The sequence below is a fragment of the Streptomyces sp. NPDC002446 genome (assembly GCF_053595675.1).
The window spans coordinates 57672-115342 of the sequence record NZ_JBSFYC010000004.1 but is presented as its reverse complement, the minus strand read 5'-3'; the positions used below and the strand labels follow the sequence as shown (position 1 = coordinate 115342).

Sequence of the window (57671 nt, the reverse complement as noted above, 5' to 3'; positions counted from 1 at the left end):
AGCTCGCACGCGCCGTGGCGCAGGTGCTCGCACGCCTCGTGGATCGCGGTCAGCGACGACGAGCACATGGTGTCGATCGGCATGCTCGGTCCGTGCAGGTCCAGCAGGTACGACACCCGGTTGGCCAGCGATCCGAAGGACGTGCGCGGCGCGGGCGGCGGTCCGTCGCCGGCCGGCGGGCGGTGGCGGTCGAAGCCGGTCTTGGTGATCCCGGCGAACACGCCGACCGAGGAGGCGTGCTGCTCGGCGAGGCGCTGCCGGGTGTAGCCCGCGTCCTCCAGCACCGACCATGCGCTCTCGACGAACAGCCGTTCCTGCGGGTCCATGTCGGCGGCGTCGCGCGGTGCGATCCCGAAGAACGCGGCGTCGAAGCGCGCGAAGTCGTCGAGGAACGCGCCCCACTTGCTGTAGCTGGCGCCCTGCTGCACGGCCCGCTGCGGGTCCGGTTCGTAGAAGCCGTCCAGCGGCCAGCGTTCGGCGGGGATCTCGCGGACGCTCTCGCGGCCCGCGCGCAGGTTCTGCCAGAACGCCTCCAGGGTCGGGGCGTCCGGGTAGCGCCCGCTCAGGCCGATGATGGCGATCGGCTCGCCCGCGCCGGCCGGGCGCGGGCGCCGCGCCACGCGGGCCCGGGGGCGCACCGGTGCGGCGGACCCGGCGGACGGCGCCGCGCCCGGCACGTCGGTCGTGTCCGGCACATCGGTCGTGGCCGCTGCCGTCGGCGTGACGGCCGCCCCCGCCGCGTCGTCCAGCCAGCGGCGGCAACCGTCCGCGTGCTGCTCCGCCAGGTGGCCGGCCAGGTCGTTCAGCGTCGGGTACTGGTAGAGCACCGTCTTGGGCAGGGCGCCGAACCACTGCGCGAAGCGGCGGTTGAGCCGGGTGACGGCCAGCGAGTCGATGCCGAAGCCGTCGAGCGGAGCGGCGGCGTCCAGCCGGGCGGGGTCCAGCCGCACCGTCTCGGCGATCAGCTCCTTCAGCAGGGGCAGCACGCGCGCCCGCAGTTCCGCGGGCCCGGTCGGCTGCGTCCCCGTCCGCGGTGTCGCCGTCTCCTGCGGACGTTCCCCGTCCACGCCGCGCTGCTCCGTCACGCCGCTCTCCTCGTCCCTGACCAGTAGGTGTGGTGTGCCGAGCGCCAGCGCGCCGTGCAGGGCCCGCAGTGCCGTGCCGGTTTCCAGGGGCCGCCCGAAGCGCGCGGTGAGTGCGGGCACCTCCTCGGCCGGGACGCTCATCCCGCCGTCCCGCCACAGCGGCCAGCCGATCGAGACGCTCGCGCCGTGGCGCTCGCCGTCGGCGGCGAGGCCGGCGCGGTGGGTCAGGTAGGCGTCGAGGAATCCGTTCGCGGCGGCGTAGGCGGCCTGCCCGGGGTTGCCCAGCGTCCCGGCGCCGGAGGAGAACGCCGCGAAGAAGTCCAGCGGCAGGCGGCGGGTGGCCTCGTCGAGGTTCACCAGCCCGGCCGCCTTCGGCGAAAGGACCCGCTGGGCGTCCTGGTGGGACATGCGGATCAGATAGTCGTCGCTGATCAGGCCCGCCGCGTGGACGACCCCGTCGAGCCTGCCGTACGTGCGCACAAGGGAGTTGACGAGCTCCGCGACCGCGGCGGCGTCGGTGACGTCCACCTGCCGGTACTCGGTCCCCGGGCCCGGCTGCCCCGGTAGCGGGCCCGCCGGCGAGCGGCCGCACAGGACGACCCGGGCGCCGCGGGCGTGCCCCGCGATGTCGGCGGCGACCAGCCGGCCGACACCGCCCGCTCCCCCGCTGATCAGGTAGACGCCGTCGGCCCGCCACACCGGCTCGGGTGCCGCCGCGTGCGGGGCCGCTTCCCAGACGCGGACCTGGCGGCGGCCGCCGGTGTGGCGCACGTGGTCGTCCGTCTGGCCGGCCTCCGCCCGCAGCACACCGGCGAGCTCCTCGCCCGGCGGCCACTGTGTGAACTCGATCAGCTGACCGTGCAGCGCCGGGTCCTCCTGTGCCGCGGTGCGCAGCATGCCGATCAGGCCGGCGTAGCCGTACGCGGTCCCCTCCCGGCACACGACCTGCACCCAACGGGGGCCGCCGGCCGTCTGGTTCAGCAGCCGCTGGAGCTCGCCGAGCAGCCGGGTCGCGGCGTGCTCGTAGGCGGCGGCGGGCCCGTCGTCACGGCTCTCCACGCGGGCGACGGACACGCCGGGCAGGCTCCGGCGCACGGCGGTGACGTCCGCGTCGGGGGTGTCGCACAGCACGACCAGCCGCCGGGTTCCGGGGGGCGCGGTGCGCTCGCGCACCGGTTCGTCGCGCCAGGCCGGCACACGAAGGATGTTTCTGCTCACGTTCATTCCGTTCCGGGTCACGGGGCGGCGGGCCGCCCGGTCCAGGGAGGAGACAGGGGGGAGGCGTCAGATCCTGTTCAGGGCGTCCGGGCCGGCGCGGCCGTCGAGGACCGCGTCGAGCAGCGCCGCACGGGCGTCCGTCTCGAACGCGGGCCCGTCCGCGGGGGGTTGGACGGGCGCCGCGGGCAGCGGGTCGGGGGCGGGGCCGCCCGCGGGCACCCAGTAGCGGTCGCGGGCGAAGGGGTATCCGGGCAGCTGCACGGTGCGGCGCTCGCCCGCGGGGTGCAGCGCCCGCCAGTCGACCGGGGCGCCGTCGCACCACAGGGCCGTCACCCGGTCGAGCCGTCCGTCGTGGAGGGCCCGGGTGACCTCGGGGGCCTGCTCCGGCTCGCGCCGCACCCCGGCGCCGCGCGACCGCCGGATGCCGCCGGTGTGCCAGCCGGCGGGCTCGTCGCCCGCCAGGAACCTCTCCAGCGTGCCGAGCACCTCGTCGAGGCTTCCGGCGACGAAGGCCAGACGCTGTTCCATGGCCTCCCGGCCGACCTGGAGGGTGAACGCCAGGTCCGCCACGTCCGGTGCGTGTCCGGCGCGGCGCGCCCGGTCCAGGAAGTCCCGCAGCCGGCCGGCCGTGGCCCGCAGCCGGTCGCCGTCGCGGGCGGACAGCACGATGGCCTGGGGGGCGGTCGTGCGGGCCGGCCCCGCCGGGGCAGGTGGTGCAGTCGGTACGGGCGGCGCTTCGAGGACGACATGGGCGTTGGCGCCGCCGAAGCCGAAGCTGCTCACGCCGGCCCGCAGGGGCCAGGGCCGCCCGGCGGCGTCGGTGCCCGGCTCCCAGCGGCGCGCTGCGCGTACGACCTCGAACCCGCCGTCGGCGAGCGGTAGTTGCGGGTTGAGCCGGTCGCAGTGCAGGGTCGCCGGCAGTTCGCGGTGGCGCATGGCGAGCAGCACCTTCAGCACTCCGGCCAGACCCGCGGCCGACTCCCCGTGGCCGATGTTGGTCTTCACCGAGCCGAGCGCGCACGGCCGGGCCGCGTGCGGCGGCCTGCCCTCGGCGGTGCGCAGCGCGCGGTAGGCGCCGGCCAGGGCGTTGACCTCGACCGGGTCGCCCAGGCCGGTGCCCGTGCCGTGCGCCTCGACATAGCCGATGCTGTCCGGGTCGATGCCGCGCATGGCGTCCTGGATCAGCGCGGCCTGCGCCTTGCCGTTGGGGGCGGTCAGGGAACCGGCGCGGCCGCCGTGGTTCTCGGCGCTGCCGCGGACCACGCCCCAGATCGCGTCGCCGTCCCGCTGTGCCTGCGCGAGCGGCTTGAGCAGCACCGCGGCGACGCCCTCGGCGCGGACATAGCCGTCGGCGCCGGCGGAGAAGGTCTTGCAGCGGCCGTCGGGGCTGAGCATGCCCGCCATCTGCGTCGCGGCGAAGGTGTCCACGCTCAGCAGCAGGTTGACACCGCCCGCGACGGCCATGTCGCAGCGGCCCGAGCGGATGCTCTCGACGGCGCGGTGCAGTGCGACGAGCGAGCTGGAGCAGGCCGTGTCGACGGGTTCGCTCGGCCCGTTCACGTCCAGGACGTAGGAGATCCGGTTGGCCAGCATCGAGTGGGCGTTGCCGGTCGCGGTGAAGCCGTCGGGTGCCACGCCGCTGGCGTTGAGCAGGTGGTGGTAGTCGCTGCCGGAGACGCCGAAGTAGACACCGGTGTTCGCGGGGAGCCGCGCCGGGGCGTAGCCGCCGTTCTCCAGCGCGGCCCACACCGTCTCCAGTGCCAGGCGGTGCTGCGGGTCCATCAGCTCCGCTTCGAGCCGCGACAGGTGGAAGAAGTCCGCGTCGAAGCGGTCCACGTCCTCGATCAGGCCGGCGAACTTCGGGAAGTCCGCCCGCGCCACGACGTCCGCGTAGGGGCCGTCGAAGCGGTCACCGGGGTAGTCGGTGATCAAATCGTCGCCCGCGCGGAGCCGCTGCCAGAAGGTGTCCAGGTCGTCCGCGCCGGGGAACCGTCCGGCGGCGCCGACGATGGCCACCGCGGCGTCGTCCGGCGCGGATACCGGCGCCGGGGACGGTACCGGGGGCGGCTCGGTGGCGGCGGCCGGCGCGGGTGCGTCGGCGGCCTCGGGGAGGGTCAGCTCGGGTCCGTAGCGGTCGAGCAGGTGCTCGGCGAGGCTGCGGATGTCGGGGCACTCGAAGAAGACGGCGGGGGTGAGGTCCGTGCCGAGGAGGCCGTTGAGTTCCGCGGCGAGCTTGGCCAGCGCGATGGACTCGAAGCCGTACGCGTGGAAGTGCGTGTCGAGGTCGATCTCGGCCAGGTCGAACTTGAGCAGGTCGGCGACGGTCTCGCGCAGCGACGCGATGAGCGCCGCCGGCCCGTCCGCGGCCGCCGCGACGGTCACGGCCGGCTCGGCCTCCGGCGGCCGCCGCTCCCCCGTACCGGCCGGCGTCGGCGGCACCGGACGCGACGCCTGCGGCAGTGCCACCGGTGCCACCGGTGCCACCGCGGTCTCGCCGGGAAGCTCCGGCCGCAGGTCGCCGGCGGTGAACTCGGCGTCCTCGACCCGGCCCAGCACCCGGCCGTCCGCGTCGAGGAAGGCCGCGTGGAAGACGGCGTCGGACGTCCGCGCCAGCACGATCGCCCGGGTGCGCTCCCACTGCTCGCCCTGCACGGATCCGACCCGCACCACGGCGGCGTCGGCCCGGCCCCCCGCGTGCTGGACGCCCTGGAGCAGCCCGGCGAGCACCCAGGCCGGCAGGTGCACCTGCTGCTTGTGCGGGTCCTGGCACATGGCCGGTTCGGCGACCCGTACGAGCAGCCGGTGGGCGTCGAGCTCGGTGACCCCTTCGACGCTGCGCGCGTACGGCCGGGCGTCGAGGCCCGCGGTGCCGAGCGCGGCGTAGAAACCGTCCCGGTCCAAGGTCGCGGGCGCGGTCAGCACCTGCGGCATCGACGCGTCCTCGGCGGGCCCGGACGGTACGACGTCGGCGGCGAACCGGAGCGTGGCCTCGTCGGCGTGCCACAGCTCGACGCGGTGCCCGCCGTCGCCGGACGCGCCGAGCCGCCAGGTGAACGTCTCGGGGGCGTCCGCGGGCGACGGGAGGGCGGCCCACCGCGCGTTGCGCAGCCGCAGCGGCCCCGCCAGCCCGGCGAGCCGCGCGAACGCCAGTGCCGCGTCCAGCAGCGCCACCGTGGCGTAACGGCGCGTGCGTCCGGCCGTGTAGGCGTAGTCGAGGAGTTCGTCGCCGCGCAGCCGGAGGGTGTAGCGCACGCCGTTGAGGTCCGAGGCGTTGACGCCGACCCAGGGGTGCGCGCGCCGGGCGAAGGCGAGCGGCCGCAGCACGCTGGGCGCGTCGTCGTGCTCGGGGTACCAGCAGCGCACCTTGTCGAAGGGGTAGGCGGGCAGCGACGGCTTGGCCGGGCGGCTGCCCGCCGGCCACAGGAGGTCCCAGTCGACGCTCGCGCCGTCCGCCCAGTGCTGCGCCAGCTCCGCCTGCTTCCCGTCGCGCAGGGCCCGTTCGACGGTCGCCGCGTCGGCGGTGCGCCGGCGCCGCAGCGTGCTCGCCGTGAAGTGCACGCCTGCGGGTACGTCGGGCGACTGTGCCGTCCAGTCCACGGCGGACAGGTGGGCCAGGTGGGCCCGTGCGTCGGCGAGGTCGTCCGCGACGAAGGCCAGCCGGCACGGCAGTTCGTTCCTGCCGGTCTGCAGGGTGTAGGCGAGGGCGTCCAGGCCCACCGCGGTCGTGCGGAGGTGCTCGTGCAGAGCGCGCAGCACCGTCTGCAGGGCCTGCGGCGTCATGGCGGAGAACACCAGCAGCCGCGGGCGGCCGCTGTCCGGTGCGGCGACGACCTGCCCGTCGAACTCCTCGACGACGATGTGCACGTTGATGCCGCCCGCGCCGATGGACGTGACGCCCGCCCGGCGCGGCACCTCCGCTCCGCCGACCACGGGGCGCCGCCAGGTGTCGCGGTGGCGCTGCACCACGAACGGCGTCTTGTCGAAGTCGATCGCCGGGCTGAGCGTCCCGGCGTGCAGCGAGGGCGCCAGCGTGCGGTGCTTGAGCTGGAGCAGCACCTTGGTCAGGCCGGCCATGCCGGATCCGGACAGCAGGTGCGCCACATTGGACTTGACCGAGCCCAGTGCGCAGAACCCCAGGTCCTGGGTGTCGCGGCGGAACGCGAGGGCAGCGCCCTTGATCTCGATGGGGTCGCCGAGGGAGGTCGCCGAGCCGTGGCCCTCCAGGTAGCTGATCGTGCGCGCGGGCACGGCGGCGTCGTCCAGCGCCTTCTCGATGGCGCGCGCCTGCTGCTGCGGGCTCGGCACCGTGAAGCCGTTGCGGACCCCGGCGTTGGTCATGCCGCTGCCCTTGATCACGCCGTAGACGTGGTCGCCGTCGGCGACGGCGTCGGCCAGCGGTTTGAGCACCAGCGTGCCCACGCCTTCGCCCAGGATCGTGCCGTCCGCGCCGAGGCCGTAACTGCGCACGACGTCGGCCGACTTGGTGGTGAAGTGCGCCTGCGAGGTCGCGATGAGGTCGTACGGGTGCAGCATCAGGTTGATGCCGCCGACGACGGCCATCCGGCACTCGCCGCCGCGCAGCATCCGCACCGCCTGGTGGACGCAGGCCGACGCCGAGGAGCACATGGTGTCGAGGAACACGGACGGGCCGGTGAAGCCGTAGTGGTACGACAGCATGTTCGCCATCACGCCGAGTTCGCTGCCGCTGGTCTCGGTACCGCGCATCAGCATGTTCTGGAAGCCGTAGAGCGAGTAGCTGTTGTTCATCGAGCCGACGAGCACGCCGACGTCACCGTCGTAGCGGCGCCGCAGCGTCTCGCGTGAGTAGCCCGCGTCCTCCAGGGCCGTCACACCCGCCTGCAGGAAGAGCCGGACCTCCGGGGAGAGCAGCTCGGCGTCGCGCTGGGAGATGTTGAAGTAGCGCGGATCGAACGCGTCGACGTCCCGCAGGAACGTGCCGGTCCTGACGACGGTCTTGCCGTCGACGTCACGCTCGTCGAAGTAGATGTCGCTGTGCCGCCACCGCGATGCCGGGACGGGTTCGAAGCTGTGCCGGCCCTCGCTGAGCAGCTCCCAGAACTCCTCCAGGGTGTCGGCGCCGGGGTACCGGCCCGCCATGCCGATCACCGCGATGTCGTGGCGGTCCGGGTCGGACGGCCGGGCGGCCGGGGCGGACGCGGGCGTGGACGTGGGCGCGGGCGCGGGGGCAGTCTCGGCTGCGGGCGGCTGCTCGACGGGAGCTACCTCCGGGGCGGGCTCCCCGGCCGCGGGGGCTTCGGGGGTTTCAGGGGCTTCGGGGGCGAAGAGTTCGAGGAGCCGGTCGCGGTGCTCGGCGACGAAGTAACCGGCCGCGCCCCGCAGATCGACGTACTCGAAGAAGAGCGTCTTGGGCAGCGACCCGAAGGTGTCCTCCAGCCTGCTGGTCAGGTCGACGATGGAGATCGAGTCGATTCCGTAGGTCTCCAGCTTCTCCTCGGCCAGGATGTGCTCCGCGTCCTGCCGGGTCACCTCGGCGAACAGGTTCCGCAGCAGGTCCTGGGTACGGGCGAGGAGTTCGCCCTCGTCCAGTACGGCCGGCGCGGCCGGTTTCCCCGGCGCCCCGGACGTACGCGGCTGCGCCTCCGCGGCGCGGTCCAGGCCCGCGTATCCGCGCAGCTTGGACCGCTCCCCGAAGAGCACCACACGGCGGACCGGCGCGCCGGAGTGCAGTGCGCGCTCCAGTGCGTCCAGGCCGGTCTCGCTCGGCAGCGGCACGGTCCCGGTGCGCTTGCGCAGATAGGCGAGGCTGGCGTCGTCCATCCGCATACCGCCGTCGGCCCACAGCGGCCAGTCGACGGAGCGGGTCACCCGTCCGGCGGCCTGCCGTCGTGCGGCGAACGCGTCGAGGAAGGCGTTGGCGGCGGCGTAGCCGGCCTGCGCGGCGTTGCCGAAGGCGCCCGCCACGGAGCCGAACAGCAGGAGGAAGTCCAGGCCGTGGTCGCGCGTGGCCTCGTCGATGCGGGTGGCGCCGTCCACCTTGGGCGCGAGGACGGCGGCGGTGCCCTCCAGGGGCTTGTTCGCGAGGTAGCCGTCGTCGAGGACGCCGGCCGCGTGGAACACGCCGTCGAGCCGTCCGTACCGCGCCCGGATGTCCGCGACCGCGTCCCGCACGGCGTCCGCGTCCGTGACGTCCGTGCGGCGGTAGGCGGCCTCCCCGTGGGGCAGCCGGGCCCGCAGCGCCTCGACGGCCGGGCTGTCCGGCGAGCGGCCGCTGACGACGACCGTGGCGCGGTGGCGCCGGCAGAGCCGCTCGGCGAGCAGCATCCCGAGTCCGCCGGCGCCCCCGGTGATCCAGTAGACGCCGCCGTCGTGCAGCAGGCTCTCCCCCGCCTCGCCCCGCGGCAGTTCCACGAAGCCGTGCCGCACCCGGCGGTCCTGGGCGTCGTAGGCGACCTCGGTGTCGTCACCGGCACCGGCCTCCGCGCGGACGACGCGCTCGAAGCGGTCGGTGTCGCGCGGGTCGCCGGCGTCGAGGAGCACCAGCCTGCCCCTGAAGGAGGGGTTCTCCTGCTGTGCGGTCTTCAGCAGCGCCGCCAGCGGGGCGTAGACCGGCGAGTCCGGGGCTCCCGGGGCGACCACCAGCACCTGCCGCCCCTGGCCGATCAGTTGCCGGATCTGCGGGTAGCAGGAGTCGAACGCCGCCTTCATGGCGGCCGCATCGGTGGCGTCGGCGCCCTCGGCGGCCACCGCCAGCTGCCGGACGTCCATGCCCAGCCGGGCGGCGCTGGCCGCCGCGAGGTCCTCGTCCAGTACGGCGTTGAGCACCGTCACCGGACCGGCCGGCGCGGTCTGCCCGTCCGCGGGGGCCGGGGCGGGAGCCTCCTCCCAGACACCGGTGACCTCCAGCAGCTCCCCTTCCGGGGCCGGCGGTGCCGCCGGTGGTGCGGTGGGCACCTCCCGCGACGTGTAGCCGGTGAAGCGCACGCACAGCCGGCCGTTGTCGTCGAACAGATCGATGTCGGCTCCGGTCGTGCCGCGGCCGGCCGGCCGCAGCCACGCCCACATCGTCGCGGTCGTCGCCGCGCGCACGGTGAGACGGTCCAGCGCGAACGGCACCGCCGGGGCGGCGGGCCGGCGCCAGCCGCCGTCGGCCGTACCGAGGGCGAGGGCCGCGAGCAGGGCGCTGTCGAGGATCGCGGGCTGCAGCGCCATGCCGTCCGGTGCGTCCGCGGGCAGCCGCAGCTCGGCGAGCACGCCGTCCGGACCGCGGCGCAGGGCGTGCAGGCCGCGCAGTGCCGGGCCGTGCTTGATGCCGCTGGACCGCAGCGCGGCGTACCCCTCGGCGACGTCGAGGTGCTGGGGGAACCGCTCGCGCAGCGCGCCCAGGTCGGTCTCCCCGGCCGCGGCCGCCTCGCCGTACTCGACCCGGCCGCTGGTGTACTCCGTGCCGTGCTCGTCGGTGATCGCGTAGTCGTAGCCGTCGGCGGCGGGGGTCAGCCGGAGCTGCGGGGTGAGCCCGGTGTCGCCGACGAGCAGCGGGCGGATCCACACCACGTTGCGGAGGCGGGGCGTCAGCCCGGCCCGGGGGCCTGCGACGGCGGCCCGTCCGGCCGCCGCGGTGACGAGTTCCAGGGCCACCACGCCCGGGACGATCCGCGCGCCGTTGACGAGGTGGTCGCGGACGAAGACCTGTGCGGCGTCGAAGCGCAGGGGGAAGGTCCAGCCGCGGCCTTCCGGCCTGCCGTCACCGAGCGGGGCGGGAGCGGTGTCCGGGGCGGAGGCGGTGTCCGTCGCACCGCGCTCCGGCATTCCGGCCGACTTGTTCCCGGACGTCTTGTTCCCGGCCGTGTTGTTCCCGGACGTGTTGTTCCCGGACGCGCCGCCCCCGGACGTCCGGAACCAGTGCGGCGTACGGGCGAACGCGTAGCCGGGCACATGCACCCGGCGGCCGTGCTCGGGCCACCGGGCCCAGTCCACGGGCAGGCCCCGGGCCCAGGCGGCCGCGAACTTGTCCCGCCGGCCCTGCTCCAGCCAGCGCTCGGCCAGGGCCGTCAGATCGTCGGCGTCCAGGCCGTCGGGGGCGTCGGCGCCGGCCCGGCCGCGCGGGCAGTCCGCGGGCGGCTGGTCCCCCGCGGCGACGCTCTCCAGCTGTGCCGCCCACTCGTCGGCGCCGCTTGCGCGGAACACCACGCGCTCGCGCAGGGGCACCCGGCCTTCGCGCAGCGTACGGGCGACATCGGTCAGGGACGGGGGGTCGTTCCCCTCGATCCGGGTCCGGACCCAGCGGGCGAGCCGGGCGCAGGTCTCGCGGAGCCGGTCCTCGTCCTTGGCGGACACCGGCAGCCAGTGTTCGCCGGCGTCCTCGGTGGCGGCCACCGGGTCCGCGGCCTCCAGCAGGACATGGGCGTTGGTCCCGCCGAATCCGAAGGAGCTGACGCCCGCGCGCAGCGGTGCGGGACCTTCGGCGTGCCAGTCGGTGAGGCCGTCGACGACGTACAGCGGGCTGCCGTCCAGCTTGATGAGGGGGTTGAGCTTGCGGAAGTTGACCGTCGCGGGGAGCTTGCGGTGGCGCATGGCGAGGATGACCTTGAGCATGCCCGCGATGCCGGCTGCCCCTTCCAGGTGGCCGATGTTGGTCTTCACCGAGCCGATGCCGCACCTGTGGGGTGGGGCCTCCCCGGGCCGGTCCGCGCCCAGGTCGGCGAAGGCCTGCTTGAGGCCGCGGATCTCGATGGGGTCCCCGACCGGTGTGCCGGGGCCGTGGGTCTCGACGTAGCTGACGGTCTCGGGTGCGATACCGGCCTTGCGGTAGACGCCGGCGATCAGTTCGGCCTGTGCGGCCGGGTTGGTGACGGTCAGCGAGCTGGTGCGTCCGCCGTGGTTGCTGCCGATGCCCTTGATCACGGCGTGCACGGCGTCGCCGTCGCGGCGGGCGTCCGCGGCCCGCTTGAGCAGGACGACGCCGCCGCCCTCGCCGCGCACATAGCCGTTGGCGTCGGCGTCGAACGCCCGGCACAGGCCGTCGGGCGAGAGCATGCCCGCCTTGGCGAAGGCGATGAAGTGCCGCGGCGACCAGGTCAGGTTGACGCCGCCGGCGAGCGCGAGGTCGCAGTCGCCGGCCTGGAGCGCCTGCACCGCCTGCTGCACGGCCACCAGCGAGGCGGCGCAGGCCGTGTCGTTGACGACGCTCGGGCCGCGGAAGTCGAAGTGGTGGGAGACCCGGTTGGCGATGATCGAGTACGCGGCGCCGGTCGGGTAGTAGGCGTCGATCTCCTCGACTTGCTGCTCGATCAGCTCGGCGTAGTCCCAGTGGCAGACGCCCATGAAGACGCCGGTGTCGGAGCCCGCGACGCGGTCGGCCCGGTAGCCGGCGTCCTCCAGCGCGTGCCAGCTCAGCTCCAGGGCCATCCGCTGCTGCGGGTCCATGGACTGGGCCTCGCGCGGGGAGATCTGGAAGAAGTCGGCGTCGAAGCAGTCGGCGTCGTCGACGAAGCCGCCCCAGACGCTGTTGGTCTTGTTGAATTCGCGGCGCGGGTGGCCGAGGTGGTCCTCCTTGCGCCAGCGGCGCTCGGGGACCTCGCTGATCAGCGAGCGGCCCTCGGCCAGGTGGCTCCAGAACTCCTCGGGCGTGCGTGCGCCGGGCAACCGCAGGGACAGGCCTATGACGGCGATGTCCCGGTCGTCGGCGAGGACGCCTTTCTCCTTCTTCATGGCGCGTTCTCCGTCCTAGGCCGACAGGGCGCCGCTGCGCCGGTCGACGACGTTCAGGGGGACCCCGAGCGGGGCGCGGCGGCGGGCGTTGCCGCGCACGTACCAGTGGTGCAGCCAGACCGTCGACGCCAGGCAGACGAAGGCCTGGTTCTCCTTCGTGCCGATCTGCTCGGGCGGGGTGGTGAAGACGCGGTCGGTGAACCGCCGCACGAAGCGCGCGTCGAGGACACCGATCTCGTCGAGGGTGCCGGGGTCGGTCAGCAGCTCGCGGTAGTCCGGGCGGGAGCGGACGAACGCGGCGCTGTCCGGGGCGCGGTAGGGGAACTTCCCCTTCTTGACGATCCGTCCCGGCAGCACGTCGGCGTAGGCGCGCTTGAGCAGGTACTTCTCGTCGTACGGGTCGCCGAACCGCAGATTGACCGCGGCGGCGCGGCGGACCACGGCGGGGTCGAGGAAGGGGCAGCGGTTCTCCACGCCGTGGGCCAGCGCCATGCGCTCGCCCTGGGTGGACAGCAGATAGCCGCTCAGCAGCGTGCGGAACTCCAGCCACTGGGCCTTCTGCACGGGGGTGAGCCGGTCGTAGCCGGGTTCTGCGGCCACGAGTTCCTTGAGAGCGGCGAAGGGGTCGCCGGCGTGGGTGAGCAGGCGTGCGGCGAAGCGGCCGTTCTGGAACCGCATCTGGTGGGAGAAGAGGCCGGGCAGGGTCTCCTCGGTGAACTGCCGGTAGAGCCCGAGCATCCGGCGGTGGCCGTCCTCGCCGCTGAAGTGGCGCAGGTACGGGTAGAGCTGGCTCATCCGGCGCAGGCGGGTGTCGTCGTCCAGCTCGTGCCAGGTCGACAGCAGCAGGGTGTCCTTGAAGATGCCGTAGCCGAGGAAGGCCTCGTCGGCGCCCTCACCGCTGAGCACGACCTTGATCCCTTCGCTGCGGACGTGGCCGGCCAGCAGGTACATGGGGACGAAGGCGGTGCGGAAGACGGGCACCTCGGCGTGCCGGACGGCTTCGGGGAAGGTGTCGACGACGTCCTGGTCGGTCACGCGCACGGTGGAGTGGCGGGTGCCCAGATGTGCGGCCAGCTCGGCCTGTTCGGGCGATTCGTCGAACTCCGCGTCCTCGAAGCCGATCGAAAAGGTCCGCAGCGGCCGGCTCGTCCGCTGTGCGGCGAGGTGCGCGATGATCGAGGAGTCCAGACCGCCGGAGGCGTAGACGCCGACCTCGACATCGCTGCGCAGGCGCACGTCGACCGCCGCTTCCAGGTCCGCGCGGACGAGCTCGACGGCCTCCTGCTCGCTCTCGGGGGCCGGGCCCGGGACCAGGTCGAGGGTGGCCCAGCGGCCGCGCCGGACCTCGTCGCCGCGCACGGTCAGGTACTCGCCCATCGGGATCTGCTCGATCCCGCGGTATCCGCTCTGGCCGGGCAGCGGGGTCCAGGTGGCGAAGACCGACGCCAGCTGTGCCTCGTCGAAGGCGAACCCGAAGCCCGGGTGGGCCAGGAACGCCTTCATCTCGGAGGCGAACAGCCACCCGCCGCGGTGGCGCGCCACGTACAGGGGCCGCTTGCCGAACCGGTCGCGCACCAGGTGCAGTTCGCCGGTGAGGCTGTCGTAGAGGGCGAATGCGAAGGCGCCGTTGAAGCGGGGCAGGCAGTCCCGGCCCCAGACGGCCCAGGCGGCCAGCACGACCTCGGTGTCGGACTCGGTGCGGAAGACAAAGCCGCGGGCGGCCAGCTGCGCGCGCAGCTCCCGGTAGTTGTACAACTCGCCGTTGTAGCAGAGCCAGTAGCGGTCGTCGGCGCTGCCGACCGGCTGCGATCCGGTGGACAGGTCGATGACGCTCAGCCGTACCGTGCCCATGGCCAGCCGGTCGTCGAGGAAGCAGCCCGCCTCGTCCGGGCCGCGGTGCTCGATCTGGGCGAGCATGCCGTGGATCAGGGTCTCGTACTCCTGCGGGGGCAGGGGGCTTTGGTAGAAGCCGGCTATGCCGCACATCGGGTCACCGGCTCCCGGCGGTCCGCTCGCGGGCGGCGTCGACGAAGTCCACGATGCCGGACAGCGAGACCATGACGTTGCCGAGGATGTCGTCGCCGAGCGGCACGCCGTACTCCTTCTCGATGTGCGTCATCAGCGAGATGTAGCCGAACGAGTCGAGGATCCCCGCCTTGAACAGGTCGGTGTCCTCGGTGATGTCCGAGTCGAACTCGAACATGAACTGGTCTTCCATGTGCTTCCTGAGTTCCTGCTTCATGGCTGTCCGTCACCCTCGGGATGGTCGATTTCGGGACGCGTCCGGTGCCCGGCGCGCATGGACTCTTCGCTGTTCCGGCGCGGCGTCAGGGGGCCGCGAGCCCGGCAGTGACGATCCGGGCCAGCGCGGGCCACTGGGCCCGGATGAAGAAGTGGTCACCGGGCAGCCGGTGGGTGGTCAGGGGCCGGGTGCTCTCGCGTTGCCAGGCCTCCAGGTCGGCCGGGGTGAGCCCCTCGTCCTCGCCGGCCAGGGCGGTGACCGGGACGTCCAGCGGCGGGGCGTCCTCGTGCCGGTAGGCGCCCAGCGCGGCGAAGTCGGCCCGCAGGACGGGTTCGTAGAACGCCATCAGGTCCGGGTACTCCCACAGCTCCGCCGGGGTTCCGCCGAGCTCCTTGAGGTGGTCCCAGAAGGCGTCGGCCGAAAGCTCCCAGGTGTGGCGCTCACGGCTCGGGATCGACGGTCCGCTCTCCCCGGAGACGAACAGGTGGACCGGTGCGGGCAGCCGCTCGGCGCGCAGCCGGCGGCAGAGCAGGAACGCCAGCCGGGCGCCGAGGCTGTGCCCGTAGAGCGCGTACGGGACGTCGAGCCGGCCCTTGAGCTGCCGGAGCAGGTCGTCGACGATCGCGGCGGGCTCCCGCAGCGGCGGCTCGGAGGCGCGCCGGCCGCGTCCGGGCCTCTCCAGCGTCACCACGTCGATGTCCGGGCAGTGTTCGGCAAGGCCCGCGTAGGCCCGCTCGTCGCCTCCGGCGTAGGCGACGCAGAACAGGCGTTGCCGCGCCGGCGGTTGGGGCTTCGCTGTCCGGCGGGCGGGGGCCGCGTCGATCTGCCGGAGCATGCGGGTCAGGACGTGCGACCCGCCCGCCTCGCGGCAGTGGTCGGCGGTGGTGCGCTCCAGCAGGTAGCGGACGCTGTCCAGCCACTGCACCGATCCGCGGATCTGCCCGCTGAGGGTCGCGGCGACGTCCTGGTCCGCGTACGGCCGCGCGGTGAGGTTGGCGATCACCGTGGCGCGCAGGGGCGCGAACCGGAAGCCCTTGAGGAAGGCGGCGAACTCGTCGTGTGCGCCGGCCATGTACCGCGAGTGGAAGGCGGCCGAGACCTTCAGCCGGGCGACCCGGGTTCCGCGCGCGTCGAGCGTCTTGTGCGCCCGCTCGATCTCGTCCCGGTCCCCGGACAGCACGGTCTGGACGGGGGTGTTGAGGTTGGCGACGTCGAGCCGCGCCAGGCCCTCCTCGGCGAGGAAGGCCCGCACCTCGTCCGCGTCCGGCCCCACGACGGCGAGCATGGCTCCGTCCGTGGCTCGGGCCATGAGCTCGCCCCGCTTGACGACGAGCTTCAGGCCGGTCTCGAAGTCGAAGGCCCCGGCGGCGTGCAGGGCGTTGTACTCCCCGAGGCTGTGGCCCAGCAGGTAGGCGCCCTCGGGTGCGCCGCGCTCCAGCGAGTCCCGGTAGGAGAGGGCGTTGACGACGTAGAGCGCGGGCTGGGTGTAGCGCGTGTCGTCGAGCCGTCCGTCGGGGTCCTCCAGGCACAGCTCCGGGAGGTCGTAGCCGAGAACGTCGCAGGCCTGCGCGGTGAGTTCGGGGAACCGGTCGAAGAGGCCGGCTCCCATGCCGCGGGTCTGGGCCCCCTGTCCGGGGAAGAGCACGGCGGGCGGTCCCGCTGCGGGAGCCGTCACGCCGGACCCGCAGCGGAGTGTTCCCGGGTGTGAGCAGGGCAGTCGTCGGGCGGGTGCATGGCCTCCCCGTTCAGCGGTGGTTTCCGATGACGGGCATCCTGCGGCACCCCCCTTGCAGCGGCCTGGTCGGGACGCTGACGGATTCCTGCCGTTTGCTGCAGCGGTTTTCCGCCACCCTTGCCGAAACCCTGTGGGGACCTTGCCGATTGCTTACGGCGGCAAGGATGATCTTGGAACGCCCGCGTTCGCTATGCAAAGCTCCGGTTTGGAAGGGCACCGGCCGCACGGCGCCACCCGCCCGTCAGCACCATCCCGCGTGCGAGAACGATTGGGACCGATATGCCTTCATCCCCCACGCCGAACCCGGCCCCGACCACCCCGGCCCCCGAGGCCGGGCCGCACGAGACCCCCCTGCTGCTGAGCGTGCTGGGCCCCATGTCGGCGCGCCACGACGGCCGCGAACTCCCCCTCGGTCCACCACGCCGCAGAGCCCTGCTCGCCCTGCTTCTCATACGCCTGGGACGCGTGGTGCCCACGGAGCTGCTCATCGACGAGCTGTGGGGCGAGGAGCCCCCGCGTCAGGCCGTCGCCACGCTCCAGAGCCACGTGTCCCACCTGCGCCGCGCACTGCAGCCGGCGTCCGGGCCGGACCGCCCCACCGTGCTGCGCCACCGCGCGCCCGGCTACGTCCTGGAACTCGCCCCCGAACACATCGACGGCTGCCGCTTCGAGCGCCTGGTCGCCGACGGGCGGCGGCTGCTGGAGCAGCGCGACCCGCTCGCCGCGCGGGACCGGTTCGCGGCCGCCCTGTCGCTGTGGCGGGGCTCGCCCTACGCGGAGTTCGACGGCCATGCCCCGCTCAGCGACGAGAGCTCCCGCCTCGAGGACGTCCGGCTCACCGCCGTGGAGTCCTGCGCGGAGGCCCGGCTCGCCCTCGGCGAGGCTCAGGAGGTCGCCGCCGGCCTCGACGGCGAGGCGCGCCGCCACCCGGCGCGCGAACGCCTGGTCGGCCATCTGATGACGGCCCTGTCCCGGCTCGGGCGGCAGGCCGAGGCGCTCGAAGCGTACGAACGGACCCGCGCCCACCTGGACGAGGAGTTCGGCGTGGGCACGGCCGCCGAGCTCCGCCGGGTCAGGACCGCGATCCTGCGCCAGGAGCCGGGGGCGGGCGGGCCCACCGCGGGAGGGCGCCCCGGTCGCCCCGAACCCGCCGGGCCCGCCCTGGGGGCTCCGGTGATCGGGGTGGCCACGGCGGACGACGGCGAAGGGGCCCGCAGGGCACGGACGCGCCCGCCGGGCACGGCGCAGAAGCCCCAACGGCCCACGGCGGTCGAGGCGTCCGGCGGGGCCGGCGGGTCAGCAGCGGGTCCGGGCGGGCCCCTCGCGGCGGCCGGCGGTGACGGCGCCCTGCGGGACGGCGCCCCGTCCGCGGGACCGGAAAGGGCGGGCAGCGCCGCCGCGGGAGGGCCGGAGACGAGCGGGCCCGCCGCCGGGCCCGGCGGTCACACGCGCCGACCGGTGACGGCCACCGGGGAGTCACTGCCGACCCCCGCCGGTTCACGGACGGCCGATGCCGTCGAGTCACGGTCGACCAGCGTCGATTCATGGCCGACCGCCGAGGGCTCCCATGAGAGCGCGCATCCCGCGCCAAATGCGCAGGACGCCGCGTCCGGCACGAGCCGGGAGCCCGTACAGCCGGTGCACGGCGGGCCGGGCTCCCAGTCGCCGTTCACCGGCCGCGGCGAGGAATTACAGCGTCTGACCGCCGCGGCGGCGAGCGCGCTCGCCGGTCACGGTCACGTCGCGGGCGTCCTCGGCCCCGCCGGCGTCGGCAAGACCCGTCTGCTCCTCGAACTCGTCCCCCGCCTGGAAGCCGCCTGCGCCGGCCAAGGCGGTGGCAGTCAGCGCGGTGCCGGCCTGGAGGTCATCTGGAGTCACTGCTTCCTGGACGAGGGGGTACCGCCCTACTGGCTGTGGACCCAGATCCTCAGGCGGCTCTCCGCGACCCGCCCGGAGGCCTTCCGCGAGGCGGCGAAACCATTCGGCACGCTGCTCGCCCCGCTGATGCCCGAGCGCGCGGCCCGGCCCGGCGGACCGGCGCCCGAATCCGACTGGGGCCAGGCCCGGTTCCTGACCCACGACGCGGTCTGCGAGGTGCTGCTCGCCCTCGCCGCACAGCGCCCGCTCGTCCTGCTCATGGAGGACCTGCACTGGGCCGACACCGCCTCCCTGGACCTGCTCAGACTGCTGAGCACCCGCAGCCAGGGCCACCCGCTCGGCATCGTCCTGACCGCCCGCGAGTACGAGGTCGAGTCCGACGCGACGCTGCGCCGCATGCTCTCCGAGGTGCTGCGCGGCCCCAGGACCGAGACCCTGCGGCTCGGCGGCCTGTCCCGGCACGCCGTCGCCGCCCTCGTCGTCGCCCAGGCCGGGCCCGGCGTCGACGCGGAGGTCGTCGAGGTGCTGCACCGGCGCAGCGAGGGCAACCCGTACTTCGTCATCCAGCTCCTCTCGCTCCTGGGCGACGCACGCAGTCTGCGCCGGCCCGACGCGGTGGACGTGCTGCTGACCCGTGTCCCGACGGGCGTCCGCGAGGCGCTGCACCAGCGGTTCGCCGCACTGCCCGAGACGGTGCTGCGGGTGCTGCGGCTGTGCGCCGTCATCGGCACCGAGGTCGACACCGATCTGCTGGACCGCACCGCCACCGAGGACGAACCGGTCGCCGCGGCACTGGAGTCGGCGATCCGTGCCGGCCTGCTCGGCGAGGACCCCCACCACCCGGAACGGCTCCACTTCACCCACGCCCTGGTCCAGGAGACGCTCATCGACGAGCTCACCCGCGAGGACCGGCAGCGGCTGCACGCGAGGGTCGCCGAGGCGATCTCCGCCCGCCGGCTCGGGCAGGTCGAGGACGAGGAGATCGAGCGGGTCGCCCACCACGCCTGGCACGCCAAGAGCGCGCTGCCGACCGCCGAGACGCTTCCCCTGCTGCTGCGCGCCGCCGAGCAGGCAGAGCAGCAACTCGCCTACGAGCAGGTGGAGACCTGGCTGCGCCGCGCGGTGCACCTGGTCGGCCTGCTGCCGCCCGACGACCCCTCGGCCGCGTCCCTCAACCAGCGGCTGCACATCCAGCTCGGCCAGGTGCTGGCCACCACCCGGGGCTACGGCCACGCCGAGGCCGAGGCGGCGCTCGCCCGCGGACGGGCCCTCAGCGCGGCCACCCGCTCCCCCGAAGACCCCTCGGCGCTCTGGGCGCTGTGCGCGGCGTACCTCGTCACCGGCCGCTACGACGACTCACGCCGGTTCTCCGGCCTGCTCCGGGACCTCGCCGGGCGGACCGGCCAGCCCGTGGCGGTGCTGGGCGCGGCCTACGGCGAGGGCATCGTCCTGCACATCCGCGGCCAGCTGCGGCAGGCGCTCGCCGAACTGGAGCACGGCGTCGCCATGGCGGACGGCTACGCCAGCGAAGGCCACACCCTGGCCCGCACCTTCCAGCACGACCCGCGCGTCTCCTGCCGCTCCTACGACACCTTCACCCACTGGCTCCTGGGCGACCGCAAGACCGCCACGGCACGCCGCCGCGAACTGCTGCGCCTCACCGAGTACGACAGCAGGCCCTCCGACCGCTCCTTCGCGCTCTACGTGGACGCGGTCGTGGCGGCCTGGGAGGGCGACGCCCGCACGGCCCGCTCCTCCGGCGCCGAGGGAGTCCGCCTGGCGGACGAACACGGGCTGCTCTACTGGAAGGCGATGCTCGGCATGCTGGAGGGCTGGGGCCTCACCCACTGCGGACGGGAGGACGGTCTCACCCTGATGCACTCCTCCCTCGCCGAACTCAGCGACTCCAGAACCCATCTGCGCCGCCCCCTCCACCTGGGCCTCCTCGGCCAGGCCCAGCACCGGGCCGGACGGACGGAGGACGCGAAGACCACCTTCCACGCCCTCCTCGCAGCCGTCGGCCAGCGCGGCGAACACGTCTACCTCCACCCCGAACTCCCCGCCACCCGCCTCCTCCACGACCTCCTGGGCCGGGGGGCGGCGGAGGCGGTGGCGGCCGGGTGAGGGACAGCTCTCGCCTGGGCCGGGTGAGCTAGGGGGTGCCCGCTTCGGGCTGCTGCTCGTAGGGGAAGCGGGCGAGCGGGGCCTCGTTCTGGAAGAAGGTCTTGGCGCGGATCGCGGCCCGCTCGTCGGCCTGCACCTGGCCGGGGCGGGAGCCGTTGCCGAACAGCACGCCGCCGAAGCGCATCCGCAGGTACGCCGCCGTGTGCGTCAGGGTGGTCACCAGCCCGTCGGCGACGGCCTCGTCGCGGTCCGCCATGACCGTCACCCCCCACAGGGTCCGGCCCGCCATCCGCTCCTTGAAGTCGGAACCGGGGACCGTGAGCCAGCCCGACCAGTAGTCGAGGTAGCGCTTGGTCTGCGCGGAGAGGGTGTACCAGTACAGGGGCGAGGCGAGGACGATGTCGGTGGCCTCCAGGGTGGCCTGCCGCAGGGTCTCCTCGTTCTCCCCGGCCGGCCAGGTGTCGGTCTCGTGCCGTCCGTCCTGGAAGTCGGGCAGCGGCAGCCGGGTCAGGTCCACCCAGCGCTGCGGGGTGCCGGCCGGCAGCTGCTCGGCGGCGGCGCGGGCGAGGAGCTCGGTGTTGCCGTCGGGGCGGGAGCTGCCGAGGACGAAGAGGAAGGAGCGGGCGGCCGCCGCCCGGCCGTCGCGGGAATGTGTGCTCATGGGGGGCGACGTTAGGGCTTGACATCAGTGTCAAGGTCAAGATCCGCCTTGGAGGCGGCCGCTCCGCGGCGCTGAGGACCGCTTGGCCCTCCGTCCTGCCGGGTCACCAGGACGAGTGGCGCTGTGCTCCGGTTGGCGCCGGTCGTACTGCGGGGCGGCGGATTCGATGCTGGGCTGGCGCCACAGGCCGGTACACCGGCTCGCTTTGGTGTGCCCTTGTGTTTTCTCCGCATCGATTTCGCCTTCAGGGTCCCGGGGACCGGTTTTCGCGTGCGCGCGTCATCCTCCGGTACGCCCTGCGGCACCCGAAACTCCAGAGGGAGAGAAGTGACCACGATCTCAGCGCGCCCTACGGCCGCTCCCGATATCGAGCAGCTGCCGGAACCGCCATTGCGCCGGTCCAGGGAAATCCAGGGAAACATCCTGGCCGGGTTCAACAAGGACTACATGGCGTTCCGCTATATGCGCTTCCCGGACGATGAGGGCGCGGGTGGCCGCGGCTGGCTGTCCGTCATGCTGAACACCGTCTCGGTGACCACCACGGTCGAGGACTTCAACGAGGAGTTCTCCCTCTCCCGCCGGGCCTACGGCCAGGATCCGTCCATCGCCGCCACCTGGGTCGGGGTGTCGTTAACGTGTGAAGGCCTGCTCCGGGTCGCCCGCGAGCCCAAGAGGGTGCAGGAGGATCTGACGCCCTTCGGATCGTTTGTGAAGGGCGCGGACGGCCGGGCGCCGGACCTCGGCGACCACGGTACGAGCGCCCCCGAGCACTGGCTTTTCGGCTCGGACCGCAACGGTGTGCACGCCGTACTGATCGTCGCCGCGGACACCGAGGAGGCACTGGAGGAGAAAATCCAGAACATCGCCGCCGCGGATTCGGCACACGGTGTGACGCTGGTCCATCAGGACGACGGCCGCACCCTGACCGGAGACCTGCGCGGGCACGAGCACTTCGGGTACAAGGACGCCATCTCCCAGCCGGGAGTCAAGGATTTCCACCGTGCGGACCGGGACGATCCCGGATTCCGGGAGAACCGTGCGGGGACGGTACTCGTCGAGCCCGGAGAATTCGTCTTCGGTCACAAGAGTGAGAGCGGAAGCCCGCCCGAGGCACCCGCGTGGATGGACAACGGTTCCCTTCAGGTGGTGCGCCGGCTGCGGCAGGACGTCGCCGGCTGGAACGAGGCCGTGGTACGCGAGGCGGGGAAATTCCAGCCGCACGCCATTTCGCCGGAACTGCTGGGCGCCTGTCTGGTCGGCCGCAAGAAGGACGGCACCCCGCTGGCCCAGGGCCAGAACCCGGTGACCGGGGTCGGTTCGAGCCGCAACGATTTCACCTACGAGAACGACGGGGCGGGGAAACACACCCCGTGCGCGGCGCATATCCGCAGAACGCATCCCCGGCACTTCGAGGCCGGCCAGCAGCACCGCCTCATGCGCCGCGGCATTCCGTACGGCGCCCCGTACACGGGAGTCAAGGACGACACGGACCGCGGCCTGATGTTCGTGTGCTACGGCACGTCGCTCGAGCGGCAATTCGAGTTCGTGCAGCGGGCCTGGTCGAACAACCCCAACTTCCGCCCCGGCACGGAGGGTGCGCCCAACGGCATCGACAAGGTGACCGGCACCCTCAAGCAGGGCTCCTCCGGCAGCCCGGACGCGCACATCGTGCTGGCCGACGGCCAGGAAGGCACCGTGTCGATGGACCGGTTCGTCCGTACCACCGGTGCGGTGTACGCCTTCACGCCCTCCGTCTCGACCCTGCGGCGGCTCGCCGCGTACCAGTCCCTGCACGAGAAGGCCTGAGCCGCCATGAACGACACCCGCCATGACAGCCGCGGTGCGCGCAGCGCGGTCGACCGCGCCAACGAGAAGACCTATCAGCAGCTCGCCCGCGAACTCCTGCTGGTCGGCCCCGAGCCCGCCAACGAAGACCTCAAGCTGCGCTACCTCAAGGTGCTGATCGACGAGGGGCTGGAGCCCACCGCCGCCCCCAAGCGCATCCTGATCGTGGGCGCGGGCATCGCCGGTCTGGTCGCCGGCGATCTGCTGACCCGCGCCGGGCACGATGTGACGATCCTGGAGGCCAACGCCAACCGCGTCGGCGGCCGGATCAAGACCTTCCACGCCAAGAAGGGCCAGAAGGCGCCGTTCACCGACCCCGCGCAGTACGCGGAGGCCGGGGCGATGCGGCTGCCGAGCTTCCACCCCCTGACCCTGGCGCTGATCGACCGGCTGGGCCTCAAGCGGCGGCTGTTCTTCAACGTCGACATCGATCCGACGACGGGCAATCAGACCGCCCCCGTACCGCCGGTGGTCTACAAGTCGTTCAAGGACGGCACGATCTGGACCAACGGCGATCCCAGCCCCGAGTTCCGGGAGCCGGACAAGCGCAACCACACCTGGATCCGCACCAACCGCACCCAGTCCCGGCGCGCCCAGTACGCCAAGGACCCGTCCCCGATCAACGAGGGATTCCACCTCACCGGCTGCGAATCGCGGCTGACCGTCGCCGACATGGTCAACCAGGCCCTGGAGCCGGTGCGCGACTACTACTCCGTGCTGCAGAGCGACGGGACGCGGGTCAGAAAGCCCTTCAAGGAGTGGCTGGACGGCTGGGCCGGCGTCATCCGCGACTTCGACGGCTATTCGATGGGCCGCTTCCTGCGCGAGTACGCCGGGTTCAGCGATGAGGCCGTCGAGGCGATCGGGACGATCGAGAACATGACGTCCCGGCTGCACCTGGCGTTCTTCCACAGCTTCCTGGGCCGCAGCGACATCGACCCCGGCACCACGTACTGGGAGATCGAGGGCGGCAGCCGCAAGCTTCCGGAGGCGCTCGCCAAGGATCTGCGGGACCAGATCGTGATGGGCCAGCGGATGGTCCGGCTGGAGTACTACGACGCCGGCCGCGACGGCCACCAGAGCGGGCTCGTCGGACCGGACGGCCCCGCCGTCGCCATCCAGACCGTGCCCGAGGGCGAGCCGTACGCGCAGGAGCAGACCTGGACCGGCGACCTGGCGATCGTCACCATCCCCTTCTCCAGCCTGCGGTTCACCACCGTGACCCCGCCGTTCTCCTACAAGAAGCGCCGCGCCGTCATCGAGACGCACTACGACCAGGCCACCAAGGTGCTGCTGGAGTTCTCGCGCCGCTGGTGGGAGTTCACCGAGGCGGACTGGAAGCGCGAACTGGACGCCATCGCGCCCGGTCTGTACGAGTACTACCAGCGGTGGGGCGAGGACGACGCCGAGGCCGCGGTGGCCGTGCCGAAGCCGCTGCGCGACCTGCCCACCGGGCTGCTCGGCGCCCATCCGAGCGTGGACGAGAAGCGCATCGGCCAGAAGCAGGTGGAGTACCACCGGAATTCCACGCTGCGCGGCGGGGTGCGGCCGGCCACCCACGCCTACGGCGGCGGTTCCACCACCGACAACCCCAACCGCTTCATGTACTACCCCTCCCACCCCGTCCCCGGAAGCAAGGGCGGCGTGGTGCTGGCCGCCTACTCCTGGTCGGACGACGCGGCCCGCTGGGACTCGTTCGAGGACCACGAGCGCTACGGATACGCCCTGGAGAACCTCCAGACCGTGCACGGCCGCCGGATCGAGGTCTTCTTCACCGGCGCCGGGGCGACCCAGAGCTGGCTGCGCGACCCGTACGCCTGCGGTGAGGCCGCCGTCTACACCCCGCACCAGATGACCAGCTTCCACCTCGACGTGGTGCGCGCCGAGGGGCCGGTGCACTTCGCCGGTGAGCATGTGTCGCTCAAGCACGCCTGGATCGAGGGAGCGGTGGAGACGGCGGTACGCGCCGCCATCGCCGTGCACGAGGCCCCCGCGGCGGACGAGAGCGACCTCGCCGGGCTGGCCGGGGCGCCGCGCGAGCGCCGCCTGTCCACCGCGTCCTCGGACCGGCAGCGGGAGCGGGAGCGGCAGGAGGTGCTGACGCCATGACCACCTCGCAGACCTGCACGGTGGCCGAGTACCTCGCCATCAGGCTGGAGCAGCTCGGCATCACCCATCTGTTCGGCGTGCCCGGCAACCACCTGGGCCCGTTCCTGTCGACCCTGCACGAGAAGACCACGGTGCGCTGGGTGGGCACCCCCACCGAAGGGGGCGCGGGCCAGGCCGCGGACGCGTACGCGCGGGTGACGGCCGCCGACGCGGAGCCGGCGCTCGGCGAGCAGGGCGTCGGCGCGGTCGCGGTCACCTACAGCGTGGGCGCGTTCAACCTGCTCAACGCGATCGGCGGCGGCTACGCCGAGCATGTGCCGCTGATCGCGATCAATGCCGCGCCCACCTATGAGGAGTGGCTCAACCAGCGGGCGATCGGCCTGCTGACCTCACATATGTCCCAGCGCCCGGAGAGCAATCTGGAGGTCTACCGCCAGGTGACGGTGGACGCCCAGGCCATCTCCCACCCGGGCCTGGCCCCCACCCAGATCGACGGCGCGATCACCGCGTGCCTCTCGCACCGCAGACCGGTCTACCTGGAGGTCATGGAGGACGTCTGGGAGGCGCGGTGTGCCGCACCGCGCGGCCGGCTGACCCGGCGGGAGCGGCCCGTCACCGAGCAGAACGAGCGCATGCTCGACCGTGCGGTCACGGCCTGCGTGGACCTGGTCCAGCGCTTCGGGAACCCGATCCTGTGGGCCGGTGAGGAGATCGACCGCTTCCGGCTGTCCGACGAGTTCACCCGGCTGGTGCGCGAGACCCGCATCCCGTTCTGCACCACCGTCGGCGCCAAGTCCGTGGTCTCCGAGTACACCTGGGGCTTCTCCGGCGTCTACAACGGCAAGGCCAGCAACGAGAACGTGGCCAAGGTGTTCCACAACGCCGGCTGCCGCATCGGACTCGGCTCGTGGGCGACCTCGAAGAACCTCGGCGGCATGCGGTCGATCGGCGACGACTGGGCGGTCGCCGCCCACGAGGGGGTGCGGGTCGGCGCGTCGTACTTCCCCGACGTCCGGCTCGCCGAGTTCATCCCCGCGCTGCGGGACCGCCTGATCATCGAATTCGGGGCCGGCGCCTTCGAGGCGGACTACTTCGCCCGCGCGCACGACGACGGCCTGGACGTCCCCGCGAGCACCGTCGCCTTCCTGGACTCGCAGACCGGCGGTCCGTACCCGACGAGCGTGACGTACGACAGTTTCTTCCGGCACCTCAACGCCTTCCTGGAGTCGCAGACCGGCGAGGGGCAGGGCGAGCGCAGCAATCCGTTCACGGTGGTCTCCGACGCCGGGTTCGCGCTGATCGGCTCGATGAACCTGCGGATGGCGGAGCGCGCCTCGTACGTGGCGCAGAACAGCTGGCTGTCCATCGGCTACTCGGTCGGCGCGGCCACCGGCGTGGCGCTCGGCCGGCGCCACGCGGGCAAGCGGCCGATGGTGTTCGTCGGCGACGGCTCGTTCCAGGAGACCTGCCAGGAGATGTCCACCCAGGTGCGGCACGGGCTGCGCCCCGTGGTGTTCGTCCTGGACAACGAGGGTTTCTACGGCATCGAGCAGATGCTGGTGCACCCCTGCTACTACAAGGAGGGGGTGCCGACGCCGTCCTCCGACGGCGCCGACTTCTACAACGAACTGCATCCCTGGAAGTACGAGGAGCTCGCGCAGGTCTTCGGCTCCGACAAGTACCCGATGCACGGATTCACGGTCGGTACGCACGACGAGCTGGAGGCGCTGCTCCAGCAGATCGGCGAGCCCACCGACGCGATCAACCAGGGCCCGGTCGTCGTGCGGGTGCGGTTCGCGCGGCGCGACTACCCCGAGGCGCTCAAGTACAAGATCGCCGAGAAGTGTCCGCCGCCCGGTGGCGCACCGTCGGAAGGGAGGCCGGCATGACCGGCTCGAACAGACAGCGGCGCGCGGCGGTGGACGCCCCCGTCGGGGCCCCCGCGAAGGCGCTCCGGCACGCCATGAGCGGTCTTTCCGGACCGGAGGCCATCGGCTGGACCGGCACCGTACGGCCCGCCGGTCGCCCCGGCGACGGCGAGAAGGTGCTGGTCCTGGGCGCCGGCGTGGCGGGTCTGACGGCCGCCTACGAACTGAGCATGCTCGGCTACCGGGTCACCGTCCTGGAGGCGCAGGAGCGCGTCGGCGGGCGCAACCGCACCGCGCGGCGGGGCGACGAGCTCTATGAGATCGACGGGGAGGGGGGCGTCACCCGCACGCACACCTGCGCGTTCGACGACGGCCTGTACCTCAACCTCGGGCCCGGACGGATCCCGTACCACCACCGCCGGGTGCTCAGGTACTGCCGGGACTTCGGTGTGGAGCTGCAGCCGTACGTCATGGAGACCACGGCGAACCGGGTGCGTCCGCCGGGTGCCGCGGTGACCTGGCCCAACCGGCGGGTGGCGAACGACACCCGCGGCCATCTCGCGGCGAAGCTGTCCGAGACGCTGGTCAGCACGGACGCCTTCACCGGTGAACTGCGGGACCTGCTGCGGGTGTTCGGCGCGCTCGACACGAACGGCAAGTACCGTGGCTCCACCCGCTCCGGCTACCTGGACCGGCCGGGCATCGAGGAGTGGCCCGAACCGGCCCCGCCGCTGTCCTTCGAGGACCTGGTGCACTCGGGCTTCTGGAAGGCCCGTTTCTACCAGCCCGTCGACTATCTGTGGCAGGCCACGATGTTCCAGCCGGTCGGGGGCATGGACCACATCGTCAGGGCGCTGGCGCGGGAGGCCAAACGGGCCGGCGCGAGGATCGTGCTCGGTGCCGAGGTCCGGGAGATCGAGATCGATCCGGGCGGCCTCGGGGTCAACCTCACCTACGGCAAGGGCGACGCCGAGTTCCACGACAGCGCCCGCCACTGCGTCAGCAGCATCCCCCTCCCGGTGCTGCGCAAGCTCAGGCTGACCCGCTTCTCCGATCCCTTCACCAAGGCGATCAAGGCCGTGGAGTTCGAGAAGACCTGCAAGGTCGGCTGGCAGGCGAACCGCCGCTTCTGGGAGGGCGACCTCGACAGCAGCGACGACATCGAGGGGATCTACGGCGGCATCAGCTGGACCGGCCACAACATCACCCAAGTGTGGTACCCGTCCAACGACTACTTCTCGGACAAGGGGACCCTGACCGGCGCCTACAACTTCGGGGGCGCGGCCGAGGAACTCGGCAAGCGCTCTCCGGAAAAGCGTCTGGAGCTGGCCCGCAAAGGCGCCGTCGAGCTGCACCCGGAGTTCGCGGACCGAAAGCTCGTCCCCGATGAGAAGGCCGTCTCCGTCGCCTGGCACAAAGTCCCCCACCAGCTGGGCGGATGGGCGGCCTGGAAGCCGCAGCAGGAAGGGCACAAGAAGGCGTACAAGCAGCTGCTCCAGCCCGAGGGCACCGATGCGTTCTTCGTCACCGGCGACCAGATCTCGCCGCTGCCCGGCTGGCAGGAGGGCGCGATGATGTCGGCCCACTACGTCATCCAGCAGATCCTGGGCATCATGCCCCTGAGCCCTCCGGAGGAGGTCGCCGTACCGGACTCGGTCGCGCTGACACAGGGTCTGTTCTGACCGCTGCCGAGGCCTGTTCCGACCGGTTTCGGGGGCCGGTGCGCCGACGTCGTACCGTCGGCGCACCGGCCCCCGTCCCGTGCCCGCCCCGCTCCGCGGGATCCGGAGCGGAAGGGGTTACGGCGCCATCTCGTACGCTCCGGCCAGTGCCTCGACGCGCTCCCAGACGCGCTGCGAGCGGGCGGCGTCGGCGACCGGGCGCCGGACCGCGCCCAGTGCCCAGCTCTGCTGCTGGGCGGTGGCGGAGTCCTTGCCGTGCAGCTCGACGGCGTGCGCGGAGAAGTCGCGGACGAGGACGGCGAACAGCTCGTCGAGCACGTCCTCGGGCAAGCCGGTCAGCCGGGCCTGCTCCAGGATCAGCTGACCGTGCACGACCAGCGCGAACAGCTGGCCGACGGCGAGCAGCAGATCGAGGTCGCGGCTCTGCTCCTCATCGGGAGCGGCTGTGGTGACGAACGTGCACAGGGCGTCCGCCTGCTCGCGGAAGCGGGCGACGTTGGGCAGCTCGGCGTAGGCGTCGTAGGCGGCGCGCCAGTCGTGGAAGCGGATGGAGCCCAGGCCGCGGGCCGGTCCCTGCCGGAAGAGGAACGCGTCGTCGGCCGCGTCCAGGCGGCTCGGCACCGGCGCGTACTCGGCCGGGTTCAGCAGGTGGTTGCCCATGAACTTCAGGATCAGGGCGAGGTTGACGTGTACCGTGCCCTCCAGCTTCGGCAGCCCGCGGATCTCGGTGGCGGCCTGGGCGAAGTAGGTGTCCTTCTCGAAGCCCTTGGCGGCGATCACGTCCCACATCAGGTCGATGACCTTCTCGCCCTCGGTGGTCACCTTCATCTTCGTCATCGGGTTGAAGAGCAGGTAGCGGCGGTCGTCGGGGCCGGCGGAGCGGAAGTAGTCGACGGCGCGGTCGCTGAACAGCTTCATCCCGACGAGGCGGACGTAGGCGTCGGTCAGCTCGCGGCGCACATGCGGGAAGGCGGTCACCGGGCGGCCGTAGAGGATGCGGCTGTGCGCATGGGTGACGGCCTCGTACATCGCGTGCTCGCAGATGCCGATGGCGCCGGTGCAGAGGTTGAACTTGCCGACGTTGACGGTGTTGAGGGCGGCGTCGAAGGCCGCGCGGCCGGTGTGCAGGACGTCGTCCGGGCCGACCGGGTAGTCCTCCAGGCGGAACTCGCTGACGTACTTCGAGGAGTCGACGACGTTCTTGACGAGGTGGTACGCCGGGTGGCGGCTGTCGGCGGCGAAGAAGACATAGCCGTCCGGGCCCTCGATGTCGGTGCGGCGGCCGAAGACGGAGACGAGCCCTGCGGCGTTGCCGTTGCCGATGTAGTACTTGGAGCCGGTGGCCCGGAAGCCGCCGGCACCGTCGGGCTCCAGCAGCATGTCGGTGGAGTAGATGTCGGCGCCGTGGGCCTTCTCCGACAGGCCGAAGGCGAACACCTCGCCCTGTTCGAGGAGTTCGGCCGCGCGGGTGCGGGCGGCGGCGTTGTCGCTCTGCCAGACCGGGCCGAGGCCGAGGATGGTGACCTGCCAGGCGTACCAGTAGTCGAGTCCGTAGAAGCCGAAGATCTCGTTGAGGGCGGCGATCCGGGCGGTGTCCCAGCGCTTGTCCTGCTGCCCGTCGGCGGCGGAGGCGGGGGTCAGGAACGTCGCGAACAGCCCTTCCTTGGCGGAGAACGCGAGGAAGTCCGCCAGCCAGGCGCGGGAGCGGTAGTCCTCGATCAGCTTGCGCTTGCCGCGCTCCTCGAACCAGTCGACGGTGGCGCGCAGCAGCCTGCGGGTCTCGGGGTCGAAGTGCGCCGGGTCGTAGGTGCGGGGGTTGAACAGCAGCGGGTCGGCCATGGGTGTTCGCCTTTCCTGCTCGGGAGGTGAGGGTTCGGGAGGTGAGGTTCGGGGTGGTGCCGGTCAGCGCCCGGCAGCGAGCCGGCGGAGGGTGGCGAGGACGTCGTCGAGCCAGTCCAGCGTCATCCGCTCGTACGCGATGCCGCCGCGCAGCACGACGTGCTGGAGCTCCCGTCCGGCGTCGGGCTCGGGGGCGTCGGGGCCGGTGAAGTCGCGCCGCTCGCCCGCGAGATAGTGCGCGAGCCGGTCGGTGTGCGCCTGGCGGTGCCGTTCGACCTCGCGGATCAGCGCGGCCGGTTCGTCGAAGGCCGCGCCGCGGATCTTCACGGCGAGCTCGTGCCGGACGCTTTCGGGCTCGATCGGTTCGTGCAGCCACTGGGAGAGGGCGGCTCTGCCGAGGGCGGCGACGGAGTACTCCTTCTTGTCCGGCCGCGTCTGCTGCGGCACCTCGCGGGCCGCGATCCAGCCGTCGCTCTCCATCCGCTTCAGTACGCGGTAGATCTGCTGGTGGGTGGCGGTCCAGAAGTAGCCGATGGACCGCTCGAACCGCCGGGAGAGCTCATAGCCCGAGCCCGGCTTCTCCAGCAGGGAGACGAGGATCGCGTGGTCGAGCGCCATACCCCGATCCTTCTATGCAACTCGTTGCATAAACAAGGGGCGCCGCCCCGGTGAGACACGGCTCACCCCCGGCCCCCGCCGGGCAACACTCCGTCATGGCGTGCAACCACCCCGCAACCTTCCCGGGGGTTAACTGGACGAGGCGCACCGGCCAGCCCGGTGGCCAGCATCCGGCCGGTCAGGACAGGAGAGACGCATGTACCGCTGTGAAGCCAGGAACCCGCTGGTCAGCCGCTCCACGGCAGAGCCGGGCCGCCGCTGATGGGCGGCGGCGACGGGTGGGAGTCGGCGGCCGTGGAGGCCGGTGCGGCGGACGGGGCCGCGCGCATCGCGCTCAGCGCGTCGGCGGCCGAACTGCTGCGCCTGCTGCGCGATCAGCACGGTCCGCTGATGTTCCACCAGTCCGGCGGCTGCTGCGACGGCAGCGCCCCCATGTGCTACCCCGCCGGGGAGTTCCGTACGGGAGCGGCGGATGTGCTGCTGGCCCGGCTGAGCGTGGCGGGGGTGCCGGAGCCGGTGGGGTTCTGGATGTCGGCCGACCAGTTCGAACGCTGGCGGCACACGCATCTGACCGTGGACGTCGTACCGGGGCGGGGCAGCGGCTTCTCCCTGGAGGCGCCCGAGGGCGTCCGCTTTCTGATCCGCTCCCGGCTCTTCAGCGACGAGGAACGGGCGCTGCTCGGCGACTGAGCGGTGGCCGCGCGGGGCAGTGGTGAGGCCCCACGCACGGGGGAGAGCGCGGGGCCTCACTAAGGAAAACGGACGGCGGGCGGCATCGGTTCCCCCGCGGTGAAGATTCGGCGAGAAAATTCGTGTGCGGTGTGTGCGGGGCGGCACCCGGGGCCCGCGGGCGATCAGTCCTCGCCCTCCACCAACCGCTCCAGCAGCCGCTGGAAGTCCCCGTCCACGACGACCCGCAGCCCGTCGCCGTCCGGCTCGCTCAGCGGGGTCATGACGCCCCCGCGCCACCAGAACACCTTGGGGCTGATGGCACCCGCCGCGTCCTCGTGACCGGCCGCCGCGAACTGCGCCATGGCCTGCAGCGCCGGGATGACCTGGGTGTCGTGGATGCGGTGGAACGCCAGCTGGTGCCGGAAGGGCATGGCGACCAGCGCGCCGTCCGGGGTGAGACCGGTGCCCATGATCCGCTGCACCAGCTCGTCGAGCACCAGGACCCGGCTCGCGGTGAAGAAGGAGTCGCCGAGCAGCACCTCGAACGCCGAGCCGTCGCCGCGCCGCACCGTCTCATGCCCTTCGACGGGCAGTGCGCGCAGATTGTTCATCGCCCGGATCCGCAGCTCGGCCACGTCCCCGAGGTCGGTCAGCGAGTCCTCGCTCAGCATCTGCACCGCCTCGGGCAGATCGAGCGCGAGCACCTCGCGCAGCCCCGGCGCCGGCTCCCTGCCGTAGCGGAAGGAGTCCGAGGCCGGCAGCGTCTCCTGGGCGACGACCCGGGGATAGAGGCAGGCCCGGATCTCGTCCTCGCTGAGGATGTCCAGCGGCTGCGGGCCGTCCATCGTCCGCAGCACCTTGCCGACGTGGTCCCGGATCAGCGCGGGCCAGCTGCGCTCGCCGCGCCGGTCGCGATGGCACACCGCGGCGAGGTTGCCGAGGCCGAACTGACGGCCCGCGGAGTCGGTGACCAGGCCCGCGTACACCGTCACTTCCAGGCCCTGTTCCGCGAAGGCCTGCCGGACCTGTGATCTGAAGACACCGCCTTCGCGCTCGGAGAAGAAGCCGAACTCCCCGTCGCGTGCCAGCTCGCGGGAATCCCGCTTCGGTCCTCGGCGGAACAGGCCCATCTCTTCCTCCCGGCAGCGGCCACCCACATCGGCCTTGAATGGCCGATCGTAACGGGTGCGCCCGCCGCCCTCGTCGCCCTGCCGGCCGCCGCTCGCTTCACGGGCGGCGCAGGGCGGCGAGGTGGCGGGCCCCGGGAGGGGTCCGGCGGGGGTCCGGCGGGGGAAGAGCTTCGCCAGGGCCTGTCCGATGACCCGTCAGACGGGCCCTAGCCGCCGATGTTGACGTCGATGCAGGCGTAGAAGGCGTTCGCGGTGTCGGCGATGTTCCAGACTGCGAGGATCTTCTGCTTGCCGGTGATACCGCCGAAGTTGACGGTGTGGGTGACGGTCTCGGGCGGCCGGGCACCGCCGTCGTTGAACTCCGCCACCTTGTTGCCGCCGACGAAGTACTGCCAGGTGCTGGTGGAGTGACGTGCCGTCAGTTTCCAGCTGAAGGTCTGGGAGCTGCCGATCGGCGTGACCTTCCAGCCCTTGGAGTCGTCGTCCAGGTCGGCGAACTGGCTGTTGCCGCCGCTGCAACTGGTCAGCCCCTTGGGGCCTTCGACGCTCTGCGGCTCCCACTTGATCGGACCGCATTCGATGGTGCCGGCGGCGCACTGCGCCTGTCTGCTGGGGGGTGCGGAGACGTAGCCGTGGGCGCTGGCCGGGCTCGCCGGCATGGTGACGACGAGCAGCGGGGCGATTCCCGCACCGATGGCGAGGGCCAGCCTTCTTTTCTTGTCCATGTCAACCCTTTCGCGAGGGGGGTGGGTTGCGCGAGGGTGAGGGTGATTGGTCTAGACTTTACTGGCTGACCGCGTACGGTCAAGGGGGCGCGGATCCGGTGTGCTGGAGGCGCGGACGACGAGTTCGGGTGCGAGCCGGACCGTACGCCGCGGGCCCCGTTCTCCCCCGGCAGGCCGCCGGGCCAGCAACCGGGCGGCCTCGGCGGCCAGTTCACCGACCGGCTGGCGGACGGTGGTCAGCGCCGGGTCGGCCAGGCCCGCGAGCGGGATGTCGTCGAAGCCGGTGACGGCGACCTCGCCCGGTACGTCCGCGCCCAGTTGCCGCAGCCGCTGCAGCGCACCGGCCGCGATGAGGTCGTTGGCGCAGATCACGGCATCCGGCCGGGACGGCCAGAGGCGGTCGACGGCGGCCCGGCCCCACTCCACCGAGAAGTCGCCGAGTGCGCTGCGCCCGGGTGCCGACGGGTCCAGGGCCGCGACGCCCGCCTCGTACGCCGCGCGCCGCTCGACGGCCGCCGAGGCGGTTCCGGCCGCACCGATGAAGCAGGGACGGCGGCGTCCGGTGGCGGCCAGGTGTTCCAGCACGAGGGCCATCCCGGCCGCGTTGTCGACGGCGACCGAGTCGGCGACGCCGGGGCCGCAGCCGCGGTCGAGCAGCACCAGCGGGACCTGGGCCGCCGCGCTCACCACGGCCTCCCGGCTGTGCCGCTCGTCGACCGGGATCAGCAGCAGGGCATCGACCCGCCGGCCCAGGAGGGCGCCGATCCGGGCCGCCTCGGTCACCGGGTCGTCGTCGCAGTCGGCCAGGAGCACGGCCCGGCCCTCGGCGTGCAGGGCGTGCTCCAGCTCCCGTACGAGGGAGGGGAAGAAGGGGTTGGTGATCTGCGGCAGGACGAGTCCGACGGTCCCGGTGGAGCGGCTGCGCAGGGCACGGGCCACATGGTTGGGCCGGTAGCCCAGGCGCTCGGCCGCCTCGCGCACGGTGCGGGCGGTCTCGGCACCGACGGGGCGGGTGCCGGCCAGTACGCGGGAGACCGTGGCGATGGAGCAGCCGGACGCCAGCGCGACGTCCTTGAGGGTGACTTCGGCCACGGTGGTGCGCCCCTTCGGGTCGAGCCGTACCGGATGAGGGCGGCAAACGTTATCACCGCTCACTCACCGTGTCTGTGGCCCAGATCAAGTGGATCAATACGTGCCAAGCCGGTCGGATGGCTCACACTCCGTTGACATCGGGCGGAGCGATGAGCGAAATTCTCGGAGAACGTTTTCCAGCGGCAGCAGCCTCCTGCGGCGCTCCCAGAGACTTCACCCCGCACCCCCGCACCACCGTTCCGCAGAGCAAAGGGGCTCCCCCGTTGGCCAGAAAGATCATCCTTGACTGCGACCCGGGGCATGACGATGCGATCGCCATGCTCCTGGCACACGGGAACCCCGATGTCGAGCTGGTCGCCGTGACGACCGTGGTCGGGAACGCGACGGTCGAGAAGGTGACCCGCAACGCCCTGTCCGTGGCGCGGATCGCCGGGATCACGGGCGTCCCCTTCGCGGCCGGCTGCCCGCGTCCGCTCGTACGGGCCATCGAGACGGCGCCGGAGGTGCACGGCGACAGCGGGCTGGACGGCCCCGAGCTGCCCGAGCCCACCATCGAGCTGGACCGCCGGCACGCCGTGGACCTGATCATCGACACCGTGATGTCCCACGAGCCCGGCGAGATCACCCTCGTGCCGACGGCGGGCCTGACCAACATCGCCATGGCCGTGCGCAAGGAGCCGCGGATCGCGGAGCGGGTGCGCGAGGTCGTGCTGATGGGCGGCGGCTTCCACGAGGGCAACTGGAGCGCGGTCGCCGAGTTCAACATCAAGATCGACCCCGAGGCCGCCCATATCGTCTTCAACGAGAAGTGGCCGGTCACGATGGTCGGCCTGGACCTGACGCACCAGGCGCTGGCCACCCCCGAGGTCGAGGAGAAGATCGCCGCGGTCGGCACCGAGCCGGCCACGTTCGTGCTGGAGCTGCTGGACTTCTTCCGCGAGGCCTACCGGGAGAACCAGGGCTTCGAGCACCCGCCGGTGCACGACCCGTGCGCGGTGGCGTACGTCATCGACCCGGGCGTCATGACCGTGCGCAGGGCTCCGGTGGACATCGAGCTGCGCGGTGAGCTGACGCTCGGCATGACCGTGACGGACTTCCGTGCGCCGGCACCGGACGACTGCACCACCCAGGTCGCGGTCAAGCTCGACCACGAGCGGTTCTGGAACCTCGTCGTGGACGCACTCCAGCGGATCGGCGACGTCAAGGCATGAGCACCTCCACCACCCAGCGCCCCCTCGCCCCGGTGGGCGGCACCGGCTCCGGCGTCCGGATAGGCGTCCTGCTCACCGCGCTGCTCGCGGCGTGCTTCGCCTTCCAGCTCAACGCCAGCATGCTCAGCCCCGCGCTGAAGAACATCGAGGACACCCTCGGCGCCAGCTCCGCCGAGATCGGCCTCACCCAGACCGCGTTCTTCACCTCGGCGGCCCTGTTCTCCCTGTTCCTGCCGCGGCTGGGCGATGTCATCGGCCGCCGCCGGGTGCTGGCCGGCATGCTCGGCCTGATGGTCGTCGGCTGTGTGATCGCCGCGCTGGCGACCAGCGTGCCGATGCTGTTCGCGGGCCGCGTCATCCAGGGCGTATGCGGTCCGGTCGTCCCGCTGTGCCTGATCATGCTGCGGGTGGAGGTGCAGGAGCCGAAGCGGTACGGCACCCTGCTCGGCGTGGTCACCGCGGTCAACGGCGGCATCGCGGGCGTCGACTCGCTCGCCGGCGGCTACCTCGCCGACAACCACGGCTTCGCGTCGGTCTTCTGGGCGATGGCGGTCGTGGCGGCGCTCGCCGCCGTCCTGGTCGCCACCCTCACCCCCGAGTCCAGGGCACCGGCCCTGGACGACAGCGCCCGTCGTATGGACTGGCCCGGCGTAGCCCTGCTCGTCGTCTCCGTCGGCTCGCTGCTGACCGCGCTCAACGAGGCGGGCAAGCTCGCCGCCGCCAACTGGGCGCTGATCGCCGTTCTGGTCGTCGTGGCCGCGGCCGCCTTCGCCCTGTTCTGGCGCACCGAGAACCGCAGCGGCCACCCGCTGGTCGCGACCCGGCACCTCAAGCAGCGCGCCACCTGGGCGACCCTGCTGACCACCGTGCTCACCATGACCGGCGTCTTCGCCGTCATGAACGGGCTGATCCCGGCCTTCGCCCAGGACGCCCAGGCCGGTCTGGGGATGAGCGCCGAGCAGTCCGCGTGGTGGACGCTGTCGCCGTACGCGCTGGCCGGACTGGCCATGGGCCCGCTCGCCGGCCGTCTCGCGGCCACCTTCGGCTACGGGCGCGTGCTGCGGATCGGCCTGGTCGGCTCGGTGGCGACGGTGGTGCTGATGCTGCTCACGATGCACAGCCACTCGCGGATCCTGCTGCTGGTGACCTCCATCCTGGTGGGCGTCGCCTATGCGGGCGTGGCGAACATCGTCCTCAACGGGCTCGGCATCGTCCTGTCCCCCCGCGAGAACCCCGGCTTCCTGCCCGGGCTGAACGCGGGCGCGTTCAACCTCGGCGCGGGGCTGAGCTTCGCGGTCCTCTACGCGGTCAAGACCGCCGCCGCACCGGCGGACGCGTCGTCGGCCGGCGGCTACACCGCCGGCATGATCGCGGGAGTGATCATCCTGGCCGCGGCCATCGCCACGTCCTTCCTGATCCCGAAGCCGGTGGCGGCCGAGGCGCAGGACTGAGGCACAGGGCTTAAGGCGCAGGGCCGGGCTCCGCGCCGCGCACAGGACCGCCCGCCGACCGGACGCACCGGTCGGCGGGCGGCCCCGTCTCATTCGGGCGTGCCCTCCTCCGTCCAGCGCAGGATGGCACCGAGTCCGCCCGCCGGTGCCTGCTCGGGGTCGCGTACGACCACGATCTCGGCACCGCTCGCGGCGGCGGACCGCACCAGGGCGTCGTCCGCCCGGGCGGCGGCCGGACGGTCCTCCCCGAGGGACTGCAGTTCGGTGCCCCGTACGGCCAGTTGGTCGACGCCCTCGCCCACCCAGACCTGCCGTGCGACGTCCGAGCCGTGCGGGCTGATCAGCAGGGTCTCGATCCGGTGTTGCCGCGCCGCCTCGACCAGGGCGGGGATCCCGGCCGCGGCCCGCGGGGCGGTCTCGCCGCCGGGCCCGGCGCCCGTCCGGAAGCGGTCCGTCACCTGCGCGACATGCTCGCGTTCCTGGGCGGCCCGGACCTGGGCGATGTCCCGTTCGACCAGGGCGGTCTCGGCGCCGGGCGCGCGCCCGCCGTGCTCGCTCTCGTAGGTGACGGCGCGCAGCGCTTCGGGCAGCTTCTCGTGCACCAGGTGCCGCTCGCGGGCGTCGCCGATCAGTACGACGGCCTCGGCGCCGCAGCTCTCGAACGCCTCGCGCACCGCGTCGGCGATCTCCCCGGCGTTGTGCTCCCAGGTGTTCTCCACCTTGGCCTGGAAGTGCCGTTCGGACCAGTCGGCCGTGGCGGTGCAGTGGATGGGCCGTGCGGCGCCGCTGACCCGGCCGGCGTCCTCGGCGCCCTGCTCACCGAGCACGGTGAGGTCCGCGCCCTGCTGGTCCAGGCGGACCACCAGGCAGACGGGGTCGTCGCCGACCGCCGCCAGCAGCGGGGTGACCCGGGGCACCGGCCCCCAGGCCGCGAAGGGGGTGGCCGGGGGGCCGGGGAGCGGGGTGTCGAGCACGACCACACCGTCGTGGGCGAAGAGCACCCGTCCGACGTGCGCCCCTGGTTCACCTCTGCGCGGTGCGATCAGTGCCTCGTGCACGGCGCCGCAGGTGGCCTCGTCCGCACCGAGCGCGAAGAGCTGCGCGGTGGTGGCGCTGGCCAGCAACTCCTGTTGTTTCTCGGCGTCCTCGGTGCCGTGCGAGATATCGGCATAGACGGTTGCCCAGGGTCCCGGCCGATCGATGACCGGTCGAAGGAGCGAGAGTCGCATGGCGCTGCCTCCTTGGATTCCTTGGATTCCGCGGATTCTCCCGGTATGCGGTTGGCTGCCATCGGCAGGTGAATTGCCGTCATCGGCACGCGTTCGACTCTCCTACGGATTCCCGTTCCGGAAAGCCGTAAGCATGACGGGCATATGCCCCCACTCAGCGCCAACGGTTACCCTCCGTGCTCATTCGGAGCAAATTCCGCGCACGGGGTGGAAACGGGGCCTTCGGGTTGTTAGGGCGGAGGTACCGGGGAAACTGGGAGAGACGCGTCGGGTGGGTACGACGCGCAGAGCCGGAGGCAGCGATGGGCATGCAACACGGAACGGAAAAGACCGGCCCCGCACGGGACGACGTGATGAAGAAGCAGCTGCGCGAGCAGCTGACCGCGGAGCGCTCGCTGCGCACGGACGAGGAGCCAGAGCTCCAGCCGGCGGGCGAGCCCCTGGCGGCGCCGTCCCCCGAGGGCGTCCTCCGCGGCGGCACACCGAGCGGTATGACCGAGCAGGACGTCACGCTCCGCTCCGAACTGGCCCAGCACCTCGGCCGGAGCCTCTACCCGGCCGACAAGAACGCCGTCATCGAGACGCTGCGGCGCAACAACGCACCGGACCGACTGGTCAGGATGGCCGAGCGGCTGCCCGCGAACGAGCGCTTCGGCAATGTGCAGAGCATCGCCGAGGCCGTCGGGCTGCACACCGAGCACCGGCGCGCCTGAGACGCCCGGCGCTGCCGGGCGGCGCCGGGAGGCGGACAATTGGTGGTACCGGCACCTGCCGCAGTCCGCGGCGGGGCGAGGATGGGAGGAGGGAGGGTGGTTATGTCCGACGACGCGATGGGCGACGAGGTCTATCAGCCGCCCACAACCGACCCCCAGGACAACCCCAACGACCTGGACATGCAGGACGCCCTCGACGAGCCGGGGCTCGACGCCACGCTGGACACGGGCTACTCGCCCCCCGAGCGGCCGTTCGTGGTCAATCACGACGGGACCACCGCACGGGAGATCCACGACCGCGAGTCGCTCGATCACCGGCTGTCCGTGGAGGTGCCGGAAGTGTGCGCGCCCGACGGCGACGGGATCGGCGATCTGCCGGGCGGGGTGGGCGAGCCGGTGGACGTCGAGTGCGGCGACGAGCGGGCCGGCCGGCTCGTGGGCGCCGATGAGGGGTTCTGGCGGGGCGGCAGCGAGGACGTCTCCGCCCGGGACGTCGGCATCGACGGGGGCGCCGCGTCGGCCGAGGAGGCGGCGGTGCACATCGCCCGCGACGAGGACCTGCCGGGGTAGCGCGCCCGCTGACCGTCCACCGTGCAGCCGGACGTTTCAGTCGTCGTCGCGACCCGTGCCCTCTTCGGCGGCCACCCGCCTGAGCGTGCGCCCGCTGCGTACGGACCGGGCCCGCCGGGCGTCGGGGGTGCCGCGCCGCTCGGCACGGTCGTCGTTCTCCTTCACCAGCAGCCAGGACTCCCGTTTCCCGGCGCCCTCGCCGGTGCGGAACCGGGTGAGCGCATAGCCGCCGTGCAGCTTGGTGCCGTCGAGCCAGAAGGAGGCGTGGCCGTCCTCCAGGGACTGGCTGAAGGAGCGGGTACGGCCCTTCTTCTTCCGGGGCAGGGGGCGGTAGCTGCCCTCGTCCCAGACGATCACGGTGCCCGCGCCGTACTCCCCTTCCGGGATGACGCCCTCGAATTCCCGGTACTCCAGCGGATGGTCCTCGGTGGGCATCGCCAGCCGCTTGTCGTGCGGGTCTGCGGACGGCCCCTTGGGCACCGACCAGGATTTCAGTACGCCGTCGACCTCCAGCCGGAAGTCGAAGTGCAGGGTGCTCGCGTCGTGGATCTGCACGACGAAGCAGGGCGCGTCGCCGGACGGCCCCTGCTCGCCGGCCGGTTCGCGGGTCCGGTCGAAGTGCCGTTTGCCGCGGTAGGCCGTCAGTGCGTTCTTGCCGCTCACGTCGTCCGCCTGCCTTCCTGCCGGGGGCCGCACCTCTCACTGTGGCGCGCGGCGGCCCACGACGCATGTGCGCACGGGCCACCGGCGCGCGGCCCTTCGGGGGCCCGGTCGGGCGAGTAGCCGGCCCGCCGACGGGCACACGAGGCACGCGGGGCGAGGGCGCAAGGCCGCCCGTGCCCCACCGCGAGCAGACCCCGACCGCAGGAGTCCACGTGATGCGACGTCGCCCTCGGATCGTGATCGTCGGAGCCGGTTTCGCCGGTTACCACTGTGCCCGCGCGCTCACCCGGACGGCACGCGGGGCCGCCGAGATCGTGCTGGTCAACACCCACGACTACTTTCTCCATGTGCCGCTGCTGCCGGAGGTGGCGGCCGGAATCCTGGAGCCGCGCCGGATCTCGGTGTCGCTCACCGGCACCCTGCCGGGCGTCCGGCTCGTCCTCGGCGAGGCCCACGGCGTGGACCTCGACGCCCGCCGGGTCGGCTACACCGATCCCGAGGGCCGGGAGGGCTCCCTGACGTACGACCAGCTGGTGCTGGCCGTCGGCAGCGTCAACAAACTGCTGCCCGTCCCGGGCGTCGCCGAGCACGCGCACGGCTTCCGCGGTATGGCCGAAGCCCTGTACCTGCGCGACCACATGGTGCGCCAGGTCGAACTGGCCGGTGCCGCCGAGGATCCGGCCGAACGGTCCGCCAGGACCACGTTCGTGGTCGTCGGCGCCGGCTACACCGGCACCGAAGTCGCCGCCCACGGCGTGCTGTTCACCGACGCGCTGGCGCGGCAGAACGCCGGGCTGCGCGGCGGCCCGCGGCCCCGCTGGCTGCTGCTGGACGTCGCCGGCCGGCTGCTGCCGGGGCTCGACGAGCGGCTGTCGCACACCGCCGAGCGGGTGCTGCGCACCCGCGGTGTGGAGGTCCGCACCGGCACGTCCGTCAAGGAAGCCACCTCGGAGGGGGTGCTGCTCGACGACGGCGAGTTCGTCCGCAGCCGCAGCCTGATCTGGTGCGTGGGCGTCCGGCCCGACCCGCTGGTCTCCTCGATGGGGCTGCCCACCGACGGGGGGCGGCTGGTCGTCGACGCGTATCTGCGCGTGCCGGGCCACCCCGGGGTGTTCGCCTGTGGTGACGCCGCGGCCGTACCGGACCTGACCCGCCCCGGCGAGGTGACGCCGATGACCGCGCAGCACGCCCAGCGGCAGGGCAGGGTCGCGGCACACAACGTGGCGGCGTCCTGCGGCCGGGGCGCCGCGCGCGCGTACGCACACCACGACCTGGGCTTCATGGTCGACCTCGGCGGGATCCAGGCCGCCGCGAACCCCTGGCACATACCGCTCTCCGGCCCGCTCGCCGGCGCCGTCACCCGCGGCTACCACCTGCTGTCGATGCCCGGCAACCGCGTCCGGGTGGCCGCCGACTGGATCCTGGACGCCGCGCTGCCCCGGCAGGGCGTACAGCTCGGGCTGGTCCGCTCCGGGGCGGTGCCGCTGGACACCGAATCCCCGGCGGCGGGCCGGATGCCGGGCGGCACGGCGGGGACGGCGTAGGGTCCCCTCAGCGGCGCCCTGCTCACCCCCCATGGCCGAAGGGCAACGGAACCCATGAGTCTTCGTCACCCCGCCAGCCGAGGCGGCGACCAGCGGGGGCGGTTCGCCGAGCTGGCCCAGAAGTCCTCGCACTTCACCAGCTCCCCCGCGTTCTTCGGGACCTGCCTCGGACTGGTCGCCGTGTTCCTCGTGGTGCACCTCGTCCATCTGCCGCTGTCCTGGCAGCTGCTGGTGGGGGACGTCATGACGGCGGTGACGCTGCTTCTGCTGGCCCTGCTGAAGAACTCCGAACTGCGGGCGGAACACGCCGTCCAGCGCAAGCTCGACGCCCTCGCCGCCGCCCTGCTGGAGTGGCACGAGGGCAAGGGCGGCAAGGCCGCCGAGGACCTCAGGAAGGTGATCCGTATGGAGGAGGAGACCTGAGACGCACCCTGACCGACAGCCTGCCCGGACCCCGGTCGCTGCCGGCGCCCCGTATCGTCGCGCCAGAGGTCGAGGGCCCCGAGGACGTGGTGGCCGACGCCGACGGCCGCATTCTCACCGGCGCCGCGGACGGCACGATCTGGCGGCTGCGCCTGGCCGGACCGGGCGCGGACGGCGCCCTGGCGGCCGACGGCCGGGCCGAGGCGGAGCCGGTGGCACACACGGGTGGCAGACCGCTCGGGCTGCACCCCCTCCCCGGCGGCGAACTGCTCGTGTGTGACGCCCTGCGCGGGCTGCTGCACATCGACCCGCGCGACGGGGCCGTGCGCGTCCTGGCCGACGAGGCGGACGGCGCGCCGCTGCGCTTCTGCAGCAATGTCACCGCGGCGGCGGACGGCACCGTCTACTTCACCGTCTCCAGCCGCCGCTACGGCCTCGACGAGTGGCCGGGCGACATCCTGGAGCACATCGGGACCGGGCAGCTGCTGCGGCTGCGCCCCGGTGGCACGCCCGAAGTCCTGCTGTCGGAGCTGCAGTTCGCCAACGGAGTGGCCCTCGCCCCGGACGAGTCCTTCCTCGTCGTGGCCGAGACCGGCGCCCGCCGCCTCCTGCGCTACCGGCTCACCGGTCCCCGGGCCGGCCGCACCGACACCTTCGCCGCCGGCCTCCCCGGCTACCCCGACAACCTCTCCCTCGGCCCCGACCGGGCCTTCTGGGTCGCCCTGGCCGGGCCGCGCCAAGCCGCCCTGGAGCTGCTGCACCGCCTGCCGCTCGCCGTCCGCCGCGCGGCCTGGAAGGCGCTGCGGCGGCTTGGCCCCCTCCCGCCGCCGCACCCGACGGTGCGCGTCCTGGCGATCCGCCCCGACGGTGTCCCGATCCGCGATCTGCGCACGGTCAGGTCCTCGTACCGCATGGTCACCAGCGTCTGCCGGACGGGCGGACTCCTGGTCCTGGGCAGCGTCGCCGAACGCGGTGTCGCGGTCTGCGCGCTCCCGGGCGCCGAGCCCACGGGACGGGCGGGGCCGGCCGGGCCGGCGCGCTGACGCCGGCTCCCGGTGCCGGTCGTCACCGCACCCGCTCCTCGGCCTCCTCCGCTTCCTCGGGGAGCTTCACATCGCTCACCGCGATGTTGACCTCGACGACTTCGAGCCCGGTCATCCGCTCGACGGCGGCTATCACGTCCTCGCGCACCGCCCTGGCCACATCCGGGATGACTTCGCCGTACTCGACGACGATGTCCAGGTCGACCGCCGTCTGTTTCTCACCGACCTCGACCTTGACGCCGTGCGTCGCGGTCGTGCCTCCCCCGGGTACGCGCTTGCGCAGCTCGCCCACCGACCGGGAGAAGCCGCTGCCCAGGGCGTACACCCCGGCCACGTCCCCGGCCGTCAGGTAGGCGATCTTCGCGACCACGCCGTCGGCAATGGTCGTCCGCCCGAGGTTCCCCGCGTTCCGCGCCCCTTGTTCCGAGAATTCGGCCATCGCGCATCACCCTCTGCTCCCTCGCGGGCACATCTTCTTCGGGAGGCTGCTTGCCCCTGCTCTTCACGCTATGGCGCGGGGCGGGAAGCCGCCTCTCCTCCTTTGCCGACCCGGCAAACGCCTTTGGGGTGCAGGGCGGCGCGCTCCAGAGGTGCGGACGGGTCGACGGACACCTCCAGCGGGGCGGGCTCGGCGCCCGCCCGGACGAGCAGGTCCCCGACGGCGGCGATCATCGCGCCGTTGTCCGTGCACAGCCCCAGCGACGGGACGCGCAGGGCGATCCCGGCCGCCCGGCACCGCTCCTGCGCCAGGGCCCGCACCCGGGAGTTCGCGGCCACCCCGCCCACCACCACGAGGGTGTCCACCCGGTGCTCGCGGCACGCCGCCACGGCCTTGCGGGTGAGGACGTCGGCGACGGCCTCCTGGAGCGAGGCGGCTCCGTCGGCCAGTGGCAGATCCGCGCCCTGGATCCGGTGCCGCTCGGCCCAGCGGGCCGCGGCCGTCTTCAGCCCCGAGAAGGAGAACGCGTAGCGGGCGTCGCGGGGCCCGCTCAGGGGGCGCGGAAACGCGACGGCGCGCGGATCCCCGTCCCGGGCCGTCCGGTCGATGGCCGGACCACCCGGGTAGGGCAGGCCGAAGACCCGCGCGACCTTGTCGAAGCACTCCCCGGCCGCGTCGTCCACGGTGTCGCCCAGGTGCACGATCGGGTCGCGGGCCAGATCCCGCACCAGGAGCAGGGAGGTGTGCCCGCCGGAGACGATCAGCACCATGCAGGGGTCGGGCAGCGGACCGTGCTCCAGGGTGTCGGCGGCGACGTGCCCGGCGAGGTGGTGTACGCCGTACAGCGGCACGTCCAGCGTGTACGCCAGCGTCTTGGCCCCGGCCAGCCCGACCTGGAGCGCCCCGGAGAGTCCGGGGCCGGTGGTGACGGCGACCGCCCCGATGTCGGCCATGCGCAGCCCCGCGTCGTCCAGCGCCCGGCGGACCACGGGCGTGAAGGAGTGGACATGGGCGCGCGCGGCGATCTCGGGGACCACCCCGCCGAAGCGGGCGTGGGCGTCCATGCTCGACGCCACCGCGTGCCCCAGCAGCCGCCCCTCGCGCACCAGCCCCGCGCCGGTCTCGTCGCACGACGACTCGATGCCGAGCACCACTGGAGAGCCCATGCCGGCACCCCTCTCGCAGAATTTCCGTAGTTGCAAGTAATGTGCAATAAGGATACGGGGGGCGACGAGGGGGCGCCGGGCGGCCGTCAGCCGGCGGCGCGGGCCCGGGGAACGACGACCGGCGAGGCGTCACCGGGCGCCCGCAGGATGTCCGCCTCCAGGCCGTAGAGCTCCTTGACGAGGGCCTCGTCGACCGTGTCCCTGGCCGCGCCCTGGGCGACGATGCGGCCGTCCTTCATGGCGATGACGGTGTCCGCGTAGCGGGCGGCGGCGGCCAGGTCGTGCTGGACCATGACGACGGTGCGGCCGGTGGCGGCGACCTCGCGGACGAGTTCGAGGACGTCGACGACGTGGCCGAGGTCGAGCGCGCTGGTGGGTTCGTCGAGCAGGACGACGGGGGTGTGCTGGGCGAGGACCATCGCGAGCCAGCAGCGCTGGCGCTGGCCGCCCGAGAGCTGGTCGAGGCGTTCGGCCGCGAGATCGGCGGTGCCGGTGGCCGTCAGCGCCTCGCGTACGGCCCGCTCGTCCTCGCGCGACCACTGGCGCAGCAGGCCTTGGTGGGGGTGGCGGCCGTAGCGGACGAGCCCGGCGACGGTCACGGCCTCGGGTGCGCGCGGCGACTGGGGCAGCAGGGCGATACGGCGGGCCGCCTGCCGCTGACTCAGCCCCCAGATGTCGGCGCCGTCGGCATGGACCGTGCCCGCCTGCGGGCGGTGGAGCCGGGCGAGGGTCCGCAACAGGGTCGACTTGCCGCAGCCGTTGGGGCCGACGATCGCGGCGACGTGCCCGGTGGGGACGGTGAGCTCGGCGTCCTTGACGACGGTGCGGCCGGCGTATCCGGCGCTCAGCGCGTGTACTTCGAGCCCGGGAGTGGCGGTCATGAGGGTCAGGCCTTTCTGGTGGTCCGGTCCGAGCGGAAGAGGACCCAGAGGAGGAAGGGCCCGCCCAGGACGCTCGTGACGACACCGACCGGGAGTTCGACGGGCGCGGCGACGCGTCCCAGCGCGTCGGCCGCGGCGATGAGGGCGGCGCCGGTCAGGGCGGAGCCGAGGACCGGGACGCGGGTGGGGCCGCTGAGCCGCTGGGCGAGGACCGGGGCGGCGAGGGCGACGAAGGCGATGGGGCCGCCGACGCCGACGGCGATCCCGGCGAGGGCCACGGCCAGGGCGAGCGCGGCGGCCCGGAGGCGGCGCAGGTCGACGCCGAGGCAGGCGGCCAGGTCGTCGTCGAAGCGCAGGAGCTGGAGGCGGTGCCCGGCGGCGAGGGAGAGCGGGAGCAGGCACAGCAGGGCGATCAGGAGCGGGGTACCGACGCTGCCGTCCCGCCCGTTGAGGCTGCCGACGGCCCAGAGGAACACACCGCCCGCGGTGTTGTCGTTCTGACGGGACATCACCAGGTCGCTGACGGCGCCGATGAAGGTGGAGACGCCGATGCCGACGACCAGGACGCGGTAGCCGCGGCCGCCCGCTCCGCCCGCGCACAGCACGACGAGCGCCGCGGCGGCGACGGCGCCGAGCGGGCCGAGCCACCAGTCGCCGACCATCCCGGTCGCGGAGCCGGCCGCGGAGGCGACGACGGCGGCGGTGGCGCCGTCGTTGACGCCGACGAGGTCGGGCGTGGCGAGCCGGTTGCCCGCGAGGGTCTGGGTGAGGCAGCCGGAGACGCCGAGGGCGGCGCCGACCATGAGGCCGACGAGGACGCGCGGCAGCCGGAAGTCCCGCACGATCATGACGCTCCCGGGGTCCCCGGTGCCGAGCAGCCCGGAGAGGGTCTGTGCCGGGCTCATCCCGGTCGAACTCGCCATGACGGCGAGGACGACGAGGAGCAGGACCAGCGGCACGAGGAACGCCGCGGCGAGCGCGCTGCGGCGCGGGAGGAGCCAGGAGAGGGTCCCGGTGCGCAGCACCGTGCTGTCGGGCGGGGTGACGTCCGGTTGTGTGCCGGAGGCGGTCATGCCGAGGCTCCTGCGGTGGAGAGACGGGACGAGCGGGCGATCCAGACGAGCAGCGGCCCGCCCACGAAGGCGAGCAGCACACTGACCGGCGTCTCCCAGGGCCGGATGACGACCCGGGCGAGGATGTCGGCGAGGATCATGACATCGGCCGCGATCAGCGCGGACAGGGCGAGTTGGGCGGTCATCCGCGCTCCGGCCAGCGCTCGGGCGGCGTAGGGGGCGAGCAGCCCGAGGAAGGCGATGGGCCCGGCCACCGCGACCGCGCAGCCGGCCAGCAGCGAGACGGCCGCCGCGACGACGACGCGGACCAGACGGGGGCGGTGGCCGAGGGAGCGGGCGCTGTCGTCGCCGAGGCCGAGCGCCGACAGCGGGCGGGCGCAGCACAGGGCGGTGAGCAGGCCGACCGCGACCAGCGGCAGGAGCGGCAGGAGGTCGGCGGTCTCCACTCCGGCGAGGGAGCCGATCGTCCAGTAGCGGTAGGTGTCGAACGTCGACTGGGTGCCCAGCAGTACGTACGAGGTCATGCCGTGGAAGGTGGCGCCGAGCGCGGAGCCGGCGAGGACCAGTCGCAGCGGGGAGCCGCCGCCGCGTCCGGACGCGGCGAGCAGCAGGACGACCGCGCTCGCGGCGACCCCGCCGAGCAGGGCCCACAGCAGCAGCGCCAGGGACGATGCCGCGCCGAAGAAGGTCAGTCCGACGACGACGGCGAAGGCCGCGCCGGAGTTGACGCCGAGCAGGCCGGTCTCGGCGAGCGGATTGCGGGTCGCGGCCTGCAGCAGAGCGCCGGCCGTGCCGAGACAGACGCCGACCAGCACGGCGGCGAGCGTGCGTGGAAGGCGGACGTCCATGACGGCGAGCCGGAGTTGGGCGTCGGTGCGGGCGGCGGGGTCACCCATGAGGTAGTCCCAGGCGCGCAGGGCGGAGCTGGACCCGGTGCCGATGAGCAGCGAGAGCAGGACGAGCGCCAGCAGGAGGACGGCGAGCGCTGCGGACGCCCAGGCGAGAGTGCGCGCCGGATGCGGCGGGCACTCGCGGCGACCGTATCCGGCCGTATTTGACCGCCCTCGGTGCGTTATTGACATATGGTTAGCCTAACCTAAGCAAAACCGGCCGGTGCGGAAACCGTGCAAGCCACTCGCACACCCGGAATGCCCCCCCTTTTTTTGTGATGCCCAACACCCGGGCGCGGGCGCCGGAATGCACCGTTCCGGGACCAATCCCCCATCGAACAACGGAGAATGCAGACCATGATCTCCTTCTCTTCCCGCGGCTGGGCCCGCCCCGTCGTCGCGGCCGCCCTGCTCACGGCCTGTGCGCCGGCCCTCGCCGCCTGCGGCTCCTCCGAGCAGGACGCCGGCTCCGGCGGCAAGGGCCGCACGACCCGGATCACCGACGCGACCGGCGCGAAGGTGGAGGTGCCGGCCGCACCCCGGCGCGTCGTGGCGCTCAGCGAGATGGACCTGGACTCGGCGCTCGCGCTCGGCGTCAAGCCGGTGGGCCTGGCCGCGGGCCGCGGCCAGCAGGGCGCCCCCGGATACCTGGCGGACCGGGCCGAGGGCATACCGGTCGTGGGCGCGGTGACCGGCCCGGACATCGAGAAGGTCATCCGGGCCAGACCCGACGTCATCCTCGCCGGGCAGACGGCCGACGCACAGGTGCTCAAGCAACTGCGGGGCATCGCCCCGACCGTCGTCACGATCGGCGGCGGCAAGGACTGGAAGAAGTCCCTCGCGCTCACCGGCAAGGTGCTCGGCAAGGCCAACGCGGCCGAGAAGTTCCTCGCCGACTACGACACCAAGGCCGCGGCGCTCAAGAAGGACCTCGGCACGAAGGCCGGCGCGAAGGTGTCCGTGGCCCGCTACTCGGCGAAGGGCACGGCCGTCATGCAGCAGGGCGTGTTCATCAGCGACGTCCTCAAGGACCTGGGCTTCGCCCGGCCCGGCGTGCAGAACGACAAGGGCGAGGGGCACTCGACGCCGATCAGCGACGAGAACCTCAAGGAGGTCGACGGCGACTGGCTGTTCATCGGCACCCTCTCGGCCAGCGGCCCGGACGCCGGCCTGCTGGACAAGCTCACCAAGAAGCCCGCCTACCGGCAGCTCACGGCCGTACGCGACCGGCACGTGACCATGATCGACGGCTCCAAGTGGACGAGCCTGGGCGGCGCCGAGGCGGCCGTCTCGGTGCTCGGCGACATCCGGAAGGCCATGGTCAAGTGAGCGCGGACCAGGAACTCGCCGGACGGCTGGCGCTGGTGACGGGCGCGGGCCGGGGCATCGGCGAGGCGGTGGTCACCGCCCTCGTCGAACGCGGCGCCCGCGTGGTCGCCACCGACCTGCTCCCCGAGGGCGCCGAACGCCTCGCCGGCACGTACCCGGACCAGGTCACCGCCCGCCGACTCGACGTCACCGACGCCGCGGCCGTGGAGGCCCTCGTCGCCGAGACCGAGGACACCCTCGGCCCGCTGGACATCGCGGTCAACGTCGCCGGAATCCTGCACAGTTCGCCGGTCGTGGACCTGACCGACGACAACTGGGCGGCCACCTTCGCCGTCAACGCCAACGGCGTGTTCCACGTCTCGCGGGCCGCCGCCCGCCGGATGGCGGAACGGGGCTCCGGCAGCATCGTCACCGTCGCCTCCAACGCGGCCGGCATCCCCCGCGCGGGCATGTCCGCCTACGCCGCCTCGAAGGCCGCCGCCGTCATGTTCACCAAGTGCCTGGGCCTGGAGGTGGCCGCACGGGGCGTCCGCTGCAACACCGTCTCCCCCGGCTCGACCCGGACCGACATGCAGCGCGCGCTGTGGGAGGCCGCCGGCAGCACGGACGAGGAGGCCGCCGCGCGGCGGGTCGTCGAAGGGGACCTGGCGGCGCACCGCACCGGCATCCCGCTCGGCCGGATCGCCGAACCGGCCGATGTCGCCGAGGCCGTCGCCTTCCTCGTCTCCGACCGCGCCCGGCACATCACCATGCACGACCTGTACGTCGACGGCGGCGCGACCCTGCGGGCCTGAACCGGCCGCACGCCCACCCCCCACTCCTTACTGGAGACACCCATGTCTGCCTCTCTGTGCGAACCCACGTCCCCGGTCCCCGACCCCACCCTGACCCCGATGCTCTCCCCCGGCGCGGCGACCGCCCTGCTCGACGCCTACCGCCCCGGGACGGACCGCTTCCTCGCCACCCCCAGACGCACCCTGCTCGCGCACGGCACCACCGCCGAAATACCCCACGACGACCGGCCGTTGCCCAGACGGGTGCAGGAAACCCTCGACGCGCGGCGGCGCGCGGGCGCCCCCGCGCCGGTCGTCGTCGGCGCGCTGCCCTTCGCCCCGGACGCCCCGCCCGCGCTCGCCGTCCCCGAGACCGTGCGATGGGCGCCGCCGCTGCACGAGGACCCCCTCATCGCCCTGCCCGTGCCCCCCTCCGCGGACCCGCGCTGGCAGGTGCGGGAGGTGCCGTCGGCCGCGCGGTACGGCGAGGCCGTCGCCGCCGCGGTCGCGCGGATGCGGGCCGGGGAGTTCGACAAGGTCGTCCTCGCCCGCACGCTGGAGCTGACCGCCGATCAGCAGCCCGACCTGCCGGCGATGCTGCGGCGCCTGGCCAGGCGCGACCCGGCCGGCTATACGTTCGCCGTCCCCAGCGGCCCCGGCCGCACCCTCATCGGTGCCAGCCCCGAACTGCTCGTCGCCCGGCAGGGCGGCCGGCTCACCGCCAACCCGCTGGCCGGCTCGGCGCCGCGCAGCACCGATCTGGCCGAGGACGTCCGGCGCGCGGCCGCGCTCCTGGAGTCGCCCAAGGACCTCCATGAGCACGCCGTCGTCGTCGACGCCGTACGGGAGGCGCTCGCGCCGTACTGCACCCGCCTTCAGGTGCCCGAGCGGCCGACGCTGGTGCGGACCGCGGCCATGTGGCACCTGTCGACGACGGTGACCGGCGAACTGGCCGAACCGGCCGCCTCGGCACTGGAGCTGGCGGCCGCCCTGCACCCGACACCGGCCGTCTGCGGCACCCCGACCGATGTGGCACGGGCCGTCATCGCCGCCTCGGAGCCCTTCGACCGGGGCCCCTACACCGGCATGGTCGGCTGGCAGGACGCGGACGGCGACGGCGAGTGGGTGGTGACGATCCGCTGCGCCGAGGCCGAGGGCCGCGGGCTTCGGCTGTTCGCCGGCGCCGGTGTGGTGGCCGCCTCCACACCGCAGGCCGAGACCGCCGAGACCGGCGCCAAGTTCCGTACCTTCCTCAGCGCCGTGGGAGCCTCGCTGTGAGCGCCGACGTATACGCCCCGGCCACCTCCGGCCCGGACGCCCCCGGCTGGCCCGGCGAGTTCGCCGAGCGCTACCGCGCCGCCGGGTACTGGCGCGGGGAGACCTTCGGGCAGATGCTGCGCGAGCGGGCCGCCGCCCACCCCGACCGGACCGCCCTGGTCGACCCGGCGCCCGAGCGCCGCACCTGGACGTACCGGGAGCTCGACGAGCGCGCCGACCGGCTGGCCGCCGGGTTCGCGGCGCGCGGCATCGCCAAGGGCGACCGGGTCGTCGTGCAGCTGCCCAACACCGGTGAGTTCATCGAGGTGGTCTTCGCGCTGTTCCGGATCGGCGCGCTGCCGGTCTTCGCGCTGCCCGCGCACCGCGAGACGGAGATCGGCTACTTCTGCTCCTTCGCCGAGGCCACCGCGTACGTCATCCCCGACCGGCACGCGGGCTTCGACCACCGCGCGCTCGCGTCCCAGGTCAAGGCACGGACACCGAGCCTGCGGCACGTCTTCGTCGTCGGCGACCCCGGCGAGCACACCGCGCTGTCCGACGTGCCGTGCGACCCGGCCGGGCCGCCCGACGGGCCCGAGCCGCACGAGCTGGCGTTCCTGCAGCTGTCCGGCGGCACTACGGGGGTGCCCAAGCTCATCCCCCGCACCCACGACGACTATCTGTACTCGGTGTGGGGCTCCAACGAGATCTGCGGTGTGGACGCGGACACCCGCTTCCTCGTCGTGCTGCCCGCCGCGCACAACTTCCCGATGAGTTCGCCCGGCTGGCTCGGTGTGCTGTACGCCGGAGGCACGGCCGTACTGTGCCCCGGGCCCGATCCGGCGACCGCGTTCCCGATCGTCGAGCGGGAGCGGATCACCATGACGGGGCTGGTGCCGCCGCTCGCCCTGGTGTGGACGCAGGCCGCGCCGAAGGCGGAGCACGACCTGTCGAGCCTGGAGCTCGTGCTCGTGGGCGGAGCCAAGTACAGCGAGGAGGCGGCCCGCCGGCTGGAGCCGGCCCTGGGCTGCCGGCTGATGCAGGTCTTCGGCATGGCCGAGGGCCTCGTCAACTACACCCGCCTGGACGACGACCACGAGACCGTCGTCACGACACAGGGACGGCCGATCTCCCCGGACGACGAGATCCGCATCGTCGACGACGCCGGGGACGAGGTCCCCGAGGGCGCGTTCGGGCATCTGCTCACCCGCGGCCCGTACACCATCCGCGGCTACTGGCGCGCCCCGGAGCACAACGCGACGGCCTTCACCGAGGACGGCTTCTACCGCACCGGTGACATCGTGCGCCGCACCCCGACCGGCCACCTCGTCGTCGAGGGCCGGGCCAAGGACCAGATCAACCGGGGCGGGGAGAAGATCGCGCCGGAAGAGGTGGAGAACATCATCCTCGGCCACCCGTCCGTGCACGACGTCTCCGTCGTCGCCGTGGCCGACGAGTACCTCGGCGAACGCACCCTCGCCTATGTCGTCCTGCGCGAGGGCGCCGAGCCGCTGCGGCCCGCCGCCGTCAAGCGCTTCGTGCGCGAGCGCGGGATCGCCGCCTACAAGGTTCCCGATCTCGTCGAGTTCGTCGACGCCTTCCCGCAGACCGGGATCGGCAAGGTCAGCAAGAAGGGGCTGCGGACCACCGCGGCCACCGCCGAGCAGCACCGAAAGGCCCCCACTCCCATGGCACTTCCCGCCATCGCCCCCTACCCCCTGCCGGCCGCGGACGAGCTGCCCGCGAACCGCGTCGCATGGACCGTGGACCCCGCGCGCGCCGTGCTGCTCGTCCACGACCTGCAAAACCACTTCCTCGGCTCCTTCCCGGCCGGCGAGCAGCCGCTGACCGGGATGCTCGGCAACACGGCACACCTGCTGAAGGAGGGCCGCCGCCTGGGCGTGCCCGTCGTCTACTCCGCCCAGCGCGGCGGCCAGACGCCCCAGGAGCGCGGGCTGCAGCTGGACTTCTGGGGGCCCGGCGTCGCGGACGACCCGCACGCCCTGGCCATGCCCGAGGCCGTCGCGCCCGAGGCCGGTGACACGGTCCTGACCAAGTGGAAGTACAGCGCGTTCGTCCGCACCGAACTCGAACAGCTGCTGCGCGACACGGGCCGCGACCAGCTCGTGATCGTCGGCGTGTATGCGCACATCGGGGTGCTGATGACCGCCTGCGACGCATGGATGCGGGACATCCAGGCGTTCGTCGTCGCGGACGCCGTCGCCGACTTCTCCCGCGACGACCACGACATGGCGCTGCGCTGGGCCGCCGGCCGCTGCGCGGTCGTCACCACCACCGACGCGCTCTTCAAGGAGGTCTGAGCCGCCATGGCACTCACCCTGGACCAGCTGCACGCGGACGTCGCCGACTGCCTCGGCGAGGACCCCGCGGACATCCCGCTCGACGAGAACCTCGTGGACTACGGGCTGGACTCCATTCGGATCATGACGCTCATCGAGCGCTGGCGCAGCGACCACGGCGTCGAGGCCGCCTTCGTGGACCTGGCCGAGCGGCCCGCCATCGACGCCTGGGCCCGGTTGCTGGGGGTCACCTCGTGACGGTCCTGCTCACCGGCGGCGCCCGGCCCGGCCAGGACGGCCGCCCGGGCGCCGAACTGCCGCTGACCGCGGCGCAGTCGGGCATGTGGTACGCCCAGGCCCTCGACCCGCACAGCCCCGCGCAGAACACCGCGGAGTGCCTGGAGATCGACGGGCCGCTCGACCCGGACGTCTTCGCACGGGCCCTGCGGCAGGTCACCGCCGAGGCCGACGCGCTGCGGGTGCGCGTCAAGGACACGCCACAGGGCCCGCGCCAGTACGTCCTGGACGCCGTCGAACCGCCGCTGACCGTGCACGATCTGCGGGCCGCCGACGACCCCGAGGCGGCGGCGGAGGCGTGGCAGCGCGCCGACCTGGCCGAACCGTTCGACCTGGCGGGCGGTCCGCCGTTCCGGCACGCGCTGTTCCGCGTCGGCGAGGAGCGGTGGCTGTGGTACCAGTGCATCCACCACCTCGTCATGGACGGCTTCGGCTACTCCCTCCTCGTACGCCGTACCGCCGAGGTGTACACGGCGCTGGCCCGGGGCGAGGAGCCCGGACCGCGCACCTTCGGCAGCCTCGCCGGCCTCGTCGCCGAGGACGCGGAGTACCGCGCCTCGGAGCAGTTCGCGGCCGACCGCGCCCACTGGTCCACCGCCTTCGCCGACCGGCCCGAGGTGCCCCGGCTCGCGGGCCGCGGCGCGCTGCCCGCGCGGACGTTCCGCCGCCGTACGACGTACCTGCCGCCGCAGACGACCGAGCGGCTCCGGGAGCTCGCCGCCGGGCTCCGCGCGACCTGGCCCGACGTCCTGATCGCCGCCCAGGCGCTCTACGCCTCCCGGGCCGGCGACCGGTCCGACGTCGTGCTCGGGCTGCCGATGATGGGCCGGATGGGCTCGGCGGCCCTGCGCGTGCCCGGCATGGTCATGAACGTCCTGCCGCTGCGGCTGACCGTCTCCCCCGACGCGACCTTCGCCCAGCTCGTCCGGCAGGTCGTGCTCGGCATCCGGGAGGTCCGCCGCCACCAGCGCTACCGCTACGAGGACATCCGCCGCGACCTGGGTCTGCTCGGCGAGGGCCGGGCGCTGGTCGGCCCGCTCGTCAACGTCATGCCCTTCGACTACGGCGCGGAGTTCGCCGGCGTGCCCGCGCGGGCCCGGAACCTGTCCGCGGGGCCCGTCGAGGACCTGACCGTCAACATCTACGACCGTGCCGACGGCCGCGGCCTGCGCATCGACCACGACGGCAATCCGGCGCTGTACGACGACGACCGGCTCGCAGCCCACCAGGAGCGCTTCCGGCACCTGCTGGACCGGCTCGCCGCCGCCGACCCGCAGCTCCCGCTCGCCGCGCACGGCATCGCCACACCCGCCGAACACGCCCTGGTGGTCGACGAGTTCAACCGCACGGACCGGGAGCTGCCGCCGACGACCCTGATCGGGCCGATCGAGGCGCGGGCCGCCCGCACCCCGGGCGCGACCGCCCTGGTGTACGGGGCGGTCTCGCTCACCTACGCGGAGCTCAACGCCCGCGCCAACCGCCTGGCCCGGCACCTGCAGAGCCTCGGCGCCCGGCCGGGCGCGGTGGTGGCGGTGTCGGTGCCGCGCTCGGTGGAGCTGGTCGTCGCCCTGCTCGCGGTGCTGAAGGCCGGGGCCGCGTACCTTCCGCTCGACCCGGACTATCCGGCCGAGCGGCTCTCGTACATGCTCGACGACGCCGCCCCGGTGTGCGCGGTCACCGACCGCGCCGGCCGGCTTCCCGACCACCCCGCCACGCCGCTCGTCGTCCTGGACGGGCTCGATCTGACCGGGTACCCCGCCATCGACCCGGGACGGCCGCTGACGCCCGCGCACCCCGCGTACGTCATCTACACCTCCGGTTCGACGGGCCGGCCCAAGGGCGTCGTCGTCTCGCACGGGGCGATCGACAACCGGCTGCGGTGGATGCAGGGCGAGTACGGCCTGACGGCCGCCGACCGGGTGCTGCAGAAGACACCGTCGTCGTTCGACGTGTCGGTGTGGGAGTTCTTCTGGCCGCTGCGCGAGGGCGCGGCGCTGGTCGTCGCCGAACCCGGGGGCCACAAGGACCCGGTGTACCTCGCCCGCCTGATCCGCGAACAGGCGGTCACCACCTGCCACTTCGTGCCGTCGATGCTCCAGGTCTTCCTGGCCGGGCCGGACGCGGCCGGGTGCCGGGGGCTCGGCCGGGTCTTCTGCAGCGGCGAGGCCCTGCCCCGCGAGACCGCGCAGGCCTTCGCGCGCACGCTGCCCGGTGTCGCGCTGCACAACCTGTACGGGCCGACGGAGGCCGCCGTCGACGTCACCTACCACGCGTGCTCGGCGAAGGACAGCGGTCCCGTACCGATCGGGCAGCCGGTGTGGAACACCCGCCTGTACGTGCTCGACGCGGCACTGCAGCCCTGTCCGCCGGGCGTCCCCGGCGAGCTCTACCTGGCCGGCCGGCAGCTCGCCGACGGCTATCTGAACCGCCCCGAGCTGACCACCGCCCGGTTCGTCGCCGACCCGTTCGGGCCGCCCGGCGGCCGTATGTACCGTACGGGCGATCTGGCGCGCTGGACGGAGCAGGGCGAGGTCGAGTATCTCGGCCGCACCGACCACCAGGTGAAGCTGCGCGGCCAGCGCATCGAACTCGGCGAGATCGAGGCGGCGTTGGCGGCACAGGACGGCGTGGACGGCGCCTGTGCGCTGGTGCGGGCGGACGGGGACGGCTCGGGCGAGCAGCGGCTCGTCGGCTATGTGACCGGCGGCGCCGATCCCGCGGCCGTACGGGCCGGGCTGGCGCGGACGCTGCCGGAGCACATGATTCCGGCGGCCGTCGTGGCGCTCGACGCCTTCCCGCTGAGCCCCAACGGCAAGCTGGACCGCCGTGCCCTGCCCGCCCCGGTCTTCGCCGGCGGTGCGGGCGGACGGCGCCCGGCCGGCCCCCGCGAGGAGGCGTTGACCCGGCTCTTCGCCGAGGTCCTCGGGCTCGAACGGGTCGGCCCGGACGACGCGTTCTTCGACCTGGGCGGCACGTCCCTGCTCGCCGTACGGCTGGTGGCGCACGTCCGGGCGGCGTTCGGCACCGAGCTGACGATCGGCTCGCTCTTCGAGGCGCCGACGCCGGCCGCGCTCGCCGCCCGCCTCGACGCCTCGGGTCCCGCGGCCGAGGACGCCCTGGACGTGGTGCTGGCGCTGCGCGCCGACGGCGGCCGGCGGCCGCTGTTCGCGTTCCACCCCGCCGGCGGTATCGCCTGGTGCTACGCGGGCCTCGCCGCCCGCCTCGGCCCGGACCAGCCCGTCTACGGCATCCAGGCCCGCGGCCTGGTCGGCGACGACCCGCTGCCGGGCGCCCTGGAGGAGCAGGCCGCCGACTACGTCCGGCACCTGCGCGCGGTGCAGCCGCACGGCCCGTACCGCCTCCTGGGCTGGTCCGTCGGCGGCGTCCTCGCGCACACCGTGGCCGTACTCCTCCAGGAGGCCGGCCAGGAGGTCGAACTCCTCGCGCTGCTCGACGCGTTCCCGTCCGAGCAGTGGCGCGGCCGGCCGGCGCCCGAGGAGGGCGACGCGCTGACCGCGGTGCTGCGCATGGCGGGCTTCGACCGTACCGGCGAGCGCACCCGCGACGACGTCCTGGCCACCCTGCGCCGTGCGGGCAGCCCGCTCGCCGGACTCTCCGACCACACCCTGTCGAAGATCGTCGACATCGTGCCGAACCATGCGCGCATGATGCGCGAGCACCGCCACCGGGCCTACGAGGGCGACCTGCTGTTCTTCACCGCCGCCGCGCCCCGCGCCGAGGACTGGCTCACCCACGAGGCCTGGCGGCCCCATGTGCACGGCACCGTCGCCAACCGGGACCTCGACTGCACCCATCCGCAGCTGATGCAGGCCCGGCAGCTCGACGAGATCGGCGCCGTACTGGCGGCCCGCCTCAAGGAGCTCGGCTGATGACGCGGACGTGATGACGCGGACGCACTGAACCGCGCGGCGGGGCGCCGGCTTTCGGGCCGTCGCCCCGCCCGTCCGGTCCGCCCGTCCGTTCAGCCGCCGGACAGCAGCCCCACCAGACCGTCGGCCAGTTCGGTGCGCCAGCAAAGGTAGTCGTGGCCGCCGTTGAACTCGCGGTAGACGGCGTCGTCGTAGCCGGCGGCGGCGAGGGTGTCCCGCAGCCGCCGGGCGGCGGGCAGGGCCACCCACTCCTGCTCGCCGAAGGAGAGCCAGAAGCGCACCGGCAGCCGTGGCGAGGCGGCGATCCGGCCGGTCA

General features: G+C 73.2%; 38 protein-coding genes and 1 pseudogene (2 of these 39 cut by a window edge). 20 read left to right on the top strand and 19 right to left on the bottom strand.

Going from position 1 to position 57671, the window contains the following annotated elements; genetic code table 11:
- From ACWD6P_RS04460 to fabD, 5 genes are all read right to left on the bottom strand, one after another.
- Positions 1-2303, bottom strand: partial view of an SDR family NAD(P)-dependent oxidoreductase gene (locus ACWD6P_RS04460; protein WP_451442509.1) — the 5' portion only. 21901 nt of this gene lie to the left of the window's left edge; the window shows 2303 of its 24204 coding nt (coding positions 1-2303); it begins with the start codon at positions 2301-2303; the stop codon falls past the left edge of the window.
- 66 nt (positions 2304-2369) lie between these two features.
- Entirely contained in the window at positions 2370-11993 is a 9624-nt protein-coding gene (locus ACWD6P_RS04455) for an SDR family NAD(P)-dependent oxidoreductase (protein WP_451442508.1), read from the bottom strand.
- 15 nt (positions 11994-12008) lie between these two features.
- Positions 12009-13979, bottom strand: coding sequence for an asparagine synthase (glutamine-hydrolyzing) (gene asnB, locus ACWD6P_RS04450; protein WP_451442507.1), 1971 nt, complete (start codon positions 13977-13979; stop codon positions 12009-12011).
- A 4-nt stretch (positions 13980-13983) separates the two neighbouring features.
- A complete protein-coding gene (locus tag ACWD6P_RS04445) occupies positions 13984-14235 on the bottom strand; it encodes an acyl carrier protein (protein ID WP_451442506.1) in 252 nt (83 codons plus the stop codon).
- Between the two features lie 85 nt (positions 14236-14320).
- Complete coding sequence (fabD, locus tag ACWD6P_RS04440) at positions 14321-15910, bottom strand: ACP S-malonyltransferase (protein WP_451442505.1); 1590 nt, start codon at positions 15908-15910, stop codon at positions 14321-14323.
- Between the two features lie 339 nt (positions 15911-16249).
- On the opposite strand from fabD, the gene ACWD6P_RS04435 reads away from it, so the two are divergent.
- Complete coding sequence (locus ACWD6P_RS04435; protein ID WP_451442504.1) at positions 16250-19972, top strand: BTAD domain-containing putative transcriptional regulator; 3723 nt, start codon at positions 16250-16252, stop codon at positions 19970-19972.
- 28 nt (positions 19973-20000) lie between these two features.
- Here the strand turns inward: ACWD6P_RS04435 and ACWD6P_RS04430 are convergent, their stop codons facing one another.
- Positions 20001-20633 carry a flavodoxin family protein gene (locus tag ACWD6P_RS04430; RefSeq protein ID WP_451442503.1) on the bottom strand — a complete coding sequence of 211 codons (633 nt, stop codon included), beginning with the start codon at positions 20631-20633 and terminating at the stop codon, positions 20001-20003.
- A 327-nt stretch (positions 20634-20960) separates the two neighbouring features.
- On the opposite strand from ACWD6P_RS04430, the gene ACWD6P_RS04425 reads away from it, so the two are divergent.
- The 4 genes from ACWD6P_RS04425 to ACWD6P_RS04410 are packed head-to-tail and all read left to right on the top strand — an operon-like array spanning position 20961 to position 28137.
- Positions 20961-22439, top strand: coding sequence for a Dyp-type peroxidase (locus ACWD6P_RS04425; protein WP_451442502.1), 1479 nt, complete (start codon positions 20961-20963; stop codon positions 22437-22439).
- Between the two features lie 6 nt (positions 22440-22445).
- Positions 22446-24587 carry a flavin monoamine oxidase family protein gene (locus tag ACWD6P_RS04420; RefSeq protein ID WP_451442501.1) on the top strand — a complete coding sequence of 714 codons (2142 nt, stop codon included), beginning with the start codon at positions 22446-22448 and terminating at the stop codon, positions 24585-24587.
- A complete protein-coding gene (locus ACWD6P_RS04415) occupies positions 24584-26476 on the top strand; it encodes an alpha-keto acid decarboxylase family protein (RefSeq protein ID WP_451442500.1) in 1893 nt (630 codons plus the stop codon). Before ACWD6P_RS04420 ends, ACWD6P_RS04415 begins: the two co-directional genes overlap by 4 nt.
- A complete protein-coding gene (locus ACWD6P_RS04410; protein ID WP_451442499.1) occupies positions 26473-28137 on the top strand; it encodes an FAD-dependent oxidoreductase in 1665 nt (554 codons plus the stop codon). The genes ACWD6P_RS04415 and ACWD6P_RS04410 overlap by 4 nt, the downstream gene beginning before the upstream one ends.
- Before the next feature lie 117 nt (positions 28138-28254).
- Here the strand turns inward: ACWD6P_RS04410 and ACWD6P_RS04405 are convergent, their stop codons facing one another.
- Both ACWD6P_RS04405 and ACWD6P_RS04400 read right to left on the bottom strand, forming a co-directional pair.
- Positions 28255-29976 (bottom strand): acyl-CoA dehydrogenase family protein, encoded by a 1722-nt coding sequence (locus tag ACWD6P_RS04405; protein ID WP_451442498.1) that lies wholly within the window; start codon positions 29974-29976, stop codon positions 28255-28257.
- 63 nt (positions 29977-30039) lie between these two features.
- Entirely contained in the window at positions 30040-30594 is a 555-nt protein-coding gene (locus tag ACWD6P_RS04400) for a PadR family transcriptional regulator (protein WP_451442497.1), read from the bottom strand.
- Positions 30595-30855: 261 nt separating this feature from the next.
- Between ACWD6P_RS04400 and ACWD6P_RS04395 the strand changes: the two genes are divergently transcribed.
- A complete protein-coding gene (locus ACWD6P_RS04395) occupies positions 30856-31284 on the top strand; it encodes a DUF779 domain-containing protein (protein WP_451442496.1) in 429 nt (142 codons plus the stop codon).
- A gap of 164 nt (positions 31285-31448) precedes the next feature.
- Here ACWD6P_RS04395 and ACWD6P_RS04390 read toward each other — a convergent pair whose 3' ends face one another.
- The 3 genes from ACWD6P_RS04390 to ACWD6P_RS04380 form a co-directional block, all read right to left on the bottom strand.
- Positions 31449-32396, bottom strand: coding sequence for a hypothetical protein (locus tag ACWD6P_RS04390; RefSeq protein WP_451442495.1), 948 nt, complete (start codon positions 32394-32396; stop codon positions 31449-31451).
- A gap of 206 nt (positions 32397-32602) precedes the next feature.
- Positions 32603-33121 carry a lytic polysaccharide monooxygenase auxiliary activity family 9 protein gene (locus ACWD6P_RS04385; protein WP_451442494.1) on the bottom strand — a complete coding sequence of 173 codons (519 nt, stop codon included), beginning with the start codon at positions 33119-33121 and terminating at the stop codon, positions 32603-32605.
- A gap of 51 nt (positions 33122-33172) precedes the next feature.
- Positions 33173-34213 (bottom strand): LacI family DNA-binding transcriptional regulator, encoded by a 1041-nt coding sequence (locus ACWD6P_RS04380; protein ID WP_451442493.1) that lies wholly within the window; start codon positions 34211-34213, stop codon positions 33173-33175.
- A 263-nt stretch (positions 34214-34476) separates the two neighbouring features.
- On the opposite strand from ACWD6P_RS04380, the gene uriH reads away from it, so the two are divergent.
- Both uriH and uriT read left to right on the top strand, forming a co-directional pair.
- Positions 34477-35424: a uridine-preferring nucleoside hydrolase UriH gene (gene uriH, locus ACWD6P_RS04375; RefSeq protein WP_451442492.1), complete on the top strand. Its 948-nt coding sequence runs from the start codon at positions 34477-34479 to the stop codon at positions 35422-35424.
- Positions 35421-36875: a uridine transporter UriT gene (gene uriT / locus ACWD6P_RS04370; RefSeq protein WP_451442491.1), complete on the top strand. Its 1455-nt coding sequence runs from the start codon at positions 35421-35423 to the stop codon at positions 36873-36875. Before uriH ends, uriT begins: the two co-directional genes overlap by 4 nt.
- Positions 36876-36964: 89 nt before the next feature.
- Here the strand turns inward: uriT and ACWD6P_RS04365 are convergent, their stop codons facing one another.
- Positions 36965-38104, bottom strand: a complete 1140-nt coding sequence (locus tag ACWD6P_RS04365) for a baeRF2 domain-containing protein (protein ID WP_451442490.1) — start codon at positions 38102-38104, stop codon at positions 36965-36967.
- 308 nt (positions 38105-38412) lie between these two features.
- On the opposite strand from ACWD6P_RS04365, the gene ACWD6P_RS04360 reads away from it, so the two are divergent.
- Together ACWD6P_RS04360 and ACWD6P_RS04355 are read left to right on the top strand one after the other, a co-directional pair.
- The gene (locus tag ACWD6P_RS04360) at positions 38413-38817 is read left to right on the top strand and encodes a DUF2795 domain-containing protein (RefSeq protein ID WP_451442489.1); all 405 of its coding nucleotides are present in this window, start codon (positions 38413-38415) and stop codon (positions 38815-38817) included.
- A gap of 102 nt (positions 38818-38919) precedes the next feature.
- The gene (locus ACWD6P_RS04355; protein WP_451442488.1) at positions 38920-39387 is read left to right on the top strand and encodes a DUF5709 domain-containing protein; all 468 of its coding nucleotides are present in this window, start codon (positions 38920-38922) and stop codon (positions 39385-39387) included.
- 36 nt (positions 39388-39423) lie between these two features.
- Here ACWD6P_RS04355 and ACWD6P_RS04350 read toward each other — a convergent pair whose 3' ends face one another.
- Positions 39424-40050 carry a DNA polymerase ligase N-terminal domain-containing protein gene (locus tag ACWD6P_RS04350; RefSeq protein WP_451442487.1) on the bottom strand — a complete coding sequence of 209 codons (627 nt, stop codon included), beginning with the start codon at positions 40048-40050 and terminating at the stop codon, positions 39424-39426.
- A gap of 215 nt (positions 40051-40265) precedes the next feature.
- On the opposite strand from ACWD6P_RS04350, the gene ACWD6P_RS04345 reads away from it, so the two are divergent.
- The 3 genes from ACWD6P_RS04345 to ACWD6P_RS04335 are packed head-to-tail and all read left to right on the top strand — an operon-like array spanning position 40266 to position 43060.
- A complete protein-coding gene (locus tag ACWD6P_RS04345; RefSeq protein WP_451442486.1) occupies positions 40266-41594 on the top strand; it encodes an NAD(P)/FAD-dependent oxidoreductase in 1329 nt (442 codons plus the stop codon).
- 54 nt (positions 41595-41648) lie between these two features.
- Entirely contained in the window at positions 41649-42017 is a 369-nt protein-coding gene (locus ACWD6P_RS04340; RefSeq protein ID WP_451442485.1) for a low affinity iron permease family protein, read from the top strand.
- A gap of 20 nt (positions 42018-42037) precedes the next feature.
- Positions 42038-43060: an SMP-30/gluconolactonase/LRE family protein gene (locus tag ACWD6P_RS04335; RefSeq protein ID WP_451442548.1), complete on the top strand. Its 1023-nt coding sequence runs from the start codon at positions 42038-42040 to the stop codon at positions 43058-43060.
- Positions 43061-43082: 22 nt separating this feature from the next.
- Here the strand turns inward: ACWD6P_RS04335 and ACWD6P_RS04330 are convergent, their stop codons facing one another.
- From ACWD6P_RS04330 to ACWD6P_RS04310, 5 genes are all read right to left on the bottom strand, one after another.
- Positions 43083-43499, bottom strand: coding sequence for an Asp23/Gls24 family envelope stress response protein (locus ACWD6P_RS04330; RefSeq protein WP_451442484.1), 417 nt, complete (start codon positions 43497-43499; stop codon positions 43083-43085).
- A 68-nt stretch (positions 43500-43567) separates the two neighbouring features.
- Entirely contained in the window at positions 43568-44665 is a 1098-nt protein-coding gene (tsaD, locus tag ACWD6P_RS04325; protein WP_451442483.1) for a tRNA (adenosine(37)-N6)-threonylcarbamoyltransferase complex transferase subunit TsaD, read from the bottom strand.
- Between the two features lie 86 nt (positions 44666-44751).
- Positions 44752-45546, bottom strand: a complete 795-nt coding sequence (locus tag ACWD6P_RS04320; protein WP_451442482.1) for an ABC transporter ATP-binding protein — start codon at positions 45544-45546, stop codon at positions 44752-44754.
- 5 nt (positions 45547-45551) lie between these two features.
- On the bottom strand, positions 45552-46619 hold the full coding sequence (locus ACWD6P_RS04315) for a FecCD family ABC transporter permease (RefSeq protein ID WP_451442481.1): 1068 nt from the start codon (positions 46617-46619) through the stop codon (positions 45552-45554).
- Positions 46616-47701: a FecCD family ABC transporter permease gene (locus tag ACWD6P_RS04310; RefSeq protein WP_451442480.1), complete on the bottom strand. Its 1086-nt coding sequence runs from the start codon at positions 47699-47701 to the stop codon at positions 46616-46618. Before ACWD6P_RS04310 ends, ACWD6P_RS04315 begins: the two co-directional genes overlap by 4 nt.
- A gap of 165 nt (positions 47702-47866) precedes the next feature.
- On the opposite strand from ACWD6P_RS04310, the gene ACWD6P_RS04305 reads away from it, so the two are divergent.
- From ACWD6P_RS04305 to ACWD6P_RS04275, 7 genes and pseudogenes are all read left to right on the top strand, one after another.
- Positions 47867-48838: an ABC transporter substrate-binding protein gene (locus ACWD6P_RS04305; protein WP_451442479.1), complete on the top strand. Its 972-nt coding sequence runs from the start codon at positions 47867-47869 to the stop codon at positions 48836-48838.
- Positions 48835-49632: a 2,3-dihydro-2,3-dihydroxybenzoate dehydrogenase gene (locus ACWD6P_RS04300; RefSeq protein WP_451442478.1), complete on the top strand. Its 798-nt coding sequence runs from the start codon at positions 48835-48837 to the stop codon at positions 49630-49632. The genes ACWD6P_RS04305 and ACWD6P_RS04300 overlap by 4 nt, the downstream gene beginning before the upstream one ends.
- Positions 49633-49674: 42 nt before the next feature.
- The gene (gene dhbC / locus ACWD6P_RS04295) at positions 49675-50889 is read left to right on the top strand and encodes an isochorismate synthase DhbC (protein WP_451442477.1); all 1215 of its coding nucleotides are present in this window, start codon (positions 49675-49677) and stop codon (positions 50887-50889) included.
- Positions 50886-52535, top strand: a pseudogene (locus tag ACWD6P_RS04290) ((2,3-dihydroxybenzoyl)adenylate synthase); the annotation flags it as partial. The gene dhbC and the pseudogene ACWD6P_RS04290, both read left to right, overlap by 4 nt.
- A gap of 21 nt (positions 52536-52556) precedes the next feature.
- Entirely contained in the window at positions 52557-53189 is a 633-nt protein-coding gene (locus tag ACWD6P_RS04285) for an isochorismatase family protein (RefSeq protein WP_451442547.1), read from the top strand.
- A 6-nt stretch (positions 53190-53195) separates the two neighbouring features.
- A complete protein-coding gene (locus ACWD6P_RS04280) occupies positions 53196-53426 on the top strand; it encodes a phosphopantetheine-binding protein (protein WP_451442476.1) in 231 nt (76 codons plus the stop codon).
- The gene (locus tag ACWD6P_RS04275) at positions 53423-57355 is read left to right on the top strand and encodes an amino acid adenylation domain-containing protein (RefSeq protein ID WP_451442475.1); all 3933 of its coding nucleotides are present in this window, start codon (positions 53423-53425) and stop codon (positions 57353-57355) included. The genes ACWD6P_RS04280 and ACWD6P_RS04275 overlap by 4 nt, the downstream gene beginning before the upstream one ends.
- A gap of 92 nt (positions 57356-57447) precedes the next feature.
- Here ACWD6P_RS04275 and fes read toward each other — a convergent pair whose 3' ends face one another.
- Positions 57448-57671: the 3' end of an enterochelin esterase gene (gene fes / locus ACWD6P_RS04270; RefSeq protein WP_451442474.1), read on the bottom strand. The gene runs 1039 nt beyond the window's last position; the window shows 224 of its 1263 coding nt (coding positions 1040-1263); the start codon falls outside the window, past its right edge; it ends in the stop codon at positions 57448-57450.

Coding starts and splice junctions, on each gene's coding strand:
- ACWD6P_RS04415 (WP_451442500.1), top strand. CDS start 24,584: ATGACCACCTCGCAGACCTGCACGGTGGCCGAGTACCTCGCCATCAGG.
- ACWD6P_RS04445 (WP_451442506.1), bottom strand. CDS start 14,235: ATGAAGCAGGAACTCAGGAAGCACATGGAAGACCAGTTCATGTTCGAG.
- asnB (WP_451442507.1), bottom strand. CDS start 13,979: ATGTGCGGCATAGCCGGCTTCTACCAAAGCCCCCTGCCCCCGCAGGAG.
- ACWD6P_RS04410 (WP_451442499.1), top strand. CDS start 26,473: ATGACCGGCTCGAACAGACAGCGGCGCGCGGCGGTGGACGCCCCCGTC.
- ACWD6P_RS04310 (WP_451442480.1), bottom strand. CDS start 47,701: ATGTCAATAACGCACCGAGGGCGGTCAAATACGGCCGGATACGGTCGC.
- ACWD6P_RS04435 (WP_451442504.1), top strand. CDS start 16,250: ATGCCTTCATCCCCCACGCCGAACCCGGCCCCGACCACCCCGGCCCCC.
- ACWD6P_RS04400 (WP_451442497.1), bottom strand. CDS start 30,594: ATGGCGCTCGACCACGCGATCCTCGTCTCCCTGCTGGAGAAGCCGGGC.
- ACWD6P_RS04405 (WP_451442498.1), bottom strand. CDS start 29,976: ATGGCCGACCCGCTGCTGTTCAACCCCCGCACCTACGACCCGGCGCAC.
- ACWD6P_RS04305 (WP_451442479.1), top strand. CDS start 47,867: ATGATCTCCTTCTCTTCCCGCGGCTGGGCCCGCCCCGTCGTCGCGGCC.
- tsaD (WP_451442483.1), bottom strand. CDS start 44,665: ATGGGCTCTCCAGTGGTGCTCGGCATCGAGTCGTCGTGCGACGAGACC.
- ACWD6P_RS04280 (WP_451442476.1), top strand. CDS start 53,196: ATGGCACTCACCCTGGACCAGCTGCACGCGGACGTCGCCGACTGCCTC.
- dhbC (WP_451442477.1), top strand. CDS start 49,675: ATGTCTGCCTCTCTGTGCGAACCCACGTCCCCGGTCCCCGACCCCACC.
- ACWD6P_RS04385 (WP_451442494.1), bottom strand. CDS start 33,121: ATGGACAAGAAAAGAAGGCTGGCCCTCGCCATCGGTGCGGGAATCGCC.
- ACWD6P_RS04355 (WP_451442488.1), top strand. CDS start 38,920: ATGTCCGACGACGCGATGGGCGACGAGGTCTATCAGCCGCCCACAACC.
- ACWD6P_RS04420 (WP_451442501.1), top strand. CDS start 22,446: ATGAACGACACCCGCCATGACAGCCGCGGTGCGCGCAGCGCGGTCGAC.
- ACWD6P_RS04455 (WP_451442508.1), bottom strand. CDS start 11,993: ATGAAGAAGGAGAAAGGCGTCCTCGCCGACGACCGGGACATCGCCGTC.
- ACWD6P_RS04345 (WP_451442486.1), top strand. CDS start 40,266: ATGCGACGTCGCCCTCGGATCGTGATCGTCGGAGCCGGTTTCGCCGGT.
- ACWD6P_RS04330 (WP_451442484.1), bottom strand. CDS start 43,499: ATGGCCGAATTCTCGGAACAAGGGGCGCGGAACGCGGGGAACCTCGGG.
- ACWD6P_RS04315 (WP_451442481.1), bottom strand. CDS start 46,619: ATGACCGCCTCCGGCACACAACCGGACGTCACCCCGCCCGACAGCACG.
- uriT (WP_451442491.1), top strand. CDS start 35,421: ATGAGCACCTCCACCACCCAGCGCCCCCTCGCCCCGGTGGGCGGCACC.
- ACWD6P_RS04285 (WP_451442547.1), top strand. CDS start 52,557: ATGGCACTTCCCGCCATCGCCCCCTACCCCCTGCCGGCCGCGGACGAG.
- ACWD6P_RS04320 (WP_451442482.1), bottom strand. CDS start 45,546: ATGACCGCCACTCCCGGGCTCGAAGTACACGCGCTGAGCGCCGGATAC.
- ACWD6P_RS04430 (WP_451442503.1), bottom strand. CDS start 20,633: ATGAGCACACATTCCCGCGACGGCCGGGCGGCGGCCGCCCGCTCCTTC.
- ACWD6P_RS04390 (WP_451442495.1), bottom strand. CDS start 32,396: ATGGGCCTGTTCCGCCGAGGACCGAAGCGGGATTCCCGCGAGCTGGCA.
- ACWD6P_RS04395 (WP_451442496.1), top strand. CDS start 30,856: ATGGGCGGCGGCGACGGGTGGGAGTCGGCGGCCGTGGAGGCCGGTGCG.
- ACWD6P_RS04365 (WP_451442490.1), bottom strand. CDS start 38,104: ATGCGACTCTCGCTCCTTCGACCGGTCATCGATCGGCCGGGACCCTGG.
- ACWD6P_RS04360 (WP_451442489.1), top strand. CDS start 38,413: ATGCAACACGGAACGGAAAAGACCGGCCCCGCACGGGACGACGTGATG.
- ACWD6P_RS04340 (WP_451442485.1), top strand. CDS start 41,649: ATGAGTCTTCGTCACCCCGCCAGCCGAGGCGGCGACCAGCGGGGGCGG.